At 38.7% G+C, this 57671-nt stretch carries 46 protein-coding genes, 3 pseudogenes and 1 riboswitch (2 of these 50 only partly in view); of the genes and pseudogenes, 11 read left to right on the forward strand and 38 right to left on the reverse strand.

The features are described 5' to 3' along the window. From cobJ to AC0VZ9_RS15480, 3 genes are all read right to left on the reverse strand, one after another. A protein-coding gene (gene cobJ, locus AC0VZ9_RS15470) for a precorrin-3B C(17)-methyltransferase (RefSeq protein ID WP_251267294.1) crosses the window boundary here: on the reverse strand, window positions 1–1096 show its 5' portion. It extends 527 nt beyond the left edge of the window; only the first 1096 of its 1623 coding nucleotides appear in the window; the start codon lies at window positions 1094–1096; its stop codon lies beyond the left edge, outside the window. 233 nt (window positions 1097–1329) lie between these two features. Next, a riboswitch (cobalamin riboswitch) is annotated at window positions 1330–1507 on the reverse strand. Window positions 1508–1698: 191 nt separating this feature from the next. Then, window positions 1699–2916 (reverse strand): MFS transporter, encoded by a 1218-nt coding sequence (locus AC0VZ9_RS15475; RefSeq protein WP_009334104.1) that lies wholly within the window; start codon window positions 2914–2916, stop codon window positions 1699–1701. Window positions 2917–3073: 157 nt separating this feature from the next. Then, the gene (locus AC0VZ9_RS15480) at window positions 3074–3433 is read right to left on the reverse strand and encodes a winged helix-turn-helix transcriptional regulator (protein ID WP_009334102.1); all 360 of its coding nucleotides are present in this window, start codon (window positions 3431–3433) and stop codon (window positions 3074–3076) included. Window positions 3434–3652: 219 nt separating this feature from the next. Between AC0VZ9_RS15480 and fdhA the strand changes: the two genes are divergently transcribed. Together fdhA and AC0VZ9_RS15490 are read left to right on the forward strand one after the other, a co-directional pair. Then, window positions 3653–4867: a formaldehyde dehydrogenase, glutathione-independent gene (gene fdhA / locus AC0VZ9_RS15485; protein WP_009334100.1), complete on the forward strand. Its 1215-nt coding sequence runs from the start codon at window positions 3653–3655 to the stop codon at window positions 4865–4867. A gap of 137 nt (window positions 4868–5004) precedes the next feature. Continuing rightward, window positions 5005–5424, forward strand: a complete 420-nt coding sequence (locus AC0VZ9_RS15490) for a GlcG/HbpS family heme-binding protein (protein ID WP_009334098.1) — start codon at window positions 5005–5007, stop codon at window positions 5422–5424. A gap of 304 nt (window positions 5425–5728) precedes the next feature. Here AC0VZ9_RS15490 and AC0VZ9_RS15495 read toward each other — a convergent pair whose 3' ends face one another. The 4 genes from AC0VZ9_RS15495 to AC0VZ9_RS15510 form a co-directional block, all read right to left on the reverse strand. Further along, window positions 5729–7135, reverse strand: coding sequence for an amino acid permease (locus AC0VZ9_RS15495; protein WP_009334096.1), 1407 nt, complete (start codon window positions 7133–7135; stop codon window positions 5729–5731). Window positions 7136–7221: 86 nt separating this feature from the next. Continuing rightward, window positions 7222–8856 carry a M20 family metallopeptidase gene (locus AC0VZ9_RS15500; RefSeq protein WP_071158356.1) on the reverse strand — a complete coding sequence of 545 codons (1635 nt, stop codon included), beginning with the start codon at window positions 8854–8856 and terminating at the stop codon, window positions 7222–7224. Between the two features lie 51 nt (window positions 8857–8907). Next, complete coding sequence (locus tag AC0VZ9_RS15505) at window positions 8908–9711, reverse strand: dimethylarginine dimethylaminohydrolase family protein (RefSeq protein WP_285838826.1); 804 nt, start codon at window positions 9709–9711, stop codon at window positions 8908–8910. A 40-nt stretch (window positions 9712–9751) separates the two neighbouring features. After that, on the reverse strand, window positions 9752–10606 hold the full coding sequence (locus AC0VZ9_RS15510) for a dimethylarginine dimethylaminohydrolase family protein (RefSeq protein ID WP_071158387.1): 855 nt from the start codon (window positions 10604–10606) through the stop codon (window positions 9752–9754). 177 nt (window positions 10607–10783) lie between these two features. Here AC0VZ9_RS15510 and AC0VZ9_RS15515 point away from each other — a divergent pair, with 177 nt between their 5' ends. Further along, entirely contained in the window at window positions 10784–11515 is a 732-nt protein-coding gene (locus AC0VZ9_RS15515) for an IclR family transcriptional regulator (RefSeq protein WP_009334088.1), read from the forward strand. 271 nt (window positions 11516–11786) lie between these two features. Here AC0VZ9_RS15515 and AC0VZ9_RS15520 read toward each other — a convergent pair. From AC0VZ9_RS15520 to AC0VZ9_RS15535, 4 genes and pseudogenes are all read right to left on the reverse strand, one after another. Next, a pseudogene (locus tag AC0VZ9_RS15520) lies at window positions 11787–11891 on the reverse strand (GNAT family N-acetyltransferase); the annotation flags it as partial. Between the two features lie 84 nt (window positions 11892–11975). After that, window positions 11976–13787 (reverse strand): amidohydrolase, encoded by a 1812-nt coding sequence (locus AC0VZ9_RS15525; protein WP_034296888.1) that lies wholly within the window; start codon window positions 13785–13787, stop codon window positions 11976–11978. Window positions 13788–13856: 69 nt separating this feature from the next. After that, entirely contained in the window at window positions 13857–15194 is a 1338-nt protein-coding gene (locus AC0VZ9_RS15530; protein ID WP_009334084.1) for an APC family permease, read from the reverse strand. A gap of 108 nt (window positions 15195–15302) precedes the next feature. Then, window positions 15303–15851 (reverse strand): annotated as a pseudogene (locus AC0VZ9_RS15535) (aldehyde dehydrogenase family protein); the annotation flags it as partial. Between the two features lie 69 nt (window positions 15852–15920). Here AC0VZ9_RS15535 and AC0VZ9_RS15540 point away from each other — a divergent pair. Next, window positions 15921–17074, forward strand: a protein-coding gene (locus tag AC0VZ9_RS15540; protein ID WP_475396411.1) for an IS3 family transposase whose coding sequence is annotated in 2 segments (ribosomal slippage) — window positions 15921–16173 and window positions 16173–17074 — 1155 coding nt in all. Because the reading frame shifts where the segments join, the coding sequence is not laid out codon by codon here. 138 nt (window positions 17075–17212) lie between these two features. On the opposite strand, the pseudogene AC0VZ9_RS15545 reads toward AC0VZ9_RS15540, so the two are convergent. From AC0VZ9_RS15545 to AC0VZ9_RS15555, 3 genes and pseudogenes are all read right to left on the reverse strand, one after another. Then, window positions 17213–18139, reverse strand: a pseudogene (locus AC0VZ9_RS15545) (aldehyde dehydrogenase family protein); the annotation flags it as partial. 27 nt (window positions 18140–18166) lie between these two features. Beyond that, complete coding sequence (locus AC0VZ9_RS15550) at window positions 18167–19564, reverse strand: aminotransferase family protein (protein ID WP_009334081.1); 1398 nt, start codon at window positions 19562–19564, stop codon at window positions 18167–18169. Window positions 19565–19620: 56 nt separating this feature from the next. Further along, a complete protein-coding gene (locus AC0VZ9_RS15555; RefSeq protein ID WP_009334080.1) occupies window positions 19621–20859 on the reverse strand; it encodes a M20 family metallo-hydrolase in 1239 nt (412 codons plus the stop codon). 184 nt (window positions 20860–21043) lie between these two features. Here AC0VZ9_RS15555 and AC0VZ9_RS15560 point away from each other — a divergent pair, with 184 nt between their 5' ends. The 5 genes from AC0VZ9_RS15560 (at window position 21044) to ald (ending at window position 27980) form a co-directional block, all read left to right on the forward strand. Then, window positions 21044–22435, forward strand: a complete 1392-nt coding sequence (locus AC0VZ9_RS15560; RefSeq protein ID WP_475396412.1) for a sigma-54 interaction domain-containing protein — start codon at window positions 21044–21046, stop codon at window positions 22433–22435. 253 nt (window positions 22436–22688) lie between these two features. Continuing rightward, window positions 22689–23786: an agmatine deiminase gene (aguA, locus tag AC0VZ9_RS15565; RefSeq protein ID WP_009334078.1), complete on the forward strand. Its 1098-nt coding sequence runs from the start codon at window positions 22689–22691 to the stop codon at window positions 23784–23786. 233 nt (window positions 23787–24019) lie between these two features. Then, complete coding sequence (locus AC0VZ9_RS15570) at window positions 24020–25333, forward strand: aminotransferase family protein (protein ID WP_034296886.1); 1314 nt, start codon at window positions 24020–24022, stop codon at window positions 25331–25333. Between the two features lie 65 nt (window positions 25334–25398). Continuing rightward, a complete protein-coding gene (locus AC0VZ9_RS15575; protein WP_009334076.1) occupies window positions 25399–26832 on the forward strand; it encodes an aldehyde dehydrogenase family protein in 1434 nt (477 codons plus the stop codon). A 14-nt stretch (window positions 26833–26846) separates the two neighbouring features. Continuing rightward, window positions 26847–27980: an alanine dehydrogenase gene (gene ald / locus AC0VZ9_RS15580; RefSeq protein ID WP_475396413.1), complete on the forward strand. Its 1134-nt coding sequence runs from the start codon at window positions 26847–26849 to the stop codon at window positions 27978–27980. 477 nt (window positions 27981–28457) lie between these two features. On the opposite strand, the gene AC0VZ9_RS15585 is transcribed toward ald, so the two are convergent. From AC0VZ9_RS15585 to AC0VZ9_RS15620, 8 genes are all read right to left on the reverse strand, one after another. Next, on the reverse strand, window positions 28458–29141 hold the full coding sequence (locus AC0VZ9_RS15585) for an ABC transporter permease (RefSeq protein WP_251264894.1): 684 nt from the start codon (window positions 29139–29141) through the stop codon (window positions 28458–28460). After that, entirely contained in the window at window positions 29134–30057 is a 924-nt protein-coding gene (locus AC0VZ9_RS15590) for an ABC transporter ATP-binding protein (RefSeq protein ID WP_475397508.1), read from the reverse strand. Before AC0VZ9_RS15590 ends, AC0VZ9_RS15585 begins: the two co-directional genes overlap by 8 nt. 206 nt (window positions 30058–30263) lie before the next feature. Further along, window positions 30264–31199 (reverse strand): sensor histidine kinase, encoded by a 936-nt coding sequence (locus AC0VZ9_RS15595; protein ID WP_475396414.1) that lies wholly within the window; start codon window positions 31197–31199, stop codon window positions 30264–30266. 3 nt (window positions 31200–31202) lie between these two features. Beyond that, window positions 31203–31898 carry a response regulator transcription factor gene (locus tag AC0VZ9_RS15600; protein ID WP_009334070.1) on the reverse strand — a complete coding sequence of 232 codons (696 nt, stop codon included), beginning with the start codon at window positions 31896–31898 and terminating at the stop codon, window positions 31203–31205. Window positions 31899–32714: 816 nt separating this feature from the next. Further along, entirely contained in the window at window positions 32715–33212 is a 498-nt protein-coding gene (locus AC0VZ9_RS15605) for a P-loop nucleotide/nucleoside kinase family protein (RefSeq protein ID WP_475396415.1), read from the reverse strand. A 296-nt stretch (window positions 33213–33508) separates the two neighbouring features. After that, window positions 33509–33655 carry a hypothetical protein gene (locus AC0VZ9_RS15610; protein WP_175502199.1) on the reverse strand — a complete coding sequence of 49 codons (147 nt, stop codon included), beginning with the start codon at window positions 33653–33655 and terminating at the stop codon, window positions 33509–33511. 251 nt (window positions 33656–33906) lie between these two features. Further along, window positions 33907–34989 (reverse strand): DUF3626 domain-containing protein, encoded by a 1083-nt coding sequence (locus AC0VZ9_RS15615; RefSeq protein ID WP_475396416.1) that lies wholly within the window; start codon window positions 34987–34989, stop codon window positions 33907–33909. Window positions 34990–35594: 605 nt separating this feature from the next. Further along, the gene (locus tag AC0VZ9_RS15620) at window positions 35595–36302 is read right to left on the reverse strand and encodes a Crp/Fnr family transcriptional regulator (protein ID WP_475396417.1); all 708 of its coding nucleotides are present in this window, start codon (window positions 36300–36302) and stop codon (window positions 35595–35597) included. Between the two features lie 112 nt (window positions 36303–36414). Here AC0VZ9_RS15620 and AC0VZ9_RS15625 point away from each other — a divergent pair, with 112 nt between their 5' ends. Next, complete coding sequence (locus AC0VZ9_RS15625) at window positions 36415–36768, forward strand: DoxX family protein (RefSeq protein ID WP_009334066.1); 354 nt, start codon at window positions 36415–36417, stop codon at window positions 36766–36768. 548 nt (window positions 36769–37316) lie between these two features. Here the strand turns inward: AC0VZ9_RS15625 and AC0VZ9_RS15630 are convergent. The 6 genes from AC0VZ9_RS15630 to AC0VZ9_RS15655 all read right to left on the reverse strand — a co-directional run bounded on the left by AC0VZ9_RS15630 (window position 37317) and on the right by AC0VZ9_RS15655 (window position 44965). Beyond that, entirely contained in the window at window positions 37317–37949 is a 633-nt protein-coding gene (locus AC0VZ9_RS15630) for a type 1 glutamine amidotransferase family protein (protein WP_475396418.1), read from the reverse strand. Between the two features lie 543 nt (window positions 37950–38492). Next, window positions 38493–39767: an IS110 family RNA-guided transposase gene (locus AC0VZ9_RS15635; RefSeq protein ID WP_071156249.1), complete on the reverse strand. Its 1275-nt coding sequence runs from the start codon at window positions 39765–39767 to the stop codon at window positions 38493–38495. A gap of 330 nt (window positions 39768–40097) precedes the next feature. After that, window positions 40098–41363 (reverse strand): erythromycin esterase family protein, encoded by a 1266-nt coding sequence (locus tag AC0VZ9_RS15640; protein ID WP_026041606.1) that lies wholly within the window; start codon window positions 41361–41363, stop codon window positions 40098–40100. Window positions 41364–41663: 300 nt separating this feature from the next. Beyond that, window positions 41664–43148 carry a serine hydrolase domain-containing protein gene (locus tag AC0VZ9_RS15645; RefSeq protein WP_475396419.1) on the reverse strand — a complete coding sequence of 495 codons (1485 nt, stop codon included), beginning with the start codon at window positions 43146–43148 and terminating at the stop codon, window positions 41664–41666. Window positions 43149–43199: 51 nt separating this feature from the next. After that, window positions 43200–44306 (reverse strand): HAMP domain-containing sensor histidine kinase, encoded by a 1107-nt coding sequence (locus AC0VZ9_RS15650; RefSeq protein WP_475396420.1) that lies wholly within the window; start codon window positions 44304–44306, stop codon window positions 43200–43202. Continuing rightward, window positions 44294–44965: a response regulator transcription factor gene (locus tag AC0VZ9_RS15655; protein ID WP_284521880.1), complete on the reverse strand. Its 672-nt coding sequence runs from the start codon at window positions 44963–44965 to the stop codon at window positions 44294–44296. Before AC0VZ9_RS15655 ends, AC0VZ9_RS15650 begins: the two co-directional genes overlap by 13 nt. Window positions 44966–45323: 358 nt before the next feature. Between AC0VZ9_RS15655 and AC0VZ9_RS15660 the strand changes: the two genes are divergently transcribed. Beyond that, complete coding sequence (locus AC0VZ9_RS15660) at window positions 45324–46103, forward strand: protein kinase domain-containing protein (protein ID WP_475396421.1); 780 nt, start codon at window positions 45324–45326, stop codon at window positions 46101–46103. 343 nt (window positions 46104–46446) lie between these two features. Here AC0VZ9_RS15660 and AC0VZ9_RS15665 read toward each other — a convergent pair whose 3' ends face one another. From AC0VZ9_RS15665 to AC0VZ9_RS15710, 10 genes are all read right to left on the reverse strand, one after another. Continuing rightward, window positions 46447–47619 carry a cytochrome P450 gene (locus tag AC0VZ9_RS15665; protein WP_475396422.1) on the reverse strand — a complete coding sequence of 391 codons (1173 nt, stop codon included), beginning with the start codon at window positions 47617–47619 and terminating at the stop codon, window positions 46447–46449. Window positions 47620–47787: 168 nt separating this feature from the next. Continuing rightward, window positions 47788–48486 (reverse strand): MBL fold metallo-hydrolase, encoded by a 699-nt coding sequence (locus tag AC0VZ9_RS15670; protein ID WP_009334054.1) that lies wholly within the window; start codon window positions 48484–48486, stop codon window positions 47788–47790. A 172-nt stretch (window positions 48487–48658) separates the two neighbouring features. Continuing rightward, window positions 48659–49177, reverse strand: coding sequence for a YfiT family bacillithiol transferase (locus AC0VZ9_RS15675; RefSeq protein WP_217027008.1), 519 nt, complete (start codon window positions 49175–49177; stop codon window positions 48659–48661). A gap of 422 nt (window positions 49178–49599) precedes the next feature. Beyond that, complete coding sequence (locus AC0VZ9_RS15680) at window positions 49600–50097, reverse strand: DinB family protein (protein ID WP_475396423.1); 498 nt, start codon at window positions 50095–50097, stop codon at window positions 49600–49602. 495 nt (window positions 50098–50592) lie between these two features. Further along, complete coding sequence (locus AC0VZ9_RS15685) at window positions 50593–51012, reverse strand: VOC family protein (RefSeq protein WP_475396424.1); 420 nt, start codon at window positions 51010–51012, stop codon at window positions 50593–50595. Between the two features lie 388 nt (window positions 51013–51400). Then, entirely contained in the window at window positions 51401–55489 is a 4089-nt protein-coding gene (locus AC0VZ9_RS15690; RefSeq protein WP_475396425.1) for a S8 family serine peptidase, read from the reverse strand. Between the two features lie 307 nt (window positions 55490–55796). Next, entirely contained in the window at window positions 55797–56027 is a 231-nt protein-coding gene (locus AC0VZ9_RS15695; protein ID WP_311316069.1) for an aspartyl-phosphate phosphatase Spo0E family protein, read from the reverse strand. Window positions 56028–56264: 237 nt separating this feature from the next. Then, a complete protein-coding gene (locus AC0VZ9_RS15700) occupies window positions 56265–56882 on the reverse strand; it encodes a TasA family protein (RefSeq protein WP_009334048.1) in 618 nt (205 codons plus the stop codon). Window positions 56883–56961: 79 nt separating this feature from the next. Then, on the reverse strand, window positions 56962–57510 hold the full coding sequence (gene sipW, locus AC0VZ9_RS15705; protein ID WP_009334047.1) for a signal peptidase I SipW: 549 nt from the start codon (window positions 57508–57510) through the stop codon (window positions 56962–56964). Next, window positions 57479–57671 carry the final stretch of a DUF4047 domain-containing protein gene (locus AC0VZ9_RS15710; RefSeq protein WP_475396426.1) on the reverse strand. Its footprint extends 620 nt past the window's final position, so the window shows 193 of its 813 coding nt (coding positions 621–813); its start codon lies beyond the right edge, outside the window — the gene reads right to left on this strand; the stop codon is at window positions 57479–57481. The genes sipW and AC0VZ9_RS15710 overlap by 32 nt, the downstream gene beginning before the upstream one ends.

Here is a 57671-nt window from a genome sequence, read left to right on the forward strand (position 1 = left end):
GGTGATCCGGTGTATATTCCATGGTGCCTTTCTCGCCAACAGCTTCTGCCAATACGCGCATTTGGTCTGGTGTAATAAATTTATTGGCAACCCCAGGCGTTACTGCAAATTCAAAAATATCTTCGATTGGCTGCTGCACCAAATGTGTTTGGTCAATCCCCGATTTCGTTGCCATCGATAAAGCCTTTAAAGCCATATCCATTGAGCTGGCTTCTTGTTTTCTTCTCTGGATCTGCTCGTAGCCGGCCTGTGCTTCCCCGGTTTCCTGATTTAATGCCCATGGCTCCGCTTCCTTTTTTAAACGCTGATGCGGCTTTAAGCTTTGCTTCTCTTCACCGAGCGTATACTTTCTTTGATATCCGCGAGGCGTAATGATTTTATTGTCATAAAAGAAAGTGGAGGAATTCCCGATCACAACCGTTGTCAGCATGCCTATATCGTGATCAAGCATTTCCGCCAGTGTAGTCAGAATGACATTCTGATTCTCGCGGTAAGCACTTTTCACAAGACCCACTGGTGTATCAGGAGAACGATATTTTAATAGGATCCTTTGTGCCTCGACAATCTGCCGTGTCCTTCTGCCGCTTTTCGGGTTATATAATGCGATGACAAAATCCGCCATCCCGGCTGCTTCAATGCGCTTTTCGATCACAGTCCAGGGTGTTAAATGATCACTCAGACTGATGGTGCAGGAGTCATGCATGACAGGTGCCCCCAGTAAACTCGCACATGAATTAATCGCAGAGATGCCCGGAACAATTTCCACTTCGATTCCTTCTTCTTCCGTCCAGCCCATTTCGATCAGCACTTCATACACTAAGCCAGCCATGCCGTATACACCCGAGTCACCGCTCGATATCACGGAAACAATATGGCCGGCTTCCGCTCTTTTCACTGCATCCTGCGCACGGGATACCTCCTCAGTCATCCCCGTGCTCACAATGGAACTTGCTGTAACGAATGGCATGATCAGATCTACGTAAGTTTTGTAGCCAATAATGCAATCACTCTGCTGCAGCGCATCCACAGCCCGTTTGGTTATATGCTCACGATCGCCCGGACCGAAGCCGACAACAAAGATTTTTCCCTTCTTCATAGGTAACCTCCAATTAAGAAAAGCACATGCGCCTTGCCTGCTGCCGTGCTGCTCTTAGCAGGCGCCCTGCGCCGGACAATTCTCAAAATTCATTGCTTCTTGCCAAATAAAAAATGCCTGCACTCCTTTTCAAAGGAATACAGGCATATGAAATGACAGTATAAAAATTAGCATACTGAAACTCAAAAACAATTGATCATAATTGTCCCGCCTATACTTCTCCCTCCGAAAAGCAAGTGTCGTTTAAATAAGCAGGTTTCCTGACTTAAGCTTCTTCTTACTCTTACACCTTCCCGATTTCTCAGTGGCATTGTAATTTCATCAGCTTTTACAGTAGCGGGGGCTGTACCAGACTTTCACTGGTTTCCCTTTTACCTCACCAAAGTGAGCACTTATTCAAATTGATATATTAATTTTTTACTAATATAACATATAATGACCAATTTTGACATATTATTTTTTTCTTAATTTTTTAAATGCTATGTTAATGCCTTTGACTTTTTGAAATAGGATTTGGTAAAAAGACCTTATTTCTGCTATTCAGGAGTTAATTTTTGCTGGGATATAATTCACAAAGTTAGACCAAATAGATGTTGTTTAATTTATTTAAAATGACCGATTGTCCCTTTGACATTATTAAAATCATGCCGTTTATACTGGACCATAGATACCATGCCAATAATTGGTCCAATCGCTAAACAGGCAAAGACCCACTCCCAGCCAACTAACCTCTGTATAATTGGGATTAAATTTATAGAAAATATAGTGATCAGGAAACCAATGCACATTTGAAAAGTCAGGGCTGTTCCTACATACTCAACTTCTGCAACTTCTGAAACTGCGGCAGAAAACTGGGCAGAATCTGCGATGACAGACATTCCCCAAATGATAGAAAGGAGTAGAGTTAACCAAATATATTGACCAAAAGTAAAGCCAATCAAGATACAGCAAATGGCACTGATACACATAGAAATAATCGTTAGATTTGCTCTTCCAATTTTATCTGAGACTAGCCCGCCTGCTACACAGCCAATCCCCCCTGCAATTCCGATAATAATAAAAGAGGACAATGCAATGAACCAGGGAGGAATCCCTGGAGAATAGCTTGTAAAACTAGCAGTCAAAAAGATGGGAATCCACGTCCACATCGCATACAATTCCCACATATGCCCAAAATAACCGTAGTTCGCAAGCATTACTGGTTTATTCGAAACTACCTTTTTTATTAATTTAAAAGAGAAAGGTAATTTTTTCGTTGTTACTGGAGCATCTGTTAAAACCCAATTGACAATTACAGCTGCCAGGAGAGCCAATATTGAACTGCAAATAATCACTAATTGCCAATTTAAAGAAGAAGAGAATATAACAATAAAATGTGGCAAAGAGGATCCTAGAGTTAAGGCGGCTATTAATATACCAACTGCAAGCCCGCGTTTTTTCGGAAACCATTGAGATAAAATTTTAACAGCTGTCGGGTATACACCAGCGAGTGATACACCGGTTAATATCCTAAGCAGAATACCGAAAAAAGCCTGATCTGCCAATAAAAGCAAGGCATTCAATAGCGCACCCAGAAACGCTGAAACGGCAAGAACCTTTCGGGGATTAAAACGATCTGCTATCCCAAAATATGAACTAACTAATGCACCCATTACAAAGCCAATTGGGACAGAAGCAGACAGCCATGCTTCTGAGCTGGAGCTAAGATTCCATACTTGAATCAGTTCAGGGGCTATAACAGAAGCACTAAACCACAAGCTTAATGCGCATAATTCAGCTAATCCAATCCATCCTAACGCTCTCCATGAACCTGGAATCATAATATCCCTCTTTCAAATAAAGCATAGTATTGGAGCTATATTGAAAATCTGAAACATAACTTTTTTATCCTCTCAACAATATGAAACTGCGTTATACCTGCTCTCTATAGGACGTCACAAAGTCAGCATCTCTTAAATAAATCCATACATTGTCAACCTATTTTATGAATGTTTTTATATTTTCTTTCCCCCAATCGTACATCATTAAAATAACCGGCATTAAGCTTTGCCCTAATTCTGTTAATGAATATTCCACTCTAGGCGGGACTTCCGGGAAAACTTTCCGATGAACTATCCCATCTTCCTCTAATTCTCTAATCTGAGTTGTCAATACCTTGTGGGTGATTTTTGGAAACAGACGCTTAATTTCACTGAATCGTAAAGTCCCGTCAGTTCCTAAATAGTATATAATCGTTATTTTCCACTTGCCGCTAATAAGGGATAATGTCAATTCTTTTTCACAATTAAATTCTCTATTTTCAATTTTCTTCCTCACTTCGCTCCGCAAGTCATCCATAATATCCCCTCCACTTCCCTGCAGTCTAAAAGTATCCTTTTAGTAACCTTCTCACAAAAAAGTGCGTTCTTCCATAAAAAAGGATTATTTTTTAGAATATATTCAAGATAGAGAAAATTGAGATTTTGGTTTTTTATAAAATTAGGGTGGAGCATCCTAAAAAACACTCTATCTATACGATAACCAACTCACTATTTAAATAGAATGGAGGATGCAAGAATGGCAGGAAACAGAGCAGTAATCTACAGGGGTGCAGGACGGGTAGCCGTGGAAGATATTAGCTATCCGGATTTGATTCTAAGAGACGGACCCGGAGTAAATCCTTTAAATGTCGGCCGTAAGTGTGAACATGGGGTAATTCTAAAAGTCATTACGACCAATATTTGCGGAAGCGATCAGCATATGGTTCGCGGCCGGACGACTGCTCCTGAGGGACTCGTTCTCGGCCATGAGATCACGGGTGAAGTCATTGAGGTTGGACGCGATGTTGAATTTATCAAAAAAGGAGATCTTGTATCCGTTCCATTTAATATTGCTTGTGGCCGCTGCCGCAGTTGTAAAGAACGCAACACGCATATTTGTGAGAACGTTAACCCGGATCGTCCTGGATCCGCTTATGGTTATGTAGATATGGGCGGATGGGTTGGAGGCCAATCCGAGTATGTAATGGTACCCTATGCAGACTTCCAATTACTGAAATTTCCAGATAAAGAACAAGCCATGGAGAAAATTCTTGACTTAACGATGCTTTCCGATATCTTTCCAACTGGTTATCATGGTGCGGTAAGCGCTGGCGTGAAGCCCGGTTCTACAGTATATGTTGCTGGAGCTGGACCAGTCGGCTTGGCTGCTGCCCATTCTGCTCAACTTCTTGGTGCCTCTGTCGTTATCGTTGGTGACTTGAATAGCGAGCGACTTGCCCAAGCCAGAAGTTTCGGCTGTGAAACGGTTAACCTAAAAGAACATCCAAATCTGGGGGAACAAATTGAACAAATTTTAGGAATTCCAGAAGTGGATTGCGCAATTGACTGTGTAGGCTTTGAAGCCCACGGACATGGTGCTGGAGCAGGTGAAGCTCCAGCAGCTGTATTAAACTCGATAATGGAAGTAACACGTGCCGGAGGACGGCTGGGTATACCAGGTCTATATGTTACTGGTGATCCGGGAGCGGTCGATAATGATGCGAAAAGCGGAACATTGAAGGTCCGTTTGGGGCTCGGCTGGGCAAAAGCACATACTTTTGTGACTGGTCAAACACCCGTTATGAACTATCACCGTGACTTAATGATGGCTATTCTAAACGAAAAAGCACAAATCGCCAAAGCTGTAAATGCAACGTTGATTTCATTAGACCAGGCACCAGCAGCATATACCGAATTTGATCAGGGTGCTTCCAAGAAATTTGTTATTGACCCTCACGGGATATTTAATTAATAAAGTCTGTCAGAAGCATTCACTAAAAAATATGTGTGAGCAAATTTTGAGGCAAAAATTATTCTGTATGTGAACAAAACGCTTGAAAAAATATGATCCCGGTAATCTAACCATAAAAGATTAGGAGGTTCATTAAGATGAGCAAAATCACATTAGATTTAGCTAAGCAAATTATTGCAGGTGCTGAAGAAAAAGCAAAAAGAATTGGGGTTTCCATGGTTATCTCCGTAGTGGATGAGGGTGGAAATCTAATTGCTGTTCACCGAATGGATGATGCCTGGTTAGCCAGCATCGAAATTGCCCAAAATAAAGCCTGGACGTCAGTTGCCTTAAAAATGCCTTCTGCAAACTTAGCCGATGCAACGGTTCCTGCAGCTGAGCTTTATGGTTTGAATACAACTAACAATGGACGCCTTGTCGTTTTTGGCGGAGGAATCCCTCTGGTCAATGATGGAAAAGTGGCAGGCGCCGTGGGAGTCAGCGGCAGTACAGTTCCCCATGATATCCAGGTTGCAGAGGCTGCTGTTCAAGTATTTAACAACAAGTTTTCTCAATAATAATTTTCTGGTTAATTGTTATTTCTGTTATCTTTTTGACAAATTAATTTCAAGCATTTAATGGGAATAAGTTATACCACATGTTTTTTAGCCAAATGAACATGTGGTATTTACTTTTTACAGCAAATTCTCATTATCAGATGAGTGCTATGAAATCAACTCGTTTGAAAGTAAGTGTTTATTCGAATAGGTAATTATGAAAACTACAATATCCCTCTATAATTCTAATAAACCGGACAGCCATCATGGTCATCCGGTTAATTCATTTAGATACTTAGAAACTTACAAATGTCTAAGATTGCCTTCACGCACCAATCTCATTATTGGAACGAACTTTATCTGTCTTTCGATTTTTGAAGTAATAGAATATATAGCTGACAAGCAGGAATCCTATTCCGATAAGCAGTCCTGCCAGCTGAGTTGGATCAAAGGCCAGGAATACTAGAATAGAGACACAGAATATAATACAAATCAGAGGGATGATTGGGTAGAATGGGACTTTGTATTTTAGATCCTCTACCTTTCCGCCTGCTTTTATATATTTACGCCGGAACATGAATTGAGAGAGCGCGATTCCCATCCATGAGATGGTAACAGAAATACCAGCAATGGACATTAATAATACAAACACGGTTTCAGCAGCAAACACGCTTGTAAGTAATGATAAAAGTGAAAATATCATGGTGAATACTAGAGCAGTGAACGGCACCTTCCGTTTTGAGAGTTTTCCAAAAACTTTTGGTGCCATTCCATCATGAGCCATCGCCCAAAGTAAGCGGGTCGAAGCATAAATACAAGAGTTTCCTACAGATAAAATAGCTGTTAAGATAACAAAATTCATGATATCAGGGGCAAATGGAATTCCAGCCAGGTCCATTAAGGTTACAAACGGGCTTTCTAATATTCCGAGCTCTTTTGTTGGGAAAATGGCGGATAATATAATAATAGAAGCAATATAAAAAATGATGATTCTAAATAGGACATTTCGAATCGCACGAGGAATATTCTTTTGAGGCTCCTCGCTCTCTCCGGCCGCAATCCCGATTAATTCAGATCCCTGATAGGAAAAGATAACATTCATCATCGTTACAAACACGATGGCGATTCCAGCAGGGAAAAGGCCTTTAGGAGCTAAATGTTCCATATATGGCGCCGGCCTGTCCGCCAGTGGTATGATGCCCAGGATGGCACTGAAGCCTATAATAATAAAGAAGATCACAGCTACAACTTTTATGCCTGAAAACCAATATTCCGCCTCAGCAAAGCCCCTTGTTGTTAAGGCATTGAGTGCGAATAAAAGAAGGATGAATATTGCACACCATACCCATACGGAGATATCCGGAAACCAGCGTTTCATCAAAATTCCGGCAGCCGTAAATTCTACTCCAGCTGTGGTTGCTGATCCAATGAAATACATCCAGCCTAATGAGAAACCAGCCGAAGGACTAATGAATTTACTGGCATAGGTCTGGAACGATCCCGTAACTGGCATGTACACAGCAAGCTCCCCCAGGCAAACCATGACAAGATACAGAATGACCCCACCGAATAAATACCCGATTAAAGCCCCTCCTGCCCCTGCTTGATTGATCGTGTAGCCGGCGTTTAAAAACAATCCGGTCCCGATTACTCCACCCAACGAAAGCATAAACAAATGACGGCGCTTCATCGACCGGTTTAATTGATTCTTCTGACCCTCTTGCTCTACCATCTAGATCACATCCCTTAATTAGATTGGCATCAGGCACATTAAGCTTGCGCGAATTGTCCACCTGCATGGACAAAATCGCCATTTTGTCAACTAGTTGCGCCTGAAACCATTAGGTGCTTTTTTGCCAGCATTTTGACCATCCCTTCTACAAGGGCAGGTACTTCTTCGAAGGCGCTTTTGATGTGAAGTCGTTCGGTTCGTTTGTGAGCGTCTTTTCCGAATGGGCCTACGTTTAGTACCGGTGCCTGAAGCTGTGTCATTTCATCGAATGGAATGCTGTAGCTGCTGCCCCAAACCGGCGTGTTTTCTTTAAATACGATCCAGCCGTCACCAGCATCCTGATAATTGACATAGCTCAAATCGCTAATCCCATTAAAATAGTGAACTTGGTTAACAGGCAGTCCAAACTTTTCAAAGCCTTGTTGTTTTACATATTCGATGCATTCTGTGACCAGCTCATCTTCAGAGGAATTGACTGCCGGATAATAAGGCGGTGCATAAAGCAGAACGATTGCGGGTGTCAGCTCCTGACACTTAATGATTAACGCATCAGCAATTCGGATAGATTTCTCCCGGTCATCCCATTCCGCTTTTTTCTGTACGTAGTCTTTGATGCCCGCAACAAAAGCTGCACCAAATTTTCGAATAGCATGCTTTTCCAGTTCTTCATAGCGCAGCACACGCACCTCACCTACGGGAGATACATTCTGTTCACTGCAGATTTCTTTATAGGCTTCATTGCAGATATGAGCTGCTTTTAGCGCTACCTTTTCGAATATATCCATGATTTCACCGGCATTCCGTTTCATTAAAAATACATTGTACAAAGCCGCTGAACGATAAGGTGTTTGCGCGGAATACTCCAGACGAAGATCCTTTTGCTGCAGTGTCACCGGAAGCGGAGTCTGCTCTCCCTTCTCTGATTCCTGCAGCGCTGTATTCCACTCCATTCTTTGTGTTAAAAACGAGGCAATATAAGGCGCTGTTATACCGCTGAGCGGTTCCCCCACATGCGTTTCTTTTCCATAAAAGAGTGCGGCCGGCATGATTTTACCAATAGAGCCTGAATACACATAATAGTTTCTGTCACCCGGTTCCTGCGTAAATACCGGTTCCCCATTCAAGAAAAGCTTATAGGTGAGCTGATGTTTTTCCTTCAATTCTAAAAGTTTCTGAACAGCTGCCCGCATTCCGGATGAATTCACTTCTTCGTCAGGAACCGTCAGCAAAATTAGATTAATAGGCCAGCGTTCAACAGTAGCTTTTTCTAATAATCCCATATGCATGACAAGCCCCATTTTCATATCCATCGTGCCCCTGCCAAATAAGAACTCTCCCGAGAGAAGATCCTGCCTGGCTTCTTCCGGAAGCTCATCTGCCCTGGAATGAAGCAATTTCGTCAATTCCTCCGGGAGATGCGCGTACTCCTGAAGATCGCCATATTCTTCGGTATTTACTGTATCAAAATGGCTGATTAACACGATCGTTTCCGTGGCATCAGGGTGTTTATATAAAGCGGTTACAAACCGACGGCCTAAATCGGCATCATGGAGCCCCAAGTGATCAGGATTCTCCCGAAAATAGGTCAACTCCCTGAGCTTCGCTGTCACCTTAAAAGAAAATTCACGCTCTCCCTCCGTAAGTGTCATGCTTTTCCAGCTTACTACTTCACACAATAACCTGCGCAATGCATCTGGGGTTCCCCACCTTAGCTGTGTCATAACTAAACGCTCCTTCTATGCGAAATAAAATGACTCTTTTTTAACTATTTTTTAAAAACGCAGTGACAAACAGCTTAAACCGCCATCAAGTTTACGGAACTCAGATGTATCAAGTTCAATCGTCTGGAATCCCGCCTCATTAATTTTTTGCTTTGTTTGCGGGTAGCCGGACGGGACGATGATATAGTCATTGACGCGAATGCAATTTGCTGCATATTCCTCTTCAGGAGGAACAACAATTTTTTGATAGGTATTGAAATCCGGGTGGTTGACAAATTCTCCTGCAGCGACAATCGTTTGGTTGCCTAAATAAGCTATTCCAGTTTTCAGGTGGAAGAATTTCTGTAATGGAACGATGGTAGCATTATAGTCTTGGGATTCTAATATTTGTTTAAGCTGCTCGGCTCCTTCCTGGTTCGTCCGGGCAGAGATTCCGATGTAAAAATGATCTTCGATTTGTAAAACATCGCCTCCGTCAAGTGTTCCAGGCGCTTTAATATAGTAGATCTTATCAAAGAAGGATTTGACTGCCGGCTCTATTTCGTGAATTTCGCCATTTCTTTTTTCCGCACCAGGGTTGGAAATAACTGCGAACTCTGCAGTTAAAACAGCTGTATCTTCTACAAAGGTAGAATCCGGAAATTGATCATTGCTTGGAAGCACAGTTACTTCTGTACCGCATGCTTTAAGTGCTTCAATATAGGCATCATGCTGCTGTAATGCTTTTTCTAAAATAGGTGTTCCAAGGTCAGATGTTGTTAATCCATTGATAAAAGTTGAGCCGGGTCTTTTTACAATTGTGTTATGAAACATTTTTGCAGCTTGTGCTGATTTTGTTGCCGATTCTCTTAACATGTATTATTCCTCCATCATTTCTCTGATTTGTAAGCTTTGGTTAAACACGTTCCACAGGACATGTGAGGCATGTTGGCCCGCCAGTGCCTAAATATGAAATTTCATTACCTTCATATTCATAGACAGTCGCTCCTGCATCCAATAGTCCCTGTTTGGTTTGAGGATTTCCGGAAACTATGACACAAATGCGCGGTGCAACAGCCAGTACATTACAGCCGAGCCGCCGGTATTCATCGTCCGGTACTTCAACAAGCTGGAAGCCGCGTTCCAGAAGCATCTGTCTTAGAAATACCGGCATAAGCCGTGAATATACCACTGCAAGATTTTCATCCACGATGCTTATAAATGACATAAGGTGCAGACACTCCTCTTCTCCTTGATCGTGCGGGAGCTGGACAACTATACATTCATCAACTATATCCTTTGTCATTTCTTTAATTTGGCGAATCGCCTCATCGTTTGTTCGATAACCGCGTCCAATTAATAAAGTGCGGTCATCCAGCCAAACAAGATCTCCCCCGTCAGCTATTGCATCACCAGTTAATTCTCCCAGAATGGGGATATTTTTTTCCTGTAAAAATTCTTTATAAATTTCTGCTTCAGGCTGACGTAATTTTTTCCCTGATTTTAAAATCATTGCGCCTTTTTCCGTAAATTTAACGGGATCATGGGCATAAAGCGAATCCAGCCCCACCTTTTCTGAAACCGGCAGAAATTTAATATGGCCGACATGCTTCTTGATTATGGATAGAAATTGTTCGTATTCCTTCTGGGCTTTCATATAATCCGGCTCACTGATATAGTTAAACTTTTTCCACTCACTTCTTAAATGCTCCTGGCTGATAAAGGCTTCTTTTGGATGCTTTACAATGACAGTGTTTAGCTTTTTGTACATCGAAGTCACCAATTGGCTTAACCTCCTTTTTCTACATATCGGAATAGATTTCCTCTGACAGGAAAACTTATAATATGATATTATAGTGATAGATTCTCCATGTCAATATATTTTGAATTTACTGAATAATTTATTTCAGTACACTTATGCAAATTAAAAGGAATGGAAGGATAAAAGATGCAGACAATCGATCGTGCCATGCAGGTAATCAAGGTTTTGTCTAAAAATGATACAAGAATGTGGATTTCCATTACAGATTTATCAAAGGAATGCGACTTGCCTGTCAGTACACTTCATCGGCTCCTGCAATCCATGAAGCAGCACGGGCTTATTCAGCAGGATCCAGATTTGAAACTATATTCTATGGGCAACACCTGGTTAGAATATGGACTTAAAATGTATGACACCTTTGATTTTGTTGGACTGATTCGCCCAGAGATGGAAAAATTAATGCATGAGGTGGAGGAGAGTGTGTATTTTAGCAAGCCAATTGGATTAGAATCACTAGTGGTTGAAAGAATTGATTGTCTCAACAATCCTATTCGAATTAATGATCAGCTGGGGATCCGAATTCCATTGAATATTGGGGCGGCCAACAAAGTGCTGTTAGCTAATATGCCAAACTCAGAGACTGTTAAAGTTGTTAATTCCTTAGTCCCGTCTGAGGATAGAGATTCGTTTATTAAACTATTAAGCAAAGTGAAAAGGCAGGGTTATGGGGAGAGTCATGGCGAACAAACGCCTGGAACCTCTTCTGTCGCTGCGCCTATTTTCGATCACGCCAATGAACTCCTGGGAGCCATAAGCATCGGATATGTTAATTTCAATATCACAGAAGAAAGACAAAACTGCTTAATCGAAAAAGTAATCGAATACGGCTTGCGAATCTCCAATAAATTAGGGAGTTAATACTTAGGGAATTAAAAAAGTTTCATTTCCAGCTATTTAAATATAAATTTATGAAATTATTTAGTGACAATATTTTGGAATGAATAGGAAACTAATTTGCTTGTTAATATAAATTTAAAACGCAAGGCAATTTTTAACCTTGCGTTTTTTTATTATTATTGAGCCTTTGAGGGCATTTTCCAATATCCAGTTCTTCTCCAGGATTTATGTCAGCCAACTGAGTTTTTACCAGTTGTACTAATGAGAGGGAACTGGATAATAATTAGTAAGCTTATACGTCCAAGCCGTTGATGATTGCTAATACTTGATAATCTGTCCATTTGCCATTAATCTTTAGATTTTCTTTAGCAATACCTTCTTTTTTTAACCCGGATTTGCTTATAATCCTATTCAATTCTATCTATTTCAACAAGAAAAAAGCCGCCTGGTTTGGCAGCTATATTTAATTTGAACCTCTATTTTATTCCCCTTTAAATACAATCTTCCCATCAACTATCGTGTAAACAATAGAGGTTTCAGATATATTTTTTGGTTCAATATTGGTCAGATCCTCTCCAAGAACAACCATATCCGCTTTCTTCCCAGCTTTAAGTGAGCCTAAGTCATTTTCGCGATATATTTGATAAGCAACATTCTTTGTGTATGACTGCAGCATTTCCTTTACAGTAAGAGCTTGATCAAGGTTGCGAACCAAATCAGTATCTTGCTCTTCTGGATAAGGACTATTTCTTGTAGCTCCTGTTTCTATTGCGTTCAATGGGCGATAATCAGGGGTAGGCGGATAATCGCTGCTGCTGGAAATCGTTACTCCAGCATCCCACATTTCTCTAGCCGGATACATGGCTAATGCACGTTCCTCCCCTATCATGGCCTTTTCCAAGTCATAGTACTGATCTTTGTAAAACCAAAAAGGCTGCAAGCTCGCAATAACACCTAAATTCGCCATACGGGAGATGTCACTATCCTGAATCGCACTGATATGAGTAATCGTGTGGCGGGAATTGTGCTCTTCATTTTCTTTCTTTGCCAATTCCAGGGCATCAAGGCCCATTTTAACTGCCCCATCGCCGATTGCGTGAATGTGTACTTGTATATCTTCCTTATCTAGCTTTGAGACCATCTTATTAAAAGTATCCTCTTTCCAATTCGCATCACCGTGGTGGTGGGATCCCATTCCGGCATTCTTGGTATATGGTTCAACAAAGAGGGCTGTTTTCCCTTCAGTCACTCCATCAGCAAATAATTTTACGGTGTTCACTGAAAGCCAATCTGAATTGTACTTTTTACCAGCATCCTGTATTTTCGCAACCGCTTCTTCCGGTTGAGTTTCCGGTCCAAATACAATTGCATTGGCGACCCGCATGGTCAGCTTCCCCTCTTTTTCTAATTCATTCAGTACTTTTAAACTTCTATCACCGCCTGACATATTCATGACTCCTGTCATACCAAAGCTATGCATTTCTTTTTGAAATTCTAATATTGCCTCTTTATATTGTTCATCCGTTAAGTTAGACAGCGCCTGGACATCTGCGAGCAAATCCATTGCTCCTTCCCGCAGCACACCCCGGGGAGAACCGTCAGGATTACGCTCAATCATACCACCCTTAGGAACCACTGTATCCTTGGTAATTCCGGCAATCTCCAGCGCTTTTGAATTTACCCATACTGAGTGTTTGTCGATAGAGTAAAGCATAACAGGTATATCCGAAACAACTGCATCCAAATCCTCTTTCTTAGGGCCTGGGTTGGTACCATCCGCCTGTTCATACGGACCGTTCACCCATCCATCCCCAGTAATGATTTTGGCCTTAGGATTTTTCTCCCTAAAATCAGCGACTGCTTGGACATATTCTTCATGGCTTTCAAGCTCTGCTAGATATACTTCAAAAAGCTTGGAGGTCCATAAACCTGGCGGGTGAGTATGACCATCCATAAAACCAGGAGATACCATCTTTCCTTCCAGATCAATTACCTCAGTATCCTCCCCCACATATTTTTCCGCGTCAGAACTGCTTCCTACAAACTGGATTTCTCCATCTTTAATTGCAACTGCTTCAGCAAGCGGCTGATCTTCTTCCATGGTGTAAACCTTCCCATTTTTAAGTACAAGTGAGGCATGATCATGAGATGCCTCCACGTCCTTTTTATCAGAAGAATTTGTGTCCTTTTTGGCGGTTACATCTGATTTTTCAGTACAGGCACCAAGTATGAGCATTAATGGAATAAGGATGAAAATCAAAAACCACAACTTGTTACGCAATCTATTATTCATCGACATTTCACTCCTTATTGTTTAGGGATGTTTCAGACACACTACTATAAAAAAATCAAAACGTTGATGCTACATCTCTAACTCTTCAAAGTCGATCTTTGGGGGTTCTTTACTAAAGAAGCCGGTTGATATAATTAAATAAACGATACCGAGTAAAGTCCATATTAATCCTGCAATAATGGACATAAAATCCAGGCTGCTCCATAGGTATATAATGAAACCAAGTCCAACCAGGGGGCCGATCAAGTTTCCAAAGGTGAATCCAATCGTACGTTTTGTATTGGTTTTAAAATAATTTGCAATCACACAAATATTAACAAAGCTAAATGCCGTAAATGCCCCTACATTTATAAGTGATGTTGCCATTGTTAAATCCAGAAAAAGAGAGGAAAGCGCCAGAAGCCCAATAAATAGAATATTTGGGACCGGTGTATTTAAATTAGGATGAAGATACCCAAAGAACCCTTTAGGTAAAACGTTATCTCTGCCCATAGCATATAACAGCCTTGATGCACTTACTTGAGCTGCTAAGCCGGAAGCAAATACTGAAAATAATGCGCCAGCTGTGAAAATAGATAAGAAAAGGTTTCCTCCAATGGTATAGGCGATCTCTGGAGAGGCTCCTTCGATATCATTAAACACAGATACATCAGGAAAAAGGGACTGCATAAAGAAAGTTACCGTAAAGAAGAAGATTCCCCCTATTGAAGCTACTAAAATAATCGCCCTTGGGATTGTCTTTTTCGGTTCAATCGTCTCCTCCGAAAGTGTAGTGATTGCATCAAAACCGATAAAGGATAAAGCCAGAAGTGCAGCACCGGCAAATAGACCGGAAATTCCCATACTGGACGGAAATAATTCACTAATAGAAATTAAAGATTCGGGTCCTTTAATAATTGATCTTACATTAAGGTAAATGAAGAGGACTCCGACAATAAACTGGAAAGCAACGAGCAGCATATTTAATGAAGCTGCCAGCTTTACTCCAAAAATATTTAAAATACTAATGACAAGAATTAACCCTACAATCCAAATCCAATCGGGAACCTCTGGTAAGGCAGCAGATAAATAGATTTTGGCCAATAAGGCATTGATCATTGGCAAAGCTAAATAAGCAAGAAAAGTGATCCAGCCAGCGATTATTCCCAAATATGGGTTCAAAATATTTTTTGTATAAGTATAAACTGAACCTGCCGTTGGGTATTTCTTAACTAACTTTCCATAGCTCAAAGCCGTAAAAAGGATTGCAGTAAAAACGATAATATATGCTGCCGGCACATGCCCTGAGGATACATCCGAAGCAATTCCGAAAGTATCAAATACAGCAAATGGAGACATATAAGCAATTCCAATTGCGACAACATGCTTTAATTTCAACCTTCGCTGAAGTTGGTTCGTATCATCCATATAAACACCCTTTCCCTCTATATTGAATCCGCTTTCATTTCGAGAAGAATTTTACCTAACAGCCTTCGATTAACATTCTATTTATTGAAGGCTATTAAGTAAGGCTAATTACTCTAAGTTAACCCATACACTCTTTACTTCCGTGTAGCTATTTAATGCATATGACCCCATCTCGCGGCCAAATCCGGATTCTTTATATCCTCCAAAAGGTGCAGCTGCGTTGGTGATATTATAGCAATTAACCCACACAGTACCAGCCTTTAATTTTCTTGAAATAGTATGGGCATGTTTTAAATTTTCCGTCCACAATCCTGCTGCCAATCCGTATGGGCTGCAGTTGGCGCGTTCTACAACTTCATCGATACTCTTATATGGCATCGCAGCTGCAACTGGACCGAAAATCTCTTCTCTGGCTATAGACATTTCATCCTGTACATCAGCAAATACGGTTGGCTGAACAAAATAACCTTTGTCTAAGCTTTTTCCGCCTATTAGAAGATTTGCACCTTCTTTTATCCCCTTTTCTATATAGGATGCTACAATTTCCTGCTGTCTTTTAGAGACGAGTGGACCCATTTCTGTTGACTCATCCAAACCATTACCCAGTTTTACCTTTTCTGCATAATCTACCATTCTATCCATTACCTGGTTATAAAGATGATTGCTGTTAGACTCAAAAGTAGACACAGTTTATTATTAAAGTAACTAATAAATTGAGGTGTCTACATGAACAGAAAAACATTTGATGAAGATTTTAAAAGAAGTACTGTCCAAATGATGATTGAACAAAACAAATCAGTAGCACAAACAGCTCGGGATTTAGATATCAGCCCCAACACGATTCATAATTGGAAAAAGAAATACTCTGATGAGTTTATGGATGAGGCCATTCCTAAAATGACAGAGGAACAGCAGATGCGAACCTTTCAAAAACGTATTCGTGACTTGGAAGAGGAAAATGCTATTCTAAAAAAGGCTATGCACTTCTTCGCGAAAGACCATCGGTAATTTTCTCATTCATCTATGAGAATCGCTTCAAATTCCGTGTGGAGAAGATGTGCAAGGTCATGAATGTTTCCCGAAGCGGTTACCACAAATGGGTGGATCGCCCTGAAAGCGAAAAAACAAAGCGACATAAGACTTTGGTTAAATTCGTTCATAAATCCTACCTGGAATCTAGGAGTCTTTATGGAAGTCCAAAGATTGCCAAAGATCTTGAAAGAAAAGGAATATCTGTTTGTCAAAAAACAGTAGCCCGTATCATGAAAAAAGAAAATTTGCGGTCTAAGACAGTTAAAAAACATAAAGCGACTACAAATTCAAAACATACACTCCCTGTCTATGAAAACAAGCTTAATCAAGAGTTTAAAGTTACTAAGCCGAATAAAGTTTGGGTGGCTGATATTACTTATGTTCCAACATCAGAAGGATGGCTTTATCTGGCAAGCGTAATGGATTTATTCTCCAGAAAAATTGTAGGCTGGTCGGTCGACAAAACCATGACCAAAGATTTGGTTATTAACGCATTAGAACGGGCCTATTATCGCCAGCAGCCAACACTTGGATCGGTCCTCCACCATTCAGACCGTGGGAGCCAGTATTGTTCAAATGATTACCAAAAGAAATTGTCAGCCTACCAAATGGATGTAAGTATGAGTAGAAAAGGAAACTGTTACGACAACGCGTGTATAGAATCCTTTCACAGTGTACTGAAAAAAGAATTAATCTATTTAACAAAATATAAGACAAGGGAACAGGCAAAAAAAGAAATCTATGAATATATCGAGATTTTCTATAATGCCAAAAGAATACATTCGGCAAATGGATATTTTTCGCCATCCGAATACGAACGTATGTACTTTAACAAGACTGCAAGTTAAGTAAAAGACATAACTTTTCCTCTTCATTCAGGTACAGAATACATTCTGTACCTGAATGAAGAGGCCACCAAGCGAAAGCGCGGTAGAAGATAAAAATCTATAAAAATTGTGTCTACTTTATTGACCTAATACCAGATCTGGTATAAACACTCTTGAGCCCGCGCAGCATACTTGACCTTGATTTGCCATAATCCCGGAAAATACACCTGGTATCGCTTTATCCAGATCCGCATCAGGCAAAATAATATTTGGTGATTTGCCTCCAAGCTCCAAGGTTACTCGTTTCATCGTGTTTGCAGCTTTTTTCATAATGGCTCGACCAACAGGTGTTGAACCAGTGAAAGCAATTTTATTTACCTTTGGATGTTTAACAAGCGCATTTCCGGCTATTTTTCCATAGCCATTAAGAATGTTGACAACCCCTTTTGGGAAACCTGCTTCCTCTATTAACTTAGCTAAATATAAAGCTGATAAAGGTGTTTGTTCTGCAGGTTTTAATATAATAGTACAGCCTGTTGCAAGAGCGGGAGCTATTTTCCATAGGGCCATCATGATGGGAAAATTCCACGGAATAATCTGCCCAACCACACCGACTGGCTCATGGTGAGTATAGTTTAAATGAGTTGTTGAAATAGGAATGGTCTGTCCAGTCATCTTTGTCGTCCAGCCTGCAAAATATCTAAGCTGTTCGATTGCATTAGGGAGATCGCCAGTTAACATTTCTTTAATTGGCTTCCCATTGTCTAATGTATCAAGCTCTGCCAGCACCTGCATGTCCCGTTCCATTAAATCAGCCAGTTTATGCATGAGCTTAGATCTTTCTGCAGAGGAAATATTCGGCCAGGGTCCCTCTTCAAATGCCCTTGAAGCCGCTTCGGCAGCTAAATGAACATCCTTTTCTGACGCAGCATATACAATAGCTAACTCTTCTCCTGTAGCAGGATTTATCGTTTGAATTGTATCTCCTTCAATGGACTCAACCCATTCTCCATTGATAAATAGTTTTTTTGGTTCTTTTAAAAATTCTATCACTTTGGGGTGCAATTCCACCGTATTGCCAACCATCCGGATCTTCCTCCTTGCTTACTCAAATTATTTTGTGACCTTTGAAAAGGCTGCTAAAGAATCATCTACAATATGGATAATTCGTTCCAACTCATTATCACTAGTGATAAAAGGAGGAGCAATCGCAACAATGTTCATCCCTGGTTCAAAATCAAATGGCCTAATCAATAAGCCCCTTTGATATGCTTCATCTACCACACTAACCGATGCTTTTACAGATTCATCAAAAGGAATATTTTGATCTGGATCCTTCATTAAATCAAAACCAGCCAATAAACCCTTCACTCTTGACCCTGATACAAATTCATATTTGTCTTCTAAATAAAGAAGCCCCTTCTCTAATCGTTCTCCCAATATCCGGGCTTTTTCAATAAGACCATCTCGTTCTAAAATTTCAATATTTTTCAATCCCACTGCACAAGCTGTCGGATGCCCGCTGTAAGTGAATCCATGCGCAAGCATGCCGTCATATGATGTAAAGGCATCTCTGATTTTTTCTCTCATGACCACACCGCCAAGTTGAATGTACCCGCTGGTTATCCCCTTTGCGATTGACATAAAGTCCGGAATAACATCCCAATGATCTACCCCGAACATTTTTCCTGTACGTCCAAAACCACAGATAACCTCGTCTGCTATAAGGTGGATATCAAACTCATCACATAATTTTCTAACAGCCTGAAGATAGCCATCAGGAGGAATATGGACTCCGCCAGCTCCTTGGATTGGCTCTACAATAACAGCTGCAACCTTATCTTTTCCTAATTTTTCAATGATGCTTCTAATACATCCCTCATACTCTGGATGGTTCCTGTCACCAAGTTCACACTCTGTTAAATGAGCTTTTGCATTCACGATATCCGGGTCAGTAGATCCCGAGAATTCACGGTAAACCTCTATACCAGTTGCCCTTTGTGCAGAAACTGTTACACCGTGATACCCTCTCTTTAATGAAATAATCGTTCTTTTTTCGGTGTATCCCTGCAATTGCCAATAAAACCTGGATAATTTAAAGGCAGTATCATTTGATTCCGATCCACCGGAAGTGAAGAAAACGGTATTTAAATCTCCCGGTGTTAATGAAGCAATTTTTTCAGCCAAGCGAACAGTTGGTTCATTTGCATAGCCATAAAATGCCGAAGCATACGCAACATTTACCATCTGATTATAGGCAGCTTCAGCCATTTCCTTATTTCCATGCCCTAAATTTACATTCCACAGCATGGAAACTCCATCAATATATTTTTTGCCGCTCATGTCATGGAGATAAATTCCCTCTCCACCTGTAAAAATAAGTTTTGGGCCTGTTTGCGCCTGTAATTTTGGATTCGTAGATGGATGAAGGAGATGCCTGCGATCTAAAGCGGAAAGTTCACTTGCCAGCAATTCGTTTTTTCCATTCATAATTGTTTGATTTTGGTTCATTTTCAAACATGCCTCCAGTTAAAATAGTTTTAAAAAGCCAATTAAATAAATAAAAGTTAATGAGCCCTTGCAAGCTTTAGAATCGTGTTCAGAAGGACATTTGCACCCTTCTCAATGTCGTCCTCTAAAGTCAATTCTTTTTCATTATGGCTAATCCCGTTAATACTGGGTAAAAAAATCATCCCGGTGTCGGCCATTTTACTTATATATTTTGCATCATGTCCTGGACCGCTAAATAATCTTAAAGTGGAATATCCCAACACGCCTGCAGCTTCACTAATTGCATCCATAACTTCGGAGGAAAATAGCACAGCATCCGAATTCCAATCTGTTGAAATCGTAACTTCAACATTATTCATTACCGCAATTGTGCCTAACTGCTCTCTTAGTCTATCAATTGTACCAGCTCTAATCTCATCATCCTTGTGCCGCACGTCAATCATGAACTCTACTTCACCAGGTATAACATTCGTAATATTCGGTTTGACATTAAGTTTTCCTACTGTCGTTTTCAAACCTTCTATTTCATTTGTTATTTCATATACTTTGGTAACCATTTTAGCTGAAGGTGCCAAGGCATCCTTTCGGTCTTCCATCGGAGTAGGCCCAGCGTGATTTGTCTCTCCTACTACCTTTACATTCAGCCAGCTTATTCCTTGAATTCCTTCGACAATTCCAATTAACTTGTTGTTTTTTTCAAGAATGGGACCTTGTTCCACATGGAGCTCGATAAAGTATTTTATATCTCTTAATCTGTGCTTTTCGTCTCCCATGTATTGAATTTTTTTTAATGCCTCCTGGAACGAAATGTTCTCGTTATCCTTTGTGTTATAGATAAAGTCTGTTGTAAATTCACCTGCAACACCGCCTGATCCAAGCATCGGAGGCTCAAAACGGGCACCTTCTTCATTAGTAAAATTAACAATTTCAATAGGATAATCAGTTTCAATATTATTTTCGTTTAATGTACGGACGACCTCCAATGCGGTTAAAACACCCAGGATTCCGTCAAACCGTCCGCCGCAGGGCTGTGTATCTAAATGAGATCCAATTGCAACAGCTGGACTATCATTTAACTTTCCTTTTCTCCTTCCGTAAATATTTCCAAGGTCGTCAACTCGTACGTCCAGCTTCTCTTCCTGCAGCCATTTAACAAATATATTTCTCATCTCTTTATCTTCTTCTGTTAAAGCCAGCCGATTTAATCCTCCATTTTCTAACGCTCCAATGGAAGAACTTACATTAATCGTATCAAGCAGGCGTTTTCTATTAACCATGAGTTTCGTAGTTTCCATTTACTTACCTCCTCAACTATTTTTAATGCAATTTTTATGCCAAAGTGAAAATCATCCTAAATATCAATATTTGTTTGACTATTAATCTGAAAATTAATAATATAGTAATTATTTCGAACCAATTCCGGTTCATTTTGAATCGAAAACGAATCAAACTCTATCGATCATACTTTGGGGGCTTAATATGAGCAAAAAGTTTTTTGAAGATAAACATTTTCATCATATGTTTAATCATTTAAAAGATGGGATTTTTATAGCTGACCATAATGGCATCGCTCTATGGATTAATGACACTAGTTCAAAGCAAATGGGAGCACCGCGCTCTAAGGTTATCGGAAGAAGTGTATCTGATCTTGAAAAAGACGGCTTATTCACCCCGTCCATTACAAATATTGTGTTAGAAAAAAGAGAGACCGTGACAAAGGTTCAAACCTCTAAAGGGCGACAATACTTAGCAACTGGTTATTTTGTTGAAATAAAAGAAGATAAGACCCAGTATGTCCTGGTCAATGTAAAGGATATAACGGATACTGTCAGGTCCTCCCTTCAGCTGGAAAAAGCGGAAATACTTCTCCAAAAATATTGGGATGAACTCCAGGAAATGAAGGTCAAGGAATCAGAAAAGAAAAACAATCACATCATTATTGGCAATAGCAAAAAACATGAGGAAATTTTGGATTTAATCGGGAGAATTGCATCATTAGACGTAACCATCCTCTTAACCGGAGAGACTGGGGTCGGGAAAAGCATGATTGCATCAATGATTCACAGAAGGAGCAACCGAACCGATAAACCGTTTATTCAAATAAATTGTGGAGCAATTCCTGAAACTCTTCTGGAATCAGAATTATTTGGATACAAGAAAGGAGCATTCACCGGAGCAAACAATAGCGGGAAAATCGGATTAGTTGAGAAGGCAAATGGAGGTACCCTTTTTCTTGACGAAATCGGGGAACTGCCTTTAACTCTGCAGCCCAAGCTTCTTCAATTGGTTCAGGAAAAGTCATTTTTTCCTATTGGTTCCACCGAATTAAAACAGGTAGATGTACGGATTATTACCGCTACCCATCAAAGCCTTCTGGAAATGGTCCAAGAAAAGCGATTCAGAGAGGATTTATATTATAGATTGAACGTTGTTTCAATTCAAATCCCGGCGCTAAGAGAAAGAAAGGATGATATTATTCCTCTTGTTTTTCATTACCTTGAACTTTTCAAAACAAAATATCGAAAGTCCACTGTCTTAGGAAAAGAGCTGGTTGATTATCTGCAGAATTATAGCTGGCCTGGTAATATTCGTGAATTAGAGAACATGATCGAACGTTTAGTTGTCACTGCAAAGTCAGAGATAATTGATAAAAGCGACTTATCGGAAAAGGTATTAAGAGAGGTTCAGAAGAAGGAAAGTGCGTTTCCTCCCAAACTAAATGGCCAAAGTCTTCCTGGTTATATCGAGGAAATTGAAAAAAAGCTGATTATTGATGCCCAAAAAGAACATAACTCTACCAGGAAAGCGGCCAAAGCACTTGGAATAACGCAATCCTCCTTGATAAGAAGACTGCAAAAATATAATTTATAAGTTACATAAACTAAAACATGAATTGAGTCGAAATCGGTTCATTTATTCGAAAAGCAAATTTACCAAAGGCTTAGAAAACGAAAAGAATTGGATATAAGCATTTAAAATTCTCTTCTTATTCTTGGCATGGAACTTGCAACAGAAACCTAGTAAATACAGTTTAAGGAGGGAGTTTTTTAAAGCATCGCTGCTTTCTTTATATAAAGGCTCTGTCAATAATTACGATGAATTACTGAGTTTAGGGGGATAAAACATGGTATTAACAATGAATGGAACACCAAAAAAAGACGGTTTTAGAATGCCGGGAGAATTTGAAAAACATAAGGGGACCTGGATGCTTTGGCCAGTCAGAACGGATACGTGGAGAGCTGGAGCTAAGCCTGCTCAAAGGGTATATGTCGAAGTTGCAAAAGCGATTGCCCAATTTGAACCTGTTACCATGTGTGTAAGACCGGAACAATTCGAAAATGCCCGCGCCCTTTTACCTGAACATATCCGCGTAATTGAAATTTCCTCTAACGATGCCTGGATGAGAGATATTGGTCCAACCTTTGTGAAAAATGATCAAGGTGAGGTGCGCGGGATTGACTGGGGGTTTAATGCCTGGGGAGGAATTGAAGAGGGTTTATATTTTCCTTGGGATTTAGATCTCCAAGTAAAACGAAAAGTATTAGAGATCGAGCATATAAGCCGGTACGATGCAACAGAATTTGTTTTAGAAGGCGGCGCTATAACCGTGGATGGTGAAGGCACGCTAATTACTACCGAGCAGTGTGTTTTAAATAAAAACCGAAATAAAAATTTAACAAAAGAAGAGGTAGAAGAAAGACTTTCTGAATTCCTGAATGTAGAAAAGATCATCTGGTTAAAGGATGGGCTGGTCGGAGATGAAACAGATGGGCATGTGGACGAGGTTTTATTTTTTGTTAAGCCTGGTGAAATTGCCATGAGCTGGACAGATGACCCGATTCATCCTCAGTATGAAGTGCTTCAGGATGCATACGAACGGCTGAAGGATGCAACAGATGCAAAAGGCAGAAAACTAAAAATACACAAAATACAAATGCCGAAACAAATAACATTAAGCGAAGCTGAAAGTTTTGAAATTGATTACTCCAGACATAGTTACGAACGGTCAACACACGTGACCTTTATTTCTACTTATATTAATTGTTATTTATGTAACGGTGGAGTTATTTTGCCAACATTTAATGATCCACAGGATGAGCATGCTGTCGCCGCTTTTCAAAGAATGTTCCCAGACCGGCAAATTGTTACGGTTAACACTCGTGAGGTGTCAGTTGGCGGAGGAAACATTCATTGCATCACTCAGCAGCAGCCGTGGCCATAAGAAATGCTAAAGCGTCACAGAGCTAAGCATTTTTAATACTCGTGAAAACTTATACTCTTATTTTTAAAAAAACTCGAGCTGAATTTTAATTCAGCTCTTTTTTTGTGTGTACCCCGGAAAAAATGGCTTACATATAATATTTGGCACAATCCTTGCATTGTAATTAGATGTAAGAAGAAAGCCATTATGTTCCTTTTAGAAACTTAAATTTAAAGTATGAGGTGAGAATGATAATGATCGCAAATGAACTTACTTATCAAGAATTGGCGGAATTGGACAAAAAGCATTTCATGCATCCTACATCCCCTATTCAACAACAGCAGGAAAATGGCCCTGCCTATATTTTTACAAAAGGAGACGGCATATATCTCGAAGATGTTCATGGGAAAAAGGTTATTGATGGAATGTCCTCTCTTTGGAATGTAAACATTGGACATGGGCGAAAAGAGCTGGGTATTGCTGCCATGGAACAAATGAATAAGCTGGCTTTTAGCTCCTGCTTCGCGACATTTAGCAATGAACCAGCTATTCGATTAGCTGCTAAAATAGCAGAGGTCACACCTGGGGATTTAAATGCCACCTTTTTTACTTCTGGGGGGTCAGAGGCCAATGATACCGCTTATAAGTTAGCAAGACATTATTGGATTTTAAAAGGGCAGCCTGAGAAAAAGAAAATAATTTCCCGAATAAAGTCCTACCATGGGGTTGCAATGGGGGCAACCAGCGCAACAGGCCTAAAGCCTTTCAGGGATTTCACTAATTCCTTGGCACCGGATTTTTATCATACGGATAATTTTTCGGCAAAAGCGTTTGAAGAAGCCGTAATATCTGAAGGGCCTGATACAATTGCTGCCTTTATTGCAGAGCCCGTACAAGGAGCTGGAGGAGTTCATATTGCTCCTGAGGAGTATTTTAACAATGTAAGAAATATTTGTGATAAATACAACATTCTTTTTATCACGGATGAAGTCATTACCGGATTTGGCCGGACAGGAAAATACTTTGGAATTGAGCATTATGGTGTTGCCCCCGATTTAATGTGTTTTGCAAAAGGAGTCACTAGTGGATATGCACAGCTTGGCGGAGTGGTCCTCTCTGAAAAGATATATGAAGATTTTAAACGATTATCAACTGGCACACTCCTGCATGGCTATACTTATAGCGGTCATCCAATGGCATGCGCAGTAGCACTGAAGAATATTGAAATAATTGAAAATGAAAACTTAATTGAGAACGCCAAAAATATGGGTGCAGAAATGCTCAAGGGCTTTAGATGGATCCAAGGAGAGAGAGAGATTGTTAAAAATGTCAGGGCGTTAGGGCTTATGGGAGCTATTGAATTAAATAGCCAACAATCGGCAGCAGGACCCCTAGCCCCTCTGATTGTCAATGAGGCAGCCAAACAGGGACTCATTTGCCGATCTGTTGTATTCGATAAGATGGATATACTTGTATTGGCCCCCCCTCTTTCAATTAATAAGCAGGAGATTGATCGTTTAGTAGAAATTATCCATCATGCCATCTATCAAATAGAGCAAAAATTGTAGACTTTTATTTCAGAACTGGACTTTTTTAAAAAGTAATTAATCTTGTTCAAAAATTTGGAGGTTATATGCTTATGAAAAAATATCACCTGTTTATCAATGGAGAGTGGGCAAAAGCAAAACATTATAACCCCCTATTCTCTCCTTATAGCAAAGAACTGATCGCAGAAATCCCAAGTGCAACAGTGGAAGAAGTCAATTCCGCTATAGAAGCTGCATACAAGGCGAGAACGATTATGTCTGAAATGCCAAGCCATCAGCGGGCAAAAATCCTTGAAAACCTCGCAGGCCTATTTGAAGCGCACTTTGATCAAGCTGCTGAAATTCTTTCTTTAGAGGCGGCGAAGCCGCTAAAAACCGCTAAAGGAGAAGTGGCAAGAACGATTCAAACTTACAAATTTGCTGCTGAGGAAGCTAAAAGAATTAGCGGAGAAACAATCCCGCTGGATGCAGCTCCAGGCGGTGAAGGGAGATTCGCTTACACTGTAAAAGAACCACTTGGAGTTATCGGAGCCATTACTCCTTTTAACTTTCCGATGAATCTCGTTGCCCATAAGGTTGGACCTGCAATTGCCGCTGGAAATACAGTCGTATTAAAGCCAGCAGGCCAGACGCCCATTTCGGCCTATTTTCTTGCTGAACTTATGCAAAAAGCCGGGCTGCCGCCAGGTGCTTTGAATGTAGTAACAGGAAGTGGCCCGGTCATAGGTGAAAAGCTGATATCAGATGATCGAGTGAAGAAAATTACTTTTACGGGCAGCCCCGAGGTCGGAATCGGCATCAGGAATAAAGCGGGATTAAAACATGTCACACTAGAACTGGGATCTAACGCTGCACTCATTGTAGATAAAAATATTGATATCGACAAAATCATTAAGCGCTGTGTAGAAGGAGCCTTCAGTTATCAGGGTCAGGTTTGTATTTCCCTTCAGAGAATTTATGTCCATAAGGATAGCTACACCAGCTTCGTTGAAAAATTTGTTAAAGCAGCACAACAATTGAAAGCTGGAGATCCTTTAAATCCTGACACAGATGTTTCTGCTTTAATTAATCCTAAGGAAGTGGAAAGAACCCTTGAATGGATTTCAGAGGCAAAACAAAATGGGGCAATCGTTGCTGCAGGCGGAGCCAGTGAAGGTAATATCCTCCTCCCTACTGTTTTACTAGGTGTGAATCCAGCATCTAAGGTGTCATGTCAGGAGGTTTTCGCTCCAATTGTTTTAATAAACAAGGTCAACTCTGTTGAGGAAGCGATTGATTTTGTTAATGATTCCCGTTATGGGCTGCAGGCTGGCATTTTTACAGATAATATTCACACTGCTTTACAGGCATCAAAGAAATTGCATGTTGGCGGAGTCCTCATTAATGATATACCCACCTTCCGTGTTGACCACATGCCTTATGGCGGTGTAAAAGAAAGCGGCATTGGACGTGAAGGGATTAAATATGCCATCGAGGAAATGACTGAGCTCAAGCTAGTAATCTTTAATCATAATGATTAATGGAGGTTATTTAAATGATTATTGGAGTACCGAGGGAAATTAAAAATAATGAGAATCGGGTAGCTCTAACCCCAGCCGGTGCTATGAGCCTGGTTAATGCTGGACATACGGTAGTGATCGAGAGTGGAGCGGGACTTGGGAGTGGATTTAGGGACGAGTCCTATCAAGAGGTTGGTGCCTCTATTGAATCAGCCGCAGCGAAGGTTTGGGCAAATGCAGAAATGATTATGAAGGTCAAGGAACCTATTTCAAGTGAATACAAGTATTTCCGAAAAGGCCTTATTTTATTTACTTACCTGCATTTAGCAGCAGAACCTGAACTGACAAGAGCACTGGTGGAAAATGAAGTAACAGCTATCGCATATGAAACAGTACAAGCAGGAAATACGCTGCCGCTGCTTACTCCAATGAGTGAAGTAGCTGGAAGAATGTCCGCCCAAATTGGTGCACAGCTTCTAGAGAAAACGAAAGGCGGGAAAGGAATTCTTCTTTCTGGTGTACCAGGCGTTAAGAGAGGAAAGGTTACCGTCATTGGCGGTGGCGTTGCAGGAACAAATGCTGCAAAAATCTCAATGGGTCTGGGTGCTGATGTAACAATCATCGATTTAAGCCCAGATCGCTTGCGCCAAATCGATGATATTTTTGGCAGCCAAATCCAAACACTTATGTCTAATCCTTTTAACATTGCCAAGGCGGTTGCAGATTCCGATTTAGTGATTGGAGCTGTACTCATCCCAGGCTCGAAGGCACCGAAACTAGTGACGGAAGAAATGATTAAATCAATGGAGGCAGGATCTGTAGTTGTTGATGTCGCCGTTGACCAAGGAGGTATTATTGAGACAGCTGACAGAGTCACTACTCATGATAACCCAACATATATTAAGCATGGTGTTATCCATTATGCTGTGGCAAACATGCCGGGAGCTGTTCCGCAAACATCAACTATCGCCCTTACAAATGTGACAGTTCCATACGCGCTGCAAATTGCCAATAAAGGTGTAAAGAAAGCATTGATTGAAAATCCAGCTCTTGCAGCAGGACTGAACACCATTAATGGTGAAGTCACCTATAAAGCTGTAGCAAACGATCTCGGCTATGAATATGTCCAACCGATGAAAATATTAGCCAAAGAGGAAGTTAATAATTAGGAAGCCGCTTAATCCATTTAGATTTGTTCCATTTTTTTAAACATTTAGCCTGGCATATAAGTCAGGCTCTCTTAATGTTTGGCGGATGAACGCTGACAAAATGTCTGCATTCCCGTTTTCCGCCATTTTCATCTTAGAAGATATTCCTTTTCTCGGAGAAACACTATCTTCTCTTCCTCTTCTATTAAACAGTATTAGCTCCATCACCATTAATAAGTATGGACTCTTCTAAAAACTATCTAAAGAAGTTCTTTTTTCTCATGTTTTTATTTTAGTACAATCGTTAGTTTTAAAAAAACCTGCCCCTTTAGCCGAATAAGAAAAAAGAGCTGCCGATCCACACTGAATCTCCAACTCTTGCACCTGTTATTCTAAGCTCCATTTCTTCACCAACTTATCATCAATTAACCTTATTAAAAACTTTTTATAGTGCAAAGCTTATTAACCATCCCCAAAATTTTCCAACGCTGCCTAAAACTAAATATCCCCCACTTTATCAATCATTTTAATCGAAAGATAAACACTAACGAATCCTAATAGACAAAGCACTGCATTAACAAGGGCAGGGTCAAGAGTGATATTAATAAGAGAGGAAAAGTTTTGAAACTGCATTAGGAATATGGCGCAAATAACGGTTGAAATCGTTGCCCTTTTCCAAATACCAAAGAAGAAGAGCGGAATTAAACTAATTAGGGCAGTTATAAATGAATGAACAATCATTTTACTAAAATAGGCTGCGAAATCTGCAGCAGTTGGCTGCCCATTAATGATATCAAAAACCTGATCGATCAAATAGGTTGCCAAGCCGGTCAATACAAAGGATACAAGCGTACAAAGGAAAACAGCCAGCGAGATAAAAAGAATTTTCGCCATAACCAGCTTTTTCCGGCTTATTGGATAGCCAAACGAAAGAGATATGGTTTTATTCTTATATTCCTCAATGAAAACCTGATTGATAAGAGATGCTCCAAATAGGACAAATCCCAGCTGAATCGACACGATCAGCTGAATAACAGCGGAATAATTCTGCCCAAAATCTGCCATTACCATCTTAATAAAAAACACTGGCAAAAACATAAGAATGCCTAGGTAAATAATCATCTCACCAATAACCATCTTTTGTTTTAATTTTCTCCATTCCAATTCCATCAATTTAAACAATTATTTCACCTCCATGAATTTGACGATAAAAATAGTCTTCCAGTGTGCTTGTATGTTTTTGTATTTCCTCTAGCTCAATATCATGCAGAATTAAGATTTTTGTAATCTCACTTTGAGACTGGGTTACATCATAAATCCGAACTCTCCTGTCACCTACAATCTTCATATTGGATATGCGGAGTTCATGTTCAAGCAAATACGCTGTTCTATCGGCGTCTGGTGTGACAATTTCAATATAATCCGCTCTTTGCTTCCTAATCTCTGCTAAGCTCACTTCATTCACCAGTTTTCCATTTTGAATCACACCAACCCGATCAACAATCTGTTCAATTTCTCCTAAAATATGACTGGACAGAAGAAAGGTAATCCCATATTCCTTGTTCAGCATCCGAATTAAATCACGCATATCTTTAATGCCAATTGGATCCAGACCGTTTGTCGGTTCATCCAAAATAATCAGCTCAGGCTTGGTGATAATGGCTCTTACAATCCCAAGGCGCTGTTTCATCCCAAGGGAAAAATCCTTAACCACTTTATCTTCAATTCCTTTTAAATGGACCAATTCCAAAGCATGTGTAATAGCCTTTTTATCATAATAACCTAAATATTCACAGTGAAGCTCCAGATTCTCCATTGCTGTTAAATGCTCGAAAAAAATGGGATATTCAATTATACTCCCTACTCGTTTTAAGCCTGATTTATTGGTTTCTGTGAGTTTTTTTCCAAACAATAAAATTTCTCCCTTAGAAGGAATAAGCAATCCTGTGAGCATTTTCATGATCGTTGTTTTTCCAGCACCATTCTGACCAAGAAATCCATATATCTCCCCTTTTTTGATATGAAGGTTTACATTCGATACGAGTGTTATACCTTTCACGGTTTTCGTTAATCCATTTGTTTGAACAACGTAATCCATCATTTAGACCTCCTTTATTACTTTTATCTTAATCAGAGATACTGACTTTTTTCTTTCTCATTTCTTACATGTTTCTTAAGTTGGAATTTTTTACATCATCCAGAGGCAGGTATGTACCAAGATAGCGTGGCTATCTAATCATGTCACCAAAAAATAGGCAAAAGTAAAAAAGAGCCGTTCCAGCAGAACACCTCTTTCAAGCAATCTTAATATATCATTTGTTTAAAGATACATATGAAAGCCGTTTTCTCAAAGGGTTTGCTTCTTAAGTGTATCGAACCATTCATTGCTTCTGTTAAACGCTTCGAGATGCTTAAGCCTAGACCGCTTCCTTGAAATTGTGGATTTCTGGCATCATCCAGTGTATAAAGCCTGTCAAATACACGATCCTGATGCACCTCTTCAATCCCTTTTCCTTTATCCCAAATCTCTACAGCAATGGACCCTTTATCTTCTCGAAGTGTTAAACCAAATACTCCCCCATCACTTCCATACCGTATAGAATTAGAAATTAAATTGCTGAGTATTCGATTTAAAGCATGCTCATTGCCGAGGATGTAAAAATTCCGGTCCGGGATATCAATTTCTACCTGAAGACCCTTTGAAAGGAGCAAATCATAATAATCCAAAACATTCTTCCTGCAAATCTCATTAAGAGATATCTTGCTTAATGGAATCATATAATCATTGGATTCTATTTTGACAAGGTCAAAAAATTGATTAAGTAATGAGATTAACCCCACTACTTTATCATGAAGCCGTAAAATGGCCTTTTTCTTCTCATCCTCACTTAACTTATCATCCAGCTTAAGTTTCTCCACATAACCTAAAATAACAGTTAGTGGTGTCTTCAAATCATGTGACATATTGGATATCATCTTCCTTAAGCTGTCTTTTGTACTTGCGTAATCCGCAAATACCTTTTGGTTGTATGCCAATAGCCGGTTTATTTGAATGAGTAAAAACTGTATGGAATGCTGGTCTGTTTGCAATAACACTTTTTCAGCTGTCTTGTGCTCTATGATTTCTGCTAACTTTTCACTTATTTCATGTAAATGGTTATTTATTTTTTTTCGGGAAACATACTGGATTATATTCATGACGAGTAAGAAAGTAATCAGCACACTAAGCGCAAGGATCATAAATTATTCTCCTAATTTATATCCGATCCCCCAAATTGTCCGAATATACTGCGGGTTAGACGGATCCTTTTCAATTTTTTCACGAAGCCTTCTTATATGAACATTTATTACATTTTCATTACCATAATAATCATCTTGCCAAATAAACTGGTAGATTTGCTCCTTTGTAAACACTCTGCTCTGATTTGTCATAAAAAGCTTTAAAATATGAAATTCTTTGGATGTTAGCTGGGCAATCTTATCCTTCACCTGTACAGAAAAGGTGGATAAGTCGAGGGAAAGTTCTTTAAATTGGATAATTGCAGGAGCGGAATGGTTCGTAGCGGGAATATATTGCGTTGCTCTTCGAATCGCTGCATGCACTCTGGCAGTCAGTTCAATCATGGAAATAGGTTTACTGATATAATCATCTGCACCAAAACCAAGACCTAAAGCTTTGTCCAGGTCACTTCCTTTTGCTGATATAATCAAAACAGGAAGTAAGCTTTTTTCTCTGACTTTTTTTAAGATATCCATACCACTAAATTTAGGAAGCATTAAATCAAGCAGGATTAAATCGAACTCTTCTTTCTTAAAGAGAGATAATGCCTCCTCTCCATCAAATGCGGTAAGTACTTTAAAATTCTCCTGTTCTAAGTGATCCTTTATCAATTTATTAATTTCCCGGTCGTCTTCCACAAGCAAAATACGTTTTTGCATACTTCCACATCCATTCACTTCTTTTAACAAAGCCTATCATATACGTTTTTCTATTACTGTATTTCGATACTATACACAAAATTCCTTCTTTTAAAAACCAAGAGGTACATTAGGGGATTAGAACAGGAGTATCTAAAGACTATAAAAAAATGGGCATTCATCCCCTTATTGAAAAATGCGCACATTCAAAGTAAGAATGTCATACACTTGTTTTCCGTTTACAGCCGTTTTTTAAGTACGTAATCATATGCCTGAATATTCCATAAAAGGACAGCAAATACCTCGGTTTACAAATGAGTTTGTTATTGTGGGAATGATCTTATTTTTTAATTGGTTAAGACATAACAATTAAGTTGTCGAGTCTGCGAACAAAACAGATAAAAACAGCTCAAAAATTATTCATTTTATCTTTTTTTCTATTCAGTACATATGAATACAATCCTAATATTCAATACTATATGAACGCTATAATTTTGATTCTTATGTCAGTCATTACAGTTCCATTGCTAATTACAATATTGAAAGTACACAATAAGGTTTTTTTGAAAAAAGAATGAATATACATCGTTAAAATCAATGTTTGAATCTCTTATATAGGAATACTTCTCTATTGCTTAATAATTCATTATTGCGCTCATATCCAGTGTGTCTTTGTATGGGGCGTGGGTCGCGGATTTAAACCATTTTGAAAAATAACCTATCCTTAAATTATCAAGTATTAATCCTTGGAGAATGAAACAGCTTATTGAGAAGGTTAAATTACCAGTTGTAAACGAATTTTTCTTCTGGTTCTATAACGCTGTGTTGAACTCCTTGTTATTCTTTTCCACTAAACTCTAAAATATTTAAACCCTCGGATGCTCCTGGTGCTTCAAAAAATTTAGCAACATGAATAAACACCGCTTCCGTGTCAAAAGCTGCTCTTTCGGGTTGTTCGTTACGCCTTTGTGCAATTTGACGTAAGCATTGCTCGTTATTTAAATTAAGGAAAATTAGTTCATGGTTTGCATTGACCTCTGACGCCATATCCAAAAACCACTTTCGCAGTTTTTGAGTGTTAGCTGGAAAATCCATCACTACATCTGTACCGACACTTAATATGTTTTGGACATGCTTTTTCACCAACGGCTTGAGCTGCGCTGAGAATTTTAGATAGTCCTCAAGTGATGTGATCTGATTGGGATAAAGAGATGAAAGCCATTCATCCTCAGACAACAGTACCGCATGTTTATCTATAGCCAATTGTTTTGATTTAGTTGATTTTCCTGCTCCCATTTTTCCACAGAAAAAGTATAGCGTCCCCAATTGTTTCATATTTTTTAACCCCCCAGGCTTATTTTAGTGATTATTGCACCATCTTCTTCATCTAAAGCTGCTGCCCAGCCATCATTATAAAGACTCCAAACCTCTTCAAAATCTACAACTTTTTTAATGAATATTCATATCTAATATTAGTTGTTGATTTAGTAATGCTTCAAATTTTTTTATCCATAATAACATCCAACCTAGGTTATTAGTAATAGTAACTGTCTTCTTTAAATAAATTTACTCAGTTTCAAATTCAATGTCTAAATCTGGTCTTTTAAGTTTGAATTTAATTTTTTTATGTTTTAGGATATAAAGCCCCCTCCTATACCTAATGCTTTTTCAGGGTGTTTCCTTATCGCATCTCCCAACGCTTTACCTGCTTCACCAACAGCTGCCCCTACTTCTTTCATCCTTTCAGCATTAGGAATAACTTTATTTATTTCTGACATGTCTATACCACTCCTTCTTTATAGTTTAGATATATCTTCTATACCATTTTAAAGAGTTTAATTATATAGAACTGGAAGCGATATCCAAGCAGATACTATAATAGTATAGTTTTGGTTGTGTTTCTTGACTAAGTTAACCTTAATTGCAATTGAATTAAACTGCCCCGTTTGTTAATCAAAAAGCCCCCTGGGCTTGGCAATTGATTTTAAGCACTCGTTACTTTAAGTGTAATAATTCAAAAAAGGCAGCCTTAATCTAATGGCTTTCCATACCTCACTAAAACGTGCCACAATAGTTTTAATTCCTGAAGTACCTCCTTATGATCCCCACGTTCGCTCCAAGATGCCGGATTGCGTATTAAGTCCATTACAGCAGTTCCAATTATGCTCGCATCGATAACATTATTTTGTCCAATGAGTTTTGCTAAGGAGGGCATAGATGGGCCTCTAAAATCTTTTGGAACTTCTTCTATCATAAGTGCAAATCCCTTATGCCAATACAGTTGAATGGAATATTTAAAGCACAGTTGTTCTAAGATTCTCCCTATATGAGTTTTCTTAAAAGAAGGGTCTGCAACAAGCAAATCCACGTCTTCTTTAAGTGAAATACCTCCATGAATCTGGGCTTCAATATAGTGATTAAGATTTCGATTTGGCTTTTTGGTTGCTGGGTCTGTAAACGGTCGTTCAAGATTAAGCAGTAAATGATTTACTAATCTAACTGGAGTCAGATTTCTTTCACCAATTGCAAAATCTCTTACGAACGCCTCTTCTAAAAGAGCAGCCAAAATCATGTCAAACTCTTTATAAGTTCCCTTTTCTTTTGGGTCTTGATGCGAATCTAAATATGTATAGGTAGAACGATATGAAACCTTAGGGGATAGAAGAAAATAGCATGAACCAAAACGTGGAGAAGGTCCATCTGGGTGCAACATCAAATTCAATGCACCATATTTAGGACGATGGTTATTGGTTATGCCCTGCAGGTGATATGCACCTTCAAAAATTCTCTTCTCCCAAAGGTCTCGTTCACCACCTGGGTAAGCAGATACACTGCCGTTAGACAACCCTGTTTCAAACTGGCTCTTATATATTCCAGACTCTAACAGTGCTTCAGCAACACTTTTCATAGATGAATCTGGCCTATCTGGGTGAAAATGTAATCCTATTCTTGCATGGGCCTTTAATTTATTTACAGCATTTTTTAATGTTTCATCCGAAATATTAGACATTTTTAATATGTGATTTATTGTCTTTTTAGCTTCATAGGTATAGTCCTGTGCATATTTTGTAATATTTTCCAAAGCTAATGATTGTGACCTTGATAATTCCATAAATAAATGAATCTCTCCTTTCATCGGATTAAATCAATAATTCAGCAAGGATTCCTTATTTTCCTTCTTAAACAAATCTGCCCCGTTTGTGCAATAAGAAAAATGCTGCCTGGATTGGCAGCATTAACTTCAACTCTTGATTTATGTACAAAGCTTTATATATCAACCAACGGGTCTAGCCTTTATAATTAGAAACAGATTATTCTTTTGTAAAAAGCTTAGGGTCAATTTGGTCAATAACAGAAGCTGCATTATAAAAATACCCCATTTCAAGTTTGTCTTCATATGTTAGTTCCGTTTGACAATTATTTTCTATCTCACTAATATTCTTTCCGCCACATGCTTGAATTTCGCGATATCCCCCCCTATAATCAGGGTGTAAGGAGTAACTTGAGCAATCTTCTTATTCTGGATATAATTCATTTTAAGGCCTCCTGGTATTTGAGTAATGTCCTTTTCGCTTGCCGGCTTCAGGACTCTCTCATTCTACCAAGAGGTTATTTTTTTGTTCAAACTCCATTTTCCTTCATTACAGGAATGCTGCCCCGTTTGTTCAAAAAGAAAAATCCACCTGGTATGGCAGTCTCTGCAAAAAATCCAGATTTTTATCTATCCTCTTTTAATGCACATTTTAGACGTGCGCCATGAACTTCCATTGTTCCTCGCCTTCCTGCTTTGCGTACAATTCCTTCCGCATTCAATTCATTAAAAAGGGCTGTCACTGTTTCACGAATACTGCCCATCATCATTGCTAATTCTTGATGAGTGATGTGAATATCGAGTGCAATCCAATCTCCCGGGTTTCTGCCTGACGATTTATCCCCAAACTTTTCTGTAAGTTTATTTAACAGGAATAAAAGGCGTTTCTTTACACTGCTATATGCCATATACTCTAATAACTCTTCGACTTCCTTTAAACGGCTGGAGATTATTTCAAGTAGCTTTAATGCAATACCTGGATTTTCGCATATTATTTTTTCAAACTGCACTCTATCTATTCTGCAAATAACAGAATCTTCCCATGTCTCAGCATATAAATTTTCAGAACCTGTTGTAAACGTACCAATCTCTCCAAACACATGCCCACTTTCTAAAATATCAATTGTAAACTCTTTCCCGCTTTCAGTTAATCTATACAAACGAACTTTACCCGATTTGATCAAATACAATATCTTTTGATTCATATGAGGAGAACTAATAATGGTACCCTTTTTCATAACTTTTATTGGTGTGACCGGTTCATATTTCTTTAATTCTTCCAAGGCTAGATCCCCAAAAAGCTGTATTCTCGATAAATACTTAATCTTATCCATAGAGCCCTCCCAAAATTCTGCGGAATGTAGTCCAGACTACATACTCACTAAATTAAAAAACCTAGAATTTCTGTGTAGCATGCACGTCTATTATACAAAAGGAGGGAACTGTATGGATTCTGTAACGGTTACCATTCAAATTATTCTAATTCTTATTTTCGTAATTTCTATTTCGATGAAATTAGTGCGTACCAAGTCAATGGTTAAGCACTGGAGGGAATATCGCTACCCCCTTTGGTTTATGCAAATAACTGCTTTCTTAGAATTATTGGGGGTAGGCGGATTGATTATTGGATTTTGGCTTCCTAAATTTATTTTGCTTTCGGGATCCCTAATTATAATTCTTATGCTGGGTGCTTTACATGCTCACTTCTTAAGAGCCAAACATAGACCGATTATGGGGTTAAATGCTTTAACGATGCTTACTTTAGCTAGCGTAATCATCTTTATTCAAATTGTTAAGTAGGTTAAGAATAGCTATGCCAATTATATATGTTACATGCACAAAACGGGCTTTATTATGGGGGCCTTAGGCTTACATAAAATAAATAGCCCGCTTCTATATAAAGAAACGGGCTATTATTTAACTCGAAGGGAAAAGGCAACTATTTTACTAAAGTACAGTTTTTCTTTTTTCTTAATCCTCCATTGTATATAAGTGTTTTCTGAGATATGGCATTAAATAATATTAAAAATCAACGTATTTTGTCTGTTCACAGAGATAGTGCTCTTAGTATTACAAATATTTCTTTCACAATCTATCACCATGTTACCATTATTCGCCCTTCATATAGGGAATCCTCCTTGAACAAAACTGCCCGTTTCTACAATAAGGAGTTCAACATAAAAGGGCATTAATCCTGCTTGGATCAACACCCCCGATAGTTTACAATTATCAACATCCTCTGTTAACTTATCTAAAAACTTTGATTATGTGTAAAAATTATACTTTGACATCGTAAAAGTATGGAAATTTATTTCAAAAAATAAAAATATGCCATTTGATATTTTAACTCATTTATTCATCGAGTTCATTAACTGGAAGAAGTATTCAGGTTTATGAGTCTTATTTAAACTATACCAAGAATCTAATGTATCTGGAGCAAATACATCTAATTTTTTCAGTACTTCCATCGCAAATTCCAGAGGAGCTATTCCTGATGCAGTAACTAAATTCGCATCAGATACCGCTGATCCCACCTCATAGAACTTTTCTCCTTTATAGTTAGGACATACCATTTTAGTGTATTCTAAATTATTACTTGTATGCTTTCTAGTATCTAAGTATCCCATATTCGCAAGGGCCTCAATTGCACCACAAATTGCAGCAACAATAGTGCCAAGCTTTAAAGCTTGTCCAATTCTTTCCAAGATAGGTTGATGAATTTCTTCATTCCAAGTAGTCCCTCCTGGTAAAATTAAAAGATCTTTACTCTCAAGAGTACATTCATCAAGGGAAATATCTGGTTTTATGCCCAATCCTCCCATAGTAGTAATCATTTCTTTATTAGCTCCTACTGTAATTACTTTTAAAGGTTCTAAATCTTTTTTGAAATATCTTCCTGAGTTTAGTTCAGCAATTAAATATCCATATTCCCAGTCCGACATTGTATTAAATACATATAGAAAAACTTTTTTTGTTTGCATCCAATAACACTCCAATCATAAATTTTATAGTTTAATTTTTTACACATCAAAAGAAATCCCACCTAAAAGAACATACGTTCCCTTAGAGATAATTGTATACCATATTTAACCAAAAGTCTATTTCTTTTTCAACTCCCTCAGTTTAATACGGTTTACTCACGAATGCTCGCTTATTCGCAGGATTTCATCCTCCATGGATATATATTTCTAAATTGAAAAGAGTAGATTCTGGACAAATGGCTACATGAAGACATAGTTAAATAGAGGAGTAGGATTATACTCCAAATTCTACCATATGATGTACTTCTCCACGCCAGCCCTTGGAGGCTTTCCCTCCCATGTCTCAACGGGTCAATTGCCCTCTCATTCCTTCGTCATGCCTATCCAAGGGGTGGAGGCCAGTTATGCTAACCTGATGGGTCAGTGCCCTTTTGTTGAACAAACCTGGTACTCCGTACATATTTGAAATCCTGCGAATAAGCCAACACTCGATCTTTAAAAATATAAGGGGTAATGATTCTCTTCGAGAAAAAGTGAATTGGACTACGCTGCCAACTCAGTTAACGGCTGGACCTTCTTGGCACAATAAGCTTCGTTTTTTCGCGCTATCCCTACAAAGATCCTAGCTAACTTCCCGATCAGCTTCATTATAGATTTCATTTTTTTCATTTTCTTGAGCTTAACATTATTCGAGTGGAGGGCTTTAAATTCCGGGTTGTTCATTACCAGACTCATAGTAGCTAAATAGAGGAAACGTCTTAACCTTGATCTTCCACGCTTTGAAATGATAATTTGCCCTTTCCACTTCCCTGAACTGGCTTCGGCTAGATGGAGTCCTGCATGGCGAAGTAAAGAGTTGCCGTGTGAAAAACCACTTAAATCTCCTGCTTCCCCTAAAATACCAGCTAACGAAATTTCACTAATTCCCTTAATCATAAGTAACTTATTCGCGAAAGGAATTTTAGGTAGTTCATCCTTGATTGCCAGCTCAACTCTTTCAAGTTGTTGAATCGCAAGGTCATACTCTTCGAGTAATTGTTCAAGATGAAATTTATAAGCTTCTAATGCTTGCCTTGTACCAACTGATTTCCTGGCTACATTGAGGAGTAAATAGGCTTTCTTTAATCCAGGCTGTCGCTTCATCAATAACTTCCACCCGGCCACGATCTCTTCAGGCTTCATGGAACCCAGTTCCATCGGAGATGGGAAAAGCCGAAGTGTTGCGATGGCCCCTTTAGCAGTGATGTCTTTAAATACTTGTCTAAGCTCGGGGAAGACAATATCCACCCAGCGATTCAATTGATTAATCGAGCTTACAAGCCTCTTAACAATGACATCCCGATTCGACATAAGTACCCTGAGCTTTTCAAACGACTCAGAAGTATCTCTTACAAAGGAATAGTAACCGTTCTTCACCATATCTGCTATTACAAGAGCGTCTTTTTTATCACTCTTTGATTGGGTATTATCACGGTTTTCTTTATTTCTTTTCACCAAATGAGGGTTAACTGTCACTACCTCAATATCTTGTTTCATCAGCCATTTAGAAAGATTAATCCAATAATGACCGGTAGGTTCCATACCAACTATGGCAGCCTCAAGTTTATGTAATCTTTTAATGCTATTAATCCAGATTAACAGGGACGAAAATCCCTCTTCGTTGTTTGGAAAAGTGATTGGATCTCCTACTACAATCCCACGGAAATTCACTGCTCTGGCTACGTGAAATTGTTGAGCAATATCCACACCAACCACAAGATGTTTTTCAGTAATTCTTTCTATTAGTTGATTTTGTTTGTCCTGCATTTTAAACTTCATAGTAAGGGTTCCTCCTAAGTTTGAGTTAGAGTCGTGTCTTACTCATATCTTACTGAGGAGCCCTATTTTTTTCAAAGCTCAAAAATAACGATCTACAGGAATGCTAACCTGCCCCATTTGTTCAATAAGAAAAAACTGCCTAATTTAGTAGAAAATCTTGAACACAAGGACCCTATAGCTTATGCAGAAAACTTCAAATGTTAATCTCTAAAATGTGTTGCGACACTAAAAAAAGGGCGCCCTCTTATGAAAGAATAAGCGCCCGTGAAAATGAGATAATGTTCTCCTTTTATGCCTTGTTATTTAAAAAATTGTATACTCGGGAGAATGCTATTCTATTACGTTTATTGCCGTTGCTTCCTTTACAATAATAATACCGTCATATGCTTCGCTGGGTGTCATTTTAATCGTGTAGAACACCTTTGAAAACTTGTACCACGTACGAAAATCATCCCCGATATTTGACATCTTTTGCTCACTCGTGATGATATCCATTAATTCATCAGACGTACTCGCTTTTTCAAAATTAACATAGAAAATATTTGACTCCACTTCACTAAATGCATCAACTAAATCATTGTGATTCTCCAGTTTATAAATTTTCCGTTCACCAGAGTCGCCCTTTTTCGCCTGGAACTCGCTGCTGATAAAATCAGTTCCAATGGCAAAGTACTCTTCACCATATACCTCATCTAAATAATGCCCCATCGATTTGTAACCGGCTAACGATGCCGACGTTTTTTCAATATGCCCATTATGTCCGGTGACAAATATTTTATCGTGGCCACGTGCTGCTTCAAATTCAGCTATCCATTGTAAATTGTCCGCTAAATATTGATCACGAAGTTTCGTATAATCTCCTTCGTTTAAAAATAACTGCGTACGTTGTTTCATGTTTTTCGCATTTTGTAAAGCAAAGGCATAGGCATCAGCAGAAGATTGCTTCACGTAAGTCAATTCATTAGATTGCAGGTCTAAAATGATTTTTTCTATTGTTTCATCGATTTCATTCAATTGCTCCGTAGTTAACTCACGCATTTTATCATTTGAAATATGTTTCAAATGTAATGCATGCTTTTTGAATTCATCTGCGTTTACCACTTTATAATAATCAAGCACTCCTTTCTTACTGTAGTCATAACGCTGCATATCATTTCCATAAAAATAAACTTTATCATCCTCGCTCACAGAATCGTTATAATCATGCATCCATTGAACAAGATCAATCATTTGTTCCGTCTTATAAATACTATAATCAAGAGTGTTCACTGCCTCTTCTGCCGTTCCATTTCCATTTAAAATGAACTGATTAATTCGCTGTCCGCCTCCAAAATCACCTTCTAAGACAAAAACACGAACACCCTCGTTTTTTACAAGCACTTCAAAAACATCTCTTTTCAACTCTTGAAATTCAATGTTTCCGTGTGTTGCCTCCCCCAAACCGATTATTTTTACATCATCTGGAATATCGATTTGTTTAACGGCTGATATGTATTGATCTTCTTCTTCCACTACTTTGACACTCCCGCAGCCTGCTAATAAAACAAAAAGCGAAATGATTGTTAATAATAAAGAATCCTTTTTTAAAAAAACCATCTTATATCCCTCAAATACTCTTATTTTTAAAAATACTACCATAAGTTTCTAAAAGACTCTTTTCCGAAAGATCTTCAACTAACCTGCCCCGTTAGTTTAATAAGAAAAAAGCTGCCAGATTAGCAGCTTATCTTGAAATAAAAACCTGTCAGATAAGTATTTAATACTTGAATGAAAATCCTTCGCTCTTTTTTGCTCCTGTTTAAAGCATAAGATTATTATACTTCTAATTATTTTTATTTAACATTTTCCAAATTGGGCGGTCTCTACAAGCTGAACCCTGGAAAGCCGATGTTTATGTTATTTAGATATTGCCGAGCTTTTACGCTTTTTTATTGAATTAAAATAAATGAAGTAAAGGAAGGTGTTATTAACAAGATTAACCACAACTAATAATACAAGCCAAATAATAAGAGACGGCATCATCATCCATATTCCATTCCAAGGCACAACCCTGCCTCCTGCAAATATGGCCAAAATAGACGGTAGAAATAAAAGGATCAGCACGGGGAGTATAGTCCTTACTGATGCGAAGATCAGCTTTCGGCGAAATGCCGTAAGCCTGTTCTTTTTCTTCTTCAGCCGGTAGAATGAATACCCGCTCCAGAGGATTGTTCCCGCCATAAGAAGAATCATCGCTATTTCCATGTTTCGGCTATTGATGGCTGACATTTCTGCCTTTCCTCCAACCATGATTTGGGAAACGCCTTTAACAAAGGCGGAATAATCAAGGAATGCGTTTATCCCTGTGTCAAACATCATGGTAATTCCAAGTTCCTTGTCTAAATAAACAGTTTCTTCAGCCTTGTAAGTCCAGAAAATTCCCGAGTGGGAGATCGACCTGCCCCAATCGGCTTCATTGGAAGCAAGCCACCCCATGCCATAAGGAGCGCGCTGCCCTGCAGTATGGTACTGTTCCATGAGATTAGGGGAAAGAAGCTGCGGATTATATTGTGCACGCATCCATTTTGCCATATCCTCGGCATTGGTAACCACACCTGCTGGGCCTTCTATAAACCATATCGGTTCGGCTGTACTTTTCGGGTTGCCGAACAACAGATAATGTCCCCGAGGAATGGCATCATTTTCATTGATTTGTTCCGTCAAACTGACACTAAAGGTGCCATTCATCCCCAATGGAGCAAAAATATGTTCTTTAAGGTATACAGAAAACCGTTTACCGCTGATCTGTTCCACTAACAATGCTAGATATTGATAGTTTGGGTTATGATAGTTGTATGTATCACCAGGATCATTAGCAAGCTTTACTCTGTCCAAAGATTTGTTTATCTCTTGTAATGTTTTAAATTGAACGGATTTCGTCATGTCGGGATTTACTTTATCATTAAGGCCACTAGTATGGTTTAGCAAGTTCCGGATCGTGATGCGAGTGATGCGATCGTCTGTGGGCGAGATGTCGGGAAAGTATGAGACATATGGAGCGTCAAGGTCAATCTGTCCCTTATCTGCAAGCTGCAATACAGCCAGCGCGGTCATGGATTTACTCAATGAGGCGATTGGGAAGGGCGTTCTTGAGGTTATTTCCCTTCCATCTGAATATGCACCATAGCCTTGCGTGTAAAACACATCTTCACCGTGGGTTATTGCCAGAGATACACCTGTAATATGGTTGACTTCCATGTTTTTCTTAATATAGTCATCGATTTCTTTCACAATCTCTGTTTTACTTTGAGCGCGGGCATCAGCAAAAGGCAATGCAGTCATTAGCACTGCCAGAAGCAAGCTGGTTAAGAAAGCGGGTATTTTCTTATAAGTGAAAATCATTTTAGCACTCCTTTTTCTTGGGATAAGGAAATACTAAAGTATAATTTTCAACTATTTATCAATTCTGCAAAAAAAGCTTGCTGTTACTTTTCCACCACCGCGGGTACTGTTTGCGACCTGTAAGAAGCCCTGATGCTTTTCACACAATATTTTACAAATATAAAGCCCTAACCCTTTGTTCTCATTTGCTTCCGACGCCTCGCCCCGATAAAAGGGGAGAACTGCCTTCCGTACCACTTCTTCGGAAAATCCGGAGCCATCGTCAGTGACCGTTATGGAAAAAATGCCATTGCGAACCGAGTAATGGACTTGAACATGGCTGGAAGCATAACGCACTCCATTTGCCACCAGATTTTCAGAAACCTGCATCACGAGATCCTTATCGATAAACAATTTTTTGGAATCTGCAGATCTGCATGAGTCGAAAGATTTGCCACTTTGGTCTGCAATTCGGCTGGCACCGTCTTCCAGAAAGTTGATTAGGGCATCCATTTCGATAATTTGTTTGTTTATTGGAAAATTATCCAACTTCTCAATAGAGTTCATGGCCTCTACATAACGCTCCATACGAACAATATGCATTTCCATTGTTTTGATGATATCCAGCAGTTTTTCCTCGGATATCCTTTTTTGCGGCAGATAGGTGGTTACAACCTCGATATATCCTTTCATGATGGACAGAGGTGTTCTCAAGTCATGGGCAAAAATCGCATTAAGCTGCTTACGTTCCTCGTTCAAGCGCCATTGGGCTTTAAAGTTACTTTCCAATTGACTGCGCATCTTTTCAAATGCACGGCAAAGCTCGCTCATTTCATCCCTGCTGTCGTAGGAAATATGGAACCCTAAATCATTTGCCGAGATTTTCTCTGACGCGTTCATCAGGATTTCCAAAGGTTTTTTCAGTTTCAGTTTGTAAAAGATGCTGGCCATCAAGACTAATCCGGTTCCTACCGTCAAAAGTATCGCAGCAATTTGAACAGTTAGAACCCAGTCGTTCCCATAAGGGTGATTGGCAAAGCGTCGCGTCATCTCTTCGGCCCACTCGAATTCGAACACAATGGCTGTTAAAACGAAAACTAAATATAAGGAATTTAGCGTGATGAAGGATTGTAGTATGGTCATATTATTCAATCGAAGATAGCCCATTACCTTTTCCATTTATATCCTACACCCCACACAGTCTCTATCTTGCTTCCGCAGCCATGCTCTTTCAATTTTGATCGAATACGCCTGATATGTTCAGGGATTACTGAGCTGTCCCCCTCTTCGTTCGTCCCCCATACTCTTTCATACATGCGTTCTTTGTCAAAAACCATACCAGGGTGTTTAGACAAGAGTTCTATAATATCAAACTCCTTTTTTGCCAAAGAAATTTGTATGTCGTTACAATAAAGCGCTCGCTCTGAATAATCAATGACAAGGTCGCCACTAAACTTAACCGTTGTCTTCTTTTGATTTCTCATTTCTCTGCGCAAATGGGCATCCACTCTTGCGCCAAGTTCATGGATGCTGAACGGCTTTTGAATATAATCATCTCCGCCAGCCTGAAAACCGGATATTTTATCAGCATCTTCTACACGTGCGGTTAGAAATAAGATGGGGCAGGAAACATAACTCCGGATTTTCCTGCAAACGTCAAGACCGTTAATCTCAGGCATGTTTATATCCAGTAAAATTATATCCGGTTGTTTTTCTGCTTGCCTTTCCGCCTCATTGCCGTCCTTTGCGGTCATGATGTGATACCCGTTAACTTCAAAATAATCTGCCAGCAGTTTTCGCATGTCTGCTTCATCATCAATTATCAATATCTTTTTCATTGATCTTACCTGCTTCCCTAACGAATTTTTACTTCCTTCAAATTCTTTTCTTTTTAACCCTCAAGTTACAACCACAACATCGCTTCGATTTTTTATAGAACCAGCACTGCCCCTTTATCTTAAAACAAAGAGGTGCCTTAGTCCTTCCAATTGCTTCAACGGTGGTACCCCTTAGAACAATATATCATTTTAGGTATTTTATGATATCTTGTTATAATAGCACCATACGATTGAGTGTTTCCCAATAAGAAAACACAGATATAAAGTCAAGTAATCTCTTTATAAATTACCAAAATCCAGAAAGGAGGAGAGGAAAGTTTCAATTTTCCGAGCATTTAGGAAGCTTTACCAATTTTTTGTGGACAAGCCTATTAAAAAAGGAACAGTTTTGAACGAACATTACGAGATATTGAACGTTATCGGGGCTGGGAGCTATGGGATTGTTTATTTGTGCAAAGAGTTAAGAACAAACGAGAATAGAGTAGTCAAACAGCTTCGTCCTAGTAAGCGACGCAACCAAAAAGAGGTGGCGATGTTTGAAAATGAAATCACTGTTTTGGGTATGCTTAACCACAAAAATATACCGATGTTATTTGAAGCCTTTTCAAATAACGGACACTTATATTATGTAATGAGTTTCATTGAAGCGGATAATCTGGAAGACCAAATTTTTTTTAATAAAAAGACCTTTAACGAGGAAGAGTCTTTACTAATTCTTACTCACCTACTTGAATTAGTAGATTATCTTCACAAAAAAGACATTTACCATCAAGATTTACGTATTCCAAACATCTTAATAAAAAACACGGAAATTTTTCTAATCGATTTTGGTTTGTCAAAGCATAGAACTGACCCATTCCACTCTTTATCTAGTTCTTCACCTAACAAACAAAGAAATTTTCTGGAGATGAAACAACAGGACTACTATGATCTAGGAGAAATACTTTTATATTTGCTTTATACGACGTACTCTTCTAAAAACAAAAAAGCTCTTCCTTGGACAGAAGAACTTTCTTTAGAGAAGGAAACTGTTTATTTGCTAAAAAGACTGCTACAAATTAAAGAACCTTACTTAAATATTAGTGAAATTTTAACTGATCTTCATGCTGCACATAAAGCGAAGGAAAAAGTATATTAAGGAGGAAGATTAACTGCTGCTTCGACCCTTTCGTTTGTAGTAGTTACTTCCACTCATTGGAGATTGTTTATATCGCCGGTTGCTGCTGCTTCCTCGGTTATAATAACGGTTTCTTCGTTCACTGCTGCTGCCCCTTCGATAATGGCCATTTCTTCGCTCACTGCTTCCTTGGGAAAGTTGCTTAATTTGTTTCATTATTTTTTTAAACATTGTTTACCTCTCTTCTTTTTTGGCTTTTAGTCTAACATAATTTAAAGCTAAAACATATTCATAAGCACTTGAATTCAGTCACTAATACGAGGGCAGAAGATATTCCAACAGCAAGATTTTGAAATAATGGATATTATTCTGATCCTAAAATGACAGGAAGCTCTTTATATCCATACATAAACGTGCTAGAAATTAAACGAAGATGTTTAGAAGTGTCCAATTTCATAGTCGGTATCGCTTTAAGCATCTCGGTAATGCATATTTTCGCTTCTAATTTGGCAAGCTGTGATCCCAGACAATAGTGAACACCTGCTCCAAAAGATAGATAATTGTTTGGAGAGCGGTTGATGTCAAACACATCCGGTTTGACAAATACGCTTTCGTCCCGGTTTGCAGATCCAATCCAAGCCATTACTTCCTGCCCTTTTTTCAGATTCATGCCTTTTAATTGTATATCTTCAGTGACGAAGCGATTCATACCGTGAAAAGGAGAACGATATCTTAGTACTTCATTAATGGCTGCAGGTATAAGAGAATGATCTCTATATAATTGGTTGAGTATATCCGGCTGTTCAAAAAGAGTGAGCATTGTATTGGCAATTAAATTTGTAGTTGTTTCATTCCCTGCAACAAGTAGAAGGAAGCAGAAACTTAATAACTCATCCATGGATAATGAATCTCCACCAACTTCTGCAGTCATTAACGTGGATATGATATTGTTTGTATGGTTAATCTGGCGATTTGAAATTTTTCGCTTAAAATATGTTTGCAGGTCAAGCATAGCCTTTTCTTGTTTAGCAAATAACTTGTACATTACATTAGGCGATGAGCTTTGTGTTCCCGCAACTAGAATATCAGACCATTCTTTAAACATCTTTCTGTCATGACTCGGTACTCCGAGCATGTCAGAAATCACGATTACAGGAAGAGGATAAGCGATTTCCGCAACCATATCTATTTTTCGTTTTCCTAGCAGCGGTGCTAATAATTCGTGAGTTATAGCCGTAATCCTAGGTTCCAGTTCTTGAATAGTTTTTGGTGTAAATGCCTGGCTTACAAGATTGCGGTACCTTCGATGGGTTGGCGGATCCATATCTAGCAAGGTTTGAACATTTCCATTTCTTTTTGAACTGAACAGAATGAAATTTTGTAAAACCATTTGGACATCCTCATAACAGAATACGTCCCAGCAATTCCGTTCTGGGTCAAAAGAAACTGGAGCATTTTTTCGCATTTTTTTAAACCAATCATAGGGTGAGTTTGTTTCAGCCAATCCCCTTGGGCGCACTAATAGTCCATAGTTCATACGTTGTTCCCCCTCTCTCTCAAAACTCTCAATTGAAGCTTCTGCCTTACTAAATATTCTGTAAATAAAAATGAAATTCCTGTCTGTTAAACTAAACTATTCCGTTACAAGAAAGAGCTATTCTCCCTCTTGAAGAACAGCTCCCGTTAATTAAAAAATATTATTTAACTATTCAAACTCCAGCAAATCAGAAATAAATTCATTTACTTTACCTTTTAAAACTGCACCGTGCCCCGTACACAAATACTCAACATCGTATTTGGTAATTTTTTTTAACCCTTCTATAAATAAACTAAAATTGTGCTGTTCCCTCATTTCCTCGTTTTGAGACCATTCAGAAACAAACTGCTTATATTTTTCCCTCTCCCAAACACCTGTATCTACAGCATTACCACTCAATTGTTCTCCAAAAAAACAGATATGATCTCCGCAAAATAGCACTTTGCTTTCACGTTGATATAGGAAAACAGAACCTTTAGTATGGTGTCCCAGGAGAACACATTCTAAATTACTTACAGTTGGGCCGTTGTCTGGAAGTTTCATATTTAATTTGTTTCTAATATTTTCTGGAATTAACTCAACATCCTGATTATGAATATAGCCTTCAATTTCACCTAAAAATTGAATTGCTTCAATATGGTCTTTGTGACCGTGTGTGGCAATAAAATGAGTTATATCACTTTTAGAAATTCCTTTCTTTTTTAGTGCGGAAAACAGCAAGTGAGAATGTTCTTTCTTTCCTGAATCAATAAGAATAATATTATTGTTCTCGAGCAACAAATAGCAGTTATTATAAGAGTTCCAAGATTCATCCCATACTAAAAAAGCATATATATTTTTGGCCACTGGTTCCAAATATGTTTTCATTTCACTCCCCCATAATCAGCAATATTTTTGTATATTTCGCTCAATTTTTATTAATACCTTCTTTAATTAACTTCCCCTGTTAGTTCAAATAGAAAAAAGCCGCCTGTTTTGGCAGCTAGCTAGATCATAAGGTAATAACCCGTTAAAAAAGTATGTTAATCCAACTAAGCATTTACCATCCCATACGACTGCATAAAGAAGTAATATGTGCAAGATGATGTTTACCATGCCAGGCGTAGATTCCGATATTTTCACCTACTGAAACTTCTCCTGAATCCGGATGAATAAATGTTTTTTCCATATCAGCCGAACTTAGACTGCGTAAAAGATTGGTCCAGCGCTCGTGGAGTGCTTCGAGAAGTGAAAGTGAAATATCAATCGACAATTTATAATCAGATAGTTCCGCCCAATTCGATTCATCATATGGCTTAATTACAGGGGTTTCTTCCGTAAGAGCCAATTTAAAGCGAACATAGGCATTCATATGACTATCCGCAAGATGATGTATTACTTGTCGAACAGTCCACCCTCCTGTACGATAAGCTGTATCAAGCTTTTTATTATCTAAGTCTCTTACAGCATCTCGTAACAATCTTGGTAACTCTTCTATCTCATTTATCCAAATACTTGTAACACTGTGAGTAATTTCACCATTATATTGAAATTGGCCAATTGGATATTTCAAATCCATCTGCTATTCCTCCTAAAAATCCCCTGATTTTTGCAGCTACCTATATTTAGGATAAAATTAAGGTAATTTTCCATCAATTCCCTTAATTTTTTTGCAACTTGAAAGTTATAACTATACTGCACCTTTTGCTCAATATGAAAAAGCCGCCTGGTTCGGCAGCCGATGTTAACATAAGCACCTAAAGTTTTAGTACATGTATTCACAAGTTTTGTTTTTCTGCATGAAGGCTGCCCCGTTTAGAAGAAAAATATTAATCTTTAAACTCGCTTCTCCTTAAAGGCTTTTTTGACTCTTTCAATTTGGTCGAGATGTCCTTGTATATGTGTGACTCGGAATTCCCAGCTTCACCATAGAGAATGAAAGGGCTTCACACCGTCAATACTGCTTCTGCGGCTGGACGGAAGTCGCTGAATTATGGTGCTTTAGGACCAATCAACGCCACCCCAAGAGGATTGCAACTTTCGCAACAGAACAATTTGGCCGATATGATACGTATCGTGCATCATGATATTGCTGAGTAAACGTTCAATAGAATACCTGTTAGCTGCATACGGAGTTTTTAACTTTTCATCGTCAAGGTCCGCAATGACCGTTTTTAATTTATTCATAACTTCATTAAGGCGCTGCACTGTCTGGGTCCACCCAATTTCGTCTTCTGCATCTCCCGGATTTCCAAAGGTTTCTTCATTGTCTTCTGCCTTATGCGGATTCTCTGTGCCCTTAATTCGATGGATTACGTCTTCATTCCAAAAAATCAAGTGGTTGACAATCTGCCAAATCGAATTGCTGATTCCCGAACTTGTCCATGCTGCCTCAGCTGCGCTGACTCCATGAAGCGCCTGATTCATGGATGCAAACCAATCATTCTCATGGCAATGCATGTCGAGTTGTTCTAAAAACATTTTGGTTACAACTTGCATACAAACATTCTCCTCACTGTTTAGTGTAATCTTTCAAAGTTAAACTAAAGTACAAATTAATCGGTCCTAAAAAGGTAAAAACCAAATTCAAATGGTCCCTTCCATATTGGACATACCTATATCTCCAGCCTCTAATTCTCTTCAACACGGCAGGGTATTGTCCGGGTGACGAAACACTAATCCTCAATCAATTTCAAAAAAGCCATTGATACGCATAAAATAACCTTCATTTTCGACTGTCGGCCATATAACGAAAAAATATTCTTATTGAAATACTCTCTTTTATTTTGAGAATACAACAAACCCATGATCACTATGAATTATTCGGCTCATCCAGCTTTTATTCCTTCTTCATGACAAATAAAGACCCTATAGAGCAGACCTTTTTAATTGTCTGCTCTATAAGGTACATTGGATCTTCCACTCACAAACTTTCCCGTTATTGAACAATTAACGGAAGATGCTTTATTAAACATTGCCTCCTCATAAAATTATCTATTCGGAAATGAGATATTTTTCTTTGAAGATTGGACTAAGCTCACTCCATACATCAAATTTATTACCATCTAAATCATAAAAAACAAAATTTCTTCCCGTGTGTCCTCTATCCTCGATCTCTCCAACTCTAATTTCACTATGCTTAAAGTCTTTATGTATTGCTTCTAAGGCATTTAATCCATTTACTTCGAATGTTAATGAAAAACGCTCATCACCGTAAATATCAAAGAAATTAGAGCTTTGATTTTCATTAGACTTCACAAGAAAAATGCTTTGATTAGCGATGTTTAAAATTGCTTTGTCTTGATCTTTGTAGCTTAACTCTGCTCCTAATTTATTTACATACCAATCAGAAGAAAGATATACATTAGTTACTGGTATATAGGTTGTGCCAACTCTTAATAATTTCTCACCCATTTTTTGTCTCCTCTCACATTCCAAAATATTCTAAATTTAATCATTCAACAAAAAATCCTTACTTCCTGCATTAAGTAAGGATTTTATACTGATATATGCAACCGTTATTCAGCTACCTCCTCAATAAAAGAAGAGAATACACCCGATTACTTTGAAAGCAGCTTCATTGTACTTCGTTTCATAGTTTTACTCCTAACATCCTGATTCTTTTGTTTTTTTCAAATTGCTATTGATGTCAGGAAGGTCATTCACTTGTGAAAAAGGTGTTCTCAACTAAGTTACCCCTACTACCTGATACGGTAGTAGGGATTCATCAGGTATCCTATACGATTCGAATATTTTTCATTTAATTCCTGTTTTAATTCTGATAACAATAATACTTCCTGCTTTACTCAACACCCAACTCTTCTAAAATACTTTCTAATGTTTTCCCATCATGCTTTTCTTTTGGAGCCGGTGGATTTTCAACAAATTTGTTTTGCAGCTGGTAATTCTTTTGAACAAAGGCGATATCTTTCGCATCAACCGTCCCATCAAAGTTGATGTCAGCCGAACGGTTATCGGTTTTCCAGGCCTTTTGGATTTCAATGGCGTCTAAAACATCAATGACTTGGTCTTGATTGACATCACCAGCTGTAATATCAATTGGATTAACATAATGATTTTTACCAAAGAGCTTACCTTTGTATTCAAACCCAATATGTTGTTTACTGTGAACCTCAAAGTGACCAGGAATCTTAATCTCCAAAGTATATGGATCCTTGCTTAAAGGAAGTTTTTCTACCCGGTAATTTAATCTATCCTCTACTAAAGAAGTAGCGTCCACTACAGTACTATCGGATTTTATAAATTTCACAGATCCTCCAACCTTTGACCAATCTCTGCTCTCAAGCAGATCGTTATCAGGATTACGGAATCCTTCCGCTAATACATAGCCATAAGCTGAATTATATTGTGGATCGACCTCTATCTTTTGGCCAGCATTTAATAGTGTACTTGTTTCATTTTGACCATTTATTAGAGTAGCAGTAGGATTAATACTAGTGCCAGTAAGGAAGGTTTCATCCGTAATCTTAACTGATACTTCTACAACTGCAGTGTGGTCAAATGTCTCATTGGTCCCATTAAAGGTTACCTTCACCTCATCACCATTAACTGCAATTGCAGCTTTGTCGGATATTCCATTGGCAAGCTTGGCATCGATTAATTCCATTGACCCGAACCTATCTTTAAAGTTCCAAGTTATTTCTTTAGCATCACTTACATTATCCAAGATTACTTGAGCTTGAACCGTTTCACCTGTTTTTACTTTATTGATATCACTCTTTACATACGTAACAGGTGTCCCCTCCTTGACAAAGTAATAATCTTTCTGCACTGGTGAATTACCAGCAGAATCAAGTCCATTCATTGTAAATCTCAGTGCTTGTATAGAGTCTTCCATAGCTATCTCTTCTGCCCATTTCCCATCTTTATCCATAGCGACAGGACTAGAAGGGAATCCCCATTCTCCCCACTTATAAATGACCGCATTCGATGATTGATCGATTTCGATTCCTGCATTCTGCATTTTTTCCACGAGTGGATCAGTAATCTGAATTTCAAATGGGTAGGTTTCCTGCCCTGGTTTGTATTCAAGGAATGGTGATGGACCGTCGAGTGAACTTTCAAAATTCGGATCATCTATATCTATGAAGATGTCACGCGTTTCTTTTGTCACTTTCCCGGATGTACCCGTTGTTACAAATAACAATTTATAGTGACCAGGCTGTGCATAACTCTCTTCTTCTGCAATCGGCTGTTTGGAGTTCCCAGTGAATTCGTAATATCTTCCGTTAAATAGTCCTATTAAAGAAAGATCCCGATCTAGTGGACTGCCTTTTAAATTCACCGTTCCAAGGAAACCTATATTTTTCCCTGTTTCGCCATCTTGAAGGATGACATCCATTGTTTCCGCTGGTGAGCTTAAATTAAATCTAGCCAGAGCACCTAAACGATTATCAATCATCGTTCTTTCTTGATTTAAATATGGCGGTGTTATTGAAGGTGTCAGTAAATCTAAATAGTGTAACCCTTCCTTTGTAATTCTAAAATTAAATGGTATACGGTACTGATCTGATGAATCTTCTTTATTTGTGAGTGTAATGAATCCTTCATATAGACCCACTTTAGCTGTTTTCGGTACCGTTAAGAAGACATTCTGTTTCACTTCTTTATTTGCTTTTACTTTTATACTTTTGCCTGTACTAACGGAAACACCATTTTTACTTAGGCTGTTCGTTCCTTCCGCTGCATTTTCTTCAACAGAAACCGTAAACGTTTTGTTCACATCACTGCTATTTTTGAACCTAATGCTTCGATTTTCACGGACATAACTTCCTTCTGCGCCAAAGTGATTACCAAAGCTGATATCACCGGATGGATTATTAACCGTTACAAAACCAGCACCATCTGGAATGAGGGTTTCATCGGTCACCTGCATTTTCATATCACCGTGAATGGCTTGATAAGGGTCCACTCGGCCAGCCCCCACTTCATACAGGCTATACTCACCATTTAAAGGATCCGCCGTATTCATAAGAATCGTTTTAATATCGTCAGGGTCAAGATCTGGTTTCGAATCTAATAATAAAGCCGCGATTCCAGCTGTATGGGGTGCCGCCATTGATGTTCCTGAAAGACGTGCATAGGCATACTCATAATCTTCCTGATTCTCAGGGTCAATCATATAAGAAGGGTATGCAGAAAGCACACTCACCCCTGGAGCAACGACTTCTGGCTTCATATCATAATTATCATTGACCGGTCCTCTTGAACTAAAGTCTGCCAGTTTATCTCCTTCTGATTGGGTTTCTTTTAAATTTGAGAATGTAAGAGTTGTATCCCCTTGAGTGATCTTCGCTTTTAATTGCTCACCTGCTGCTTTGGTGATAGAGAATGCAGGAACAAATGCAGTCGATTCACCAAGGTTTTGACCAATCTGGCCGTCAACATTGTTATACATAATCACAGCTTGAGCACCATGCTCTTTGGCAAATTTGATTTTGTCAGCCAAGGCAAAATTCCCGCGTTGGACGAAAGCAATTTTTCCTTCAACATTTTTGCCTGTATAATCCTCCTGTGCACCTAAACCTACATCGACAAGTCCAAGGGATTGACCATCCAGTTTAGAAAAATCATCCGCAAAGCTTCTTCCCATACTTACGAGCTCAGTGGACCAATCCTCTGATACACTACCTGTAAACGTAGTCAGCTCAACGGGAACGTCACTCGCTCCAACCGTTAAAGCTAATGCAGCAGTACCTGGTGACCCGACTGTGTTAGAGCCTGGTCCGGAATTCCCTGCAGAAACAACTGCCGTTACACCGTTTAAAACGGCATAATTAATCGCTGTACTCGTTGGATAATTTGGATCATTTACCGCTGCACCTAATGAAAGGTTCATAACATCCATTCCGTCTTCCACTGCTTTTTCAATACCTGCAATAACATCTTCAGAGGTTCCGCTTCCATAAGGCCCCAGTACACGGTACACATATAGGTCGGCGTCAGGTGCTACCCCTACAACAGACACTTCACTGTCATTTTTATTTTGACCTGCGATCGTACCTGAGACATGTGTCCCATGGGATGTATAATAGGTCGAGCCTGTAAAGGGATTGATTTCAGGCTGATTCGAATTTTGCCAATCCTTATAGGATGTTTCCATTGGATCCTTATCATCATCAACAAAATCATATCCACCTTTATAAGCATCCTTTAAATCTGGATGGTTATAATCAATCCCCGTATCAAGAACAGCTACTTTAACACCCTTACCCGTAATTCCTTCCTTATGTAATTCATCAATTTTTAAATAAGGGATACTCTCAACAGAAGTGGTGACTTCTTTTTCAATATCTTTAGGCAGTTCTTTTTGAATAGGATCAACTGTAAAGGTGTGATTTTTATATACTGCATGGACGACATCTGATTGCAATAGGAGTGCTACTTGATCGGCTGGCAATGTCATGGCTACACCGTTATAGGCTTTTTTGAACGTATGGGAAATGGAACTTGAGATGCTTTTTGTTTTGGGATTCTCTTTCAGTAAGATATTTTGGATGTCAGCTTTAAACGTTTTATGTTCTTTTTCAACCTCTGCATCGGCTTTCTCTTTTTTCAATTCCTTGCCTTTTAAGGCAGCTTCCAGAACCGCTACTTTACTAGGCTTTGATTTAAACTGGACGATAACGGAGATTTCTTTCTGTGAGGATAGATCTTCGCTTTTGAAGCCTATCAGCCCTCCGTCCGTGTTCAGTTGCAGCTGTTCTAAGGCTTTTCTTTGTTCACTGTTCAAAGTGGATAAGATGTCTTCAGCACTTCGTTCACTTGCACCTGCTTCTGGTATGCTGAAAATTGAAGTTGCAGGTGAAACTAGCAATCCAGCAGACAAGGTAATCACTGCTGTTTTTTTCATTATAGAACTGACTTTCATATGTTTCCCCACTCTCTTTATTATTTTTATTATGCTTAAATACCCTCTCTTTAGTGTTTAGAATATTCCAACACTTTCATTCTAGTTCCCTTCCTTCCTATTTACAATCGGGGTTTTTTTGTATGACGAAAGTATTCCTTGCTACGAAAAAAAAGACGATAAATAGGTTTATAGTACGTTTTCTGGTAAATTTATCCCGGTCGCAGCAGTTATGATTTGGGGTAAAGCTCTAAATGGATTATCATAAAATCATTTAATACTTTTCTCTCTATGGCCTAGATAACTTATAATTATCCAAGTGCCTTAGCTAACATTGTAAATATGCTATGTGGTGGATGCTCCTATAGAACTTACCTTTTTGGTATTCATTCAACAGTTTATCTAACTGTTGACTAAGTCTAATTGTATCCGGGTGGTTTAAACCTTTTTTTATACCTGAACGGATCATGCGATTTCGTTTAAAATTAATCATAATTTCAAGTCTAGTTATATTCATTGCTTTCTCCTGGTTATAGTCTGAATGCAAAATAAGGCTCATTATTAAATAACGAAATAGTTCGGCTTTTGACAAATTACAACGTTAAAAAAACATAAGAAAACTTAATCAATATCGCTGTGAAACTTCAAGTTTACATTTGGCTGCATCAGCAAACGCCATCCTTTCTAATTAGGTTTTAGAAAGGATGGCGTCATTTTTTGGTGCGATGCTTTCTTGAAATCCAAGAATTAAACTGAAGCTAGGATTCTATTTAAAAATAGTAGAACACCTTTACTATTAGTTATTATCTGGCTCTGTATCGTCATGGTAAGCAGGATCTGTTTGCTCTGCATTAAATGTCCAATCTACTTTTAACTTATCACCTTGGAATTGATTTTGATCTTCTCCATTGTCTACAAATTCAAATAATACGAATATTTTTTCTTTTTCGCCTGCAGGAATGCCATCTGGATATGGACCTGCAAGATTATCTATTTGAGTTAAGTCTGGTTGTTTAGTCTGTAAATCATGTAATGTAGTTTCTACAACAGTGTTAGTTGAACTGCTTGTGTTATACATGATCGTAACTTTGATGTGTTTTGCTAAATCATCCTGATTGGCTTTTCCATCCAATTGGGCATCATCAACGGTGTAACTTGTATCTAACAGCACTTTTCCAATATCTAATGTACCGTTGTTTTCAAGTGTAAATTCACGGTAAATTTCATCACCCGGCTTGATATTGCTAATGTTAACAACTGTACTAGGATTTAGCCCTAAATCCAATGTACCTGCTGCGAATGTGTTCTGGGTTTCGACTGAGTCACTAAAATAGGCAAATGTTCCTCCGCCGATTAATGACAATCCTAATGCTGCACCCATAACACCTTGACTTACCTTCTTTGTAAAACTCATTGTAAATCCCCCTTAAAATATTAAAATTATTATTAAACTCCTATGTATGTGTGTAGATACATGGGAGATATAACCTAAATCATCTTGCATTATTTACTTCCAGCTCTTTTTTCGCACTCAAGATGGTGCGCAATGAAGAAATTACCAACAATATACCCGGTATAATCAACAAAAGAGCTGACCCCGTTTTTGAAGCTGCAAAGTTCAATGCATACCCGATATACGGAATCGTAAAGCCAGTGTACTTTCCAACCACATCTTGTGCGGGAACAGACCATAAATCCAGAGCGTCATTATTATCGCCTTTGGTTTTATACCATGCTTGTCCATCCTCTTGTTTCACATCTGCAATTCTATGGGTAACGATCTTCTCTTCTAACCGGAAAGTAATAATATCACCTTCCTGATAATTAGAATGATCAGTTCCTAACTTGATTGAAATAATAGAACCCGTTTGAAAAGTGGGCTCCATGGAACCTGATAGGACTGCTTTGACTTGATATCCTAAAAAAGTCGGTTCTGAACCAGATATCCTTGAAGAAAGAACAACAAATGCTAAGAAACAGACGACGACCACGAAAGCGAATCCCAAAATACTACTTAGGCATCTCAAAATTATTTTCTGCATGTTCTACCACCTGCTCATTATTATTTGAACTCTGTGATGTCTCTTGATTAGATGACCCTTCAATAAGAGATTTAGAGTTTTCTTGACGTTTCTGGAATTGTGCAGTTTCCTGAGATTTTTCTTCCTTTGATTCCTGAGTTTTTTCTGTATGTTCCGGCGCC

The organism is Cytobacillus sp. QJM3NY_8 (genome assembly GCF_056173585.1).

What these genes read in the sequence shown, in the direction of transcription:
- AC0VZ9_RS15480 (WP_009334102.1), bottom strand. Translation starts at nt 3,433, where the DNA reads ATGGATGACTTGCGGAGCGAAGTGAGGAAGAAAATTGAAAATAGAGAA.
- AC0VZ9_RS15620 (WP_475396417.1), bottom strand. Translation starts at nt 36,302, where the DNA reads ATGGATAAGATTAAGTATTTATCGAGAATACAGCTTTTTGGGGATCTA.
- ald (WP_475396413.1), top strand. Translation starts at nt 26,847, where the DNA reads ATGATTATTGGAGTACCGAGGGAAATTAAAAATAATGAGAATCGGGTA.
- AC0VZ9_RS15600 (WP_009334070.1), bottom strand. Translation starts at nt 31,898, where the DNA reads ATGCAAAAACGTATTTTGCTTGTGGAAGACGACCGGGAAATTAATAAA.
- AC0VZ9_RS15645 (WP_475396419.1), bottom strand. Translation starts at nt 43,148, where the DNA reads ATGATTTTCACTTATAAGAAAATACCCGCTTTCTTAACCAGCTTGCTT.
- AC0VZ9_RS15605 (WP_475396415.1), bottom strand. Translation starts at nt 33,212, where the DNA reads ATGAAACAATTGGGGACGCTATACTTTTTCTGTGGAAAAATGGGAGCA.
- AC0VZ9_RS15680 (WP_475396423.1), bottom strand. Translation starts at nt 50,097, where the DNA reads ATGCAAGTTGTAACCAAAATGTTTTTAGAACAACTCGACATGCATTGC.
- sipW (WP_009334047.1), bottom strand. Translation starts at nt 57,510, where the DNA reads ATGCAGAAAATAATTTTGAGATGCCTAAGTAGTATTTTGGGATTCGCT.
- AC0VZ9_RS15505 (WP_285838826.1), bottom strand. Translation starts at nt 9,711, where the DNA reads ATGTTAAGAGAATCGGCAACAAAATCAGCACAAGCTGCAAAAATGTTT.
- AC0VZ9_RS15510 (WP_071158387.1), bottom strand. Translation starts at nt 10,606, where the DNA reads ATGTACAAAAAGCTAAACACTGTCATTGTAAAGCATCCAAAAGAAGCC.
- AC0VZ9_RS15690 (WP_475396425.1), bottom strand. Translation starts at nt 55,489, where the DNA reads ATGAAAGTCAGTTCTATAATGAAAAAAACAGCAGTGATTACCTTGTCT.
- AC0VZ9_RS15560 (WP_475396412.1), top strand. Translation starts at nt 21,044, where the DNA reads ATGAGCAAAAAGTTTTTTGAAGATAAACATTTTCATCATATGTTTAAT.
- AC0VZ9_RS15685 (WP_475396424.1), bottom strand. Translation starts at nt 51,012, where the DNA reads ATGGGTGAGAAATTATTAAGAGTTGGCACAACCTATATACCAGTAACT.
- AC0VZ9_RS15490 (WP_009334098.1), top strand. Translation starts at nt 5,005, where the DNA reads ATGAGCAAAATCACATTAGATTTAGCTAAGCAAATTATTGCAGGTGCT.
- AC0VZ9_RS15650 (WP_475396420.1), bottom strand. Translation starts at nt 44,306, where the DNA reads ATGGAAAAGGTAATGGGCTATCTTCGATTGAATAATATGACCATACTA.
- AC0VZ9_RS15555 (WP_009334080.1), bottom strand. Translation starts at nt 20,859, where the DNA reads ATGGAAACTACGAAACTCATGGTTAATAGAAAACGCCTGCTTGATACG.
- AC0VZ9_RS15655 (WP_284521880.1), bottom strand. Translation starts at nt 44,965, where the DNA reads ATGAAAAAGATATTGATAATTGATGATGAAGCAGACATGCGAAAACTG.
- AC0VZ9_RS15530 (WP_009334084.1), bottom strand. Translation starts at nt 15,194, where the DNA reads ATGGATGATACGAACCAACTTCAGCGAAGGTTGAAATTAAAGCATGTT.
- AC0VZ9_RS15625 (WP_009334066.1), top strand. Translation starts at nt 36,415, where the DNA reads ATGGATTCTGTAACGGTTACCATTCAAATTATTCTAATTCTTATTTTC.
- AC0VZ9_RS15615 (WP_475396416.1), bottom strand. Translation starts at nt 34,989, where the DNA reads ATGGAATTATCAAGGTCACAATCATTAGCTTTGGAAAATATTACAAAA.
- aguA (WP_009334078.1), top strand. Translation starts at nt 22,689, where the DNA reads ATGGTATTAACAATGAATGGAACACCAAAAAAAGACGGTTTTAGAATG.
- AC0VZ9_RS15500 (WP_071158356.1), bottom strand. Translation starts at nt 8,856, where the DNA reads ATGACACAGCTAAGGTGGGGAACCCCAGATGCATTGCGCAGGTTATTG.
- AC0VZ9_RS15550 (WP_009334081.1), bottom strand. Translation starts at nt 19,564, where the DNA reads ATGAACCAAAATCAAACAATTATGAATGGAAAAAACGAATTGCTGGCA.
- AC0VZ9_RS15495 (WP_009334096.1), bottom strand. Translation starts at nt 7,135, where the DNA reads ATGGTAGAGCAAGAGGGTCAGAAGAATCAATTAAACCGGTCGATGAAG.
- AC0VZ9_RS15595 (WP_475396414.1), bottom strand. Translation starts at nt 31,199, where the DNA reads ATGATCCTTGCGCTTAGTGTGCTGATTACTTTCTTACTCGTCATGAAT.
- AC0VZ9_RS15635 (WP_071156249.1), bottom strand. Translation starts at nt 39,767, where the DNA reads ATGAAGTTTAAAATGCAGGACAAACAAAATCAACTAATAGAAAGAATT.
- AC0VZ9_RS15630 (WP_475396418.1), bottom strand. Translation starts at nt 37,949, where the DNA reads ATGCAAACAAAAAAAGTTTTTCTATATGTATTTAATACAATGTCGGAC.
- AC0VZ9_RS15700 (WP_009334048.1), bottom strand. Translation starts at nt 56,882, where the DNA reads ATGAGTTTTACAAAGAAGGTAAGTCAAGGTGTTATGGGTGCAGCATTA.
- AC0VZ9_RS15610 (WP_175502199.1), bottom strand. Translation starts at nt 33,655, where the DNA reads ATGTCAGAAATAAATAAAGTTATTCCTAATGCTGAAAGGATGAAAGAA.
- AC0VZ9_RS15590 (WP_475397508.1), bottom strand. Translation starts at nt 30,057, where the DNA reads ATGGATTACGTTGTTCAAACAAATGGATTAACGAAAACCGTGAAAGGT.
- AC0VZ9_RS15525 (WP_034296888.1), bottom strand. Translation starts at nt 13,787, where the DNA reads ATGAATAATAGATTGCGTAACAAGTTGTGGTTTTTGATTTTCATCCTT.
- fdhA (WP_009334100.1), top strand. Translation starts at nt 3,653, where the DNA reads ATGGCAGGAAACAGAGCAGTAATCTACAGGGGTGCAGGACGGGTAGCC.
- AC0VZ9_RS15515 (WP_009334088.1), top strand. Translation starts at nt 10,784, where the DNA reads ATGCAGACAATCGATCGTGCCATGCAGGTAATCAAGGTTTTGTCTAAA.
- AC0VZ9_RS15665 (WP_475396422.1), bottom strand. Translation starts at nt 47,619, where the DNA reads ATGAACTATGGACTATTAGTGCGCCCAAGGGGATTGGCTGAAACAAAC.
- AC0VZ9_RS15670 (WP_009334054.1), bottom strand. Translation starts at nt 48,486, where the DNA reads ATGAAAACATATTTGGAACCAGTGGCCAAAAATATATATGCTTTTTTA.
- AC0VZ9_RS15570 (WP_034296886.1), top strand. Translation starts at nt 24,020, where the DNA reads ATGATCGCAAATGAACTTACTTATCAAGAATTGGCGGAATTGGACAAA.
- AC0VZ9_RS15640 (WP_026041606.1), bottom strand. Translation starts at nt 41,363, where the DNA reads ATGGTTTTTTTAAAAAAGGATTCTTTATTATTAACAATCATTTCGCTT.
- AC0VZ9_RS15695 (WP_311316069.1), bottom strand. Translation starts at nt 56,027, where the DNA reads ATGAGCCTTATTTTGCATTCAGACTATAACCAGGAGAAAGCAATGAAT.
- AC0VZ9_RS15575 (WP_009334076.1), top strand. Translation starts at nt 25,399, where the DNA reads ATGCTTATGAAAAAATATCACCTGTTTATCAATGGAGAGTGGGCAAAA.
- AC0VZ9_RS15675 (WP_217027008.1), bottom strand. Translation starts at nt 49,177, where the DNA reads ATGGATTTGAAATATCCAATTGGCCAATTTCAATATAATGGTGAAATT.
- AC0VZ9_RS15475 (WP_009334104.1), bottom strand. Translation starts at nt 2,916, where the DNA reads ATGATTCCAGGTTCATGGAGAGCGTTAGGATGGATTGGATTAGCTGAA.